The 57,671-nt window shown below is 69.2% G+C and carries 49 protein-coding genes, 3 tRNA genes and 1 pseudogene (1 of these 53 running past the window's edge); 20 read left to right on the forward strand and 33 right to left on the reverse strand.

What is annotated here, in order from left to right; all coding sequences use genetic code 11:
• Positions 1 to 29: 29 nt before the first annotated feature.
• A complete protein-coding gene (locus tag E1181_RS20320) occupies positions 30 to 1,337 on the reverse strand; it encodes a UDP-glucose dehydrogenase family protein (protein WP_132677211.1) in 1,308 nt (435 codons plus the stop codon).
• Between the two features lie 160 nt (positions 1,338 to 1,497).
• Here E1181_RS20320 and E1181_RS20325 point away from each other — a divergent pair, with 160 nt between their 5' ends.
• Entirely contained in the window at positions 1,498 to 2,451 is a 954-nt protein-coding gene (locus tag E1181_RS20325) for an aldo/keto reductase (RefSeq protein WP_132677135.1), read from the forward strand.
• 76 nt (positions 2,452 to 2,527) lie between these two features.
• Positions 2,528 to 3,286, forward strand: a complete 759-nt coding sequence (locus E1181_RS20330; RefSeq protein ID WP_132677137.1) for an SDR family NAD(P)-dependent oxidoreductase — start codon at positions 2,528 to 2,530, stop codon at positions 3,284 to 3,286.
• A 28-nt stretch (positions 3,287 to 3,314) separates the two neighbouring features.
• On the opposite strand, the gene E1181_RS20335 is transcribed toward E1181_RS20330, so the two are convergent.
• Positions 3,315 to 4,949 (reverse strand): TM0106 family RecB-like putative nuclease, encoded by a 1,635-nt coding sequence (locus tag E1181_RS20335; protein ID WP_132677139.1) that lies wholly within the window; start codon positions 4,947 to 4,949, stop codon positions 3,315 to 3,317.
• Positions 4,950 to 5,124: 175 nt separating this feature from the next.
• Between E1181_RS20335 and E1181_RS32225 the strand changes: the two genes are divergently transcribed.
• Positions 5,125 to 5,865, forward strand: coding sequence for a DUF6474 family protein (locus tag E1181_RS32225; protein WP_235876905.1), 741 nt, complete (start codon positions 5,125 to 5,127; stop codon positions 5,863 to 5,865).
• Between the two features lie 55 nt (positions 5,866 to 5,920).
• Here E1181_RS32225 and E1181_RS20345 read toward each other — a convergent pair whose 3' ends face one another.
• The 5 genes from E1181_RS20345 to E1181_RS20365 are packed head-to-tail and all read right to left on the reverse strand — an operon-like array spanning position 5,921 to position 11,140.
• Entirely contained in the window at positions 5,921 to 6,919 is a 999-nt protein-coding gene (locus E1181_RS20345) for a glycine betaine ABC transporter substrate-binding protein (RefSeq protein ID WP_235876906.1), read from the reverse strand.
• Positions 6,916 to 7,683: an ABC transporter permease gene (locus E1181_RS20350; RefSeq protein ID WP_132677141.1), complete on the reverse strand. Its 768-nt coding sequence runs from the start codon at positions 7,681 to 7,683 to the stop codon at positions 6,916 to 6,918. The genes E1181_RS20345 and E1181_RS20350 overlap by 4 nt, the downstream gene beginning before the upstream one ends.
• A complete protein-coding gene (locus E1181_RS20355; RefSeq protein WP_132677143.1) occupies positions 7,680 to 8,891 on the reverse strand; it encodes an ABC transporter ATP-binding protein in 1,212 nt (403 codons plus the stop codon). The genes E1181_RS20350 and E1181_RS20355 overlap by 4 nt, the downstream gene beginning before the upstream one ends.
• Positions 8,884 to 9,531: an ABC transporter permease gene (locus tag E1181_RS20360; RefSeq protein ID WP_132677145.1), complete on the reverse strand. Its 648-nt coding sequence runs from the start codon at positions 9,529 to 9,531 to the stop codon at positions 8,884 to 8,886. Before E1181_RS20360 ends, E1181_RS20355 begins: the two co-directional genes overlap by 8 nt.
• A gap of 4 nt (positions 9,532 to 9,535) precedes the next feature.
• Positions 9,536 to 11,140 carry a BCCT family transporter gene (locus E1181_RS20365; protein WP_132677146.1) on the reverse strand — a complete coding sequence of 535 codons (1,605 nt, stop codon included), beginning with the start codon at positions 11,138 to 11,140 and terminating at the stop codon, positions 9,536 to 9,538.
• A 459-nt stretch (positions 11,141 to 11,599) separates the two neighbouring features.
• On the opposite strand from E1181_RS20365, the gene E1181_RS20370 reads away from it, so the two are divergent.
• Genes E1181_RS20370 through E1181_RS20380 form a run of 3 tightly spaced genes read left to right on the forward strand, consistent with a single transcriptional unit; the run spans position 11,600 to position 13,401 of the window.
• Complete coding sequence (locus E1181_RS20370) at positions 11,600 to 12,076, forward strand: hypothetical protein (protein WP_132677148.1); 477 nt, start codon at positions 11,600 to 11,602, stop codon at positions 12,074 to 12,076.
• Positions 12,077 to 12,130: 54 nt separating this feature from the next.
• On the forward strand, positions 12,131 to 12,862 hold the full coding sequence (locus tag E1181_RS20375; protein WP_132677150.1) for a YcnI family copper-binding membrane protein: 732 nt from the start codon (positions 12,131 to 12,133) through the stop codon (positions 12,860 to 12,862).
• A complete protein-coding gene (locus E1181_RS20380) occupies positions 12,859 to 13,401 on the forward strand; it encodes a copper resistance CopC family protein (protein ID WP_132677152.1) in 543 nt (180 codons plus the stop codon). The genes E1181_RS20375 and E1181_RS20380 overlap by 4 nt, the downstream gene beginning before the upstream one ends.
• Positions 13,402 to 13,543: 142 nt before the next feature.
• On the opposite strand, the gene E1181_RS20385 is transcribed toward E1181_RS20380, so the two are convergent.
• The 4 genes from E1181_RS20385 to E1181_RS20400 form a co-directional block, all read right to left on the reverse strand.
• Positions 13,544 to 15,961, reverse strand: coding sequence for an L-tyrosine/L-tryptophan isonitrile synthase family protein (locus E1181_RS20385; RefSeq protein ID WP_132677154.1), 2,418 nt, complete (start codon positions 15,959 to 15,961; stop codon positions 13,544 to 13,546).
• Between the two features lie 200 nt (positions 15,962 to 16,161).
• Positions 16,162 to 16,470, reverse strand: coding sequence for a hypothetical protein (locus E1181_RS20390; RefSeq protein WP_132677156.1), 309 nt, complete (start codon positions 16,468 to 16,470; stop codon positions 16,162 to 16,164).
• A 181-nt stretch (positions 16,471 to 16,651) separates the two neighbouring features.
• Entirely contained in the window at positions 16,652 to 17,566 is a 915-nt protein-coding gene (locus E1181_RS20395; RefSeq protein WP_328590901.1) for a phosphotransferase family protein, read from the reverse strand.
• 48 nt (positions 17,567 to 17,614) lie between these two features.
• Positions 17,615 to 18,985, reverse strand: a complete 1,371-nt coding sequence (locus tag E1181_RS20400; protein ID WP_132677158.1) for a helix-turn-helix domain-containing protein — start codon at positions 18,983 to 18,985, stop codon at positions 17,615 to 17,617.
• A gap of 224 nt (positions 18,986 to 19,209) precedes the next feature.
• Here E1181_RS20400 and E1181_RS20405 point away from each other — a divergent pair, with 224 nt between their 5' ends.
• Together E1181_RS20405 and E1181_RS20410 are read left to right on the forward strand one after the other, a co-directional pair.
• Positions 19,210 to 19,464: a hypothetical protein gene (locus E1181_RS20405; protein ID WP_132677160.1), complete on the forward strand. Its 255-nt coding sequence runs from the start codon at positions 19,210 to 19,212 to the stop codon at positions 19,462 to 19,464.
• A 13-nt stretch (positions 19,465 to 19,477) separates the two neighbouring features.
• Positions 19,478 to 19,816 (forward strand): hypothetical protein, encoded by a 339-nt coding sequence (locus tag E1181_RS20410; protein ID WP_132677162.1) that lies wholly within the window; start codon positions 19,478 to 19,480, stop codon positions 19,814 to 19,816.
• A gap of 598 nt (positions 19,817 to 20,414) precedes the next feature.
• Here the strand turns inward: E1181_RS20410 and E1181_RS20415 are convergent.
• Complete coding sequence (locus E1181_RS20415) at positions 20,415 to 23,813, reverse strand: L-tyrosine/L-tryptophan isonitrile synthase family protein (protein ID WP_235876908.1); 3,399 nt, start codon at positions 23,811 to 23,813, stop codon at positions 20,415 to 20,417.
• Positions 23,814 to 24,177: 364 nt separating this feature from the next.
• Between E1181_RS20415 and E1181_RS20420 the strand changes: the two genes are divergently transcribed.
• Complete coding sequence (locus E1181_RS20420) at positions 24,178 to 24,870, forward strand: TetR/AcrR family transcriptional regulator (protein ID WP_408010276.1); 693 nt, start codon at positions 24,178 to 24,180, stop codon at positions 24,868 to 24,870.
• On the opposite strand, the gene E1181_RS20425 is transcribed toward E1181_RS20420, so the two are convergent.
• Positions 24,840 to 26,024, reverse strand: a complete 1,185-nt coding sequence (locus E1181_RS20425) for an amino acid deaminase/aldolase (protein WP_235876909.1) — start codon at positions 26,022 to 26,024, stop codon at positions 24,840 to 24,842. The genes E1181_RS20420 and E1181_RS20425 overlap by 31 nt on opposite strands.
• 95 nt (positions 26,025 to 26,119) lie before the next feature.
• Between E1181_RS20425 and E1181_RS20430 the strand changes: the two genes are divergently transcribed.
• Positions 26,120 to 27,454, forward strand: a complete 1,335-nt coding sequence (locus tag E1181_RS20430) for a D-arabinono-1,4-lactone oxidase (protein WP_132677166.1) — start codon at positions 26,120 to 26,122, stop codon at positions 27,452 to 27,454.
• Here E1181_RS20430 and E1181_RS20435 read toward each other — a convergent pair whose 3' ends face one another.
• The 4 genes from E1181_RS20435 to E1181_RS20450 form a co-directional block, all read right to left on the reverse strand.
• Positions 27,455 to 28,111: an SDR family oxidoreductase gene (locus E1181_RS20435; RefSeq protein ID WP_132677168.1), complete on the reverse strand. Its 657-nt coding sequence runs from the start codon at positions 28,109 to 28,111 to the stop codon at positions 27,455 to 27,457.
• A 287-nt stretch (positions 28,112 to 28,398) separates the two neighbouring features.
• Positions 28,399 to 29,031 (reverse strand): hypothetical protein, encoded by a 633-nt coding sequence (locus E1181_RS20440; protein ID WP_132677223.1) that lies wholly within the window; start codon positions 29,029 to 29,031, stop codon positions 28,399 to 28,401.
• A 354-nt stretch (positions 29,032 to 29,385) separates the two neighbouring features.
• Positions 29,386 to 30,174, reverse strand: coding sequence for an IclR family transcriptional regulator (locus E1181_RS20445; protein ID WP_132677170.1), 789 nt, complete (start codon positions 30,172 to 30,174; stop codon positions 29,386 to 29,388).
• A gap of 343 nt (positions 30,175 to 30,517) precedes the next feature.
• Positions 30,518 to 30,600: transfer RNA gene (locus E1181_RS20450), tRNA-Leu, on the reverse strand.
• A gap of 216 nt (positions 30,601 to 30,816) precedes the next feature.
• Between E1181_RS20450 and E1181_RS20455 the strand changes: the two genes are divergently transcribed.
• From E1181_RS20455 to pknB, 7 genes are read left to right on the forward strand one after another with little or no spacing between them, the layout of a single operon-like run.
• The gene (locus tag E1181_RS20455; protein WP_132677172.1) at positions 30,817 to 32,154 is read left to right on the forward strand and encodes an FhaA domain-containing protein; all 1,338 of its coding nucleotides are present in this window, start codon (positions 30,817 to 30,819) and stop codon (positions 32,152 to 32,154) included.
• A gap of 46 nt (positions 32,155 to 32,200) precedes the next feature.
• The gene (locus E1181_RS20460; RefSeq protein ID WP_132626305.1) at positions 32,201 to 32,662 is read left to right on the forward strand and encodes an FHA domain-containing protein FhaB/FipA; all 462 of its coding nucleotides are present in this window, start codon (positions 32,201 to 32,203) and stop codon (positions 32,660 to 32,662) included.
• Positions 32,659 to 34,107, forward strand: coding sequence for a PP2C family serine/threonine-protein phosphatase (locus E1181_RS20465; RefSeq protein ID WP_132677174.1), 1,449 nt, complete (start codon positions 32,659 to 32,661; stop codon positions 34,105 to 34,107). The genes E1181_RS20460 and E1181_RS20465 overlap by 4 nt, the downstream gene beginning before the upstream one ends.
• Complete coding sequence (locus E1181_RS20470; protein ID WP_132677176.1) at positions 34,107 to 35,531, forward strand: FtsW/RodA/SpoVE family cell cycle protein; 1,425 nt, start codon at positions 34,107 to 34,109, stop codon at positions 35,529 to 35,531. Before E1181_RS20465 ends, E1181_RS20470 begins: the two co-directional genes overlap by 1 nt.
• On the forward strand, positions 35,528 to 36,982 hold the full coding sequence (locus tag E1181_RS20475) for a peptidoglycan D,D-transpeptidase FtsI family protein (RefSeq protein ID WP_132677178.1): 1,455 nt from the start codon (positions 35,528 to 35,530) through the stop codon (positions 36,980 to 36,982). The genes E1181_RS20470 and E1181_RS20475 overlap by 4 nt, the downstream gene beginning before the upstream one ends.
• A 3-nt stretch (positions 36,983 to 36,985) precedes the next feature.
• On the forward strand, positions 36,986 to 38,344 hold the full coding sequence (locus E1181_RS20480; RefSeq protein WP_132677180.1) for a serine/threonine-protein kinase: 1,359 nt from the start codon (positions 36,986 to 36,988) through the stop codon (positions 38,342 to 38,344).
• On the forward strand, positions 38,341 to 40,302 hold the full coding sequence (gene pknB, locus E1181_RS20485; protein ID WP_132677181.1) for a Stk1 family PASTA domain-containing Ser/Thr kinase: 1,962 nt from the start codon (positions 38,341 to 38,343) through the stop codon (positions 40,300 to 40,302). The genes E1181_RS20480 and pknB overlap by 4 nt, the downstream gene beginning before the upstream one ends.
• Positions 40,303 to 40,373: 71 nt before the next feature.
• Here the strand turns inward: pknB and E1181_RS20490 are convergent, their stop codons facing one another.
• The 3 genes from E1181_RS20490 to E1181_RS20495 are packed head-to-tail and all read right to left on the reverse strand — an operon-like array spanning position 40,374 to position 42,058.
• Positions 40,374 to 41,018, reverse strand: a complete 645-nt coding sequence (locus E1181_RS20490) for an aminodeoxychorismate/anthranilate synthase component II (protein WP_132677183.1) — start codon at positions 41,016 to 41,018, stop codon at positions 40,374 to 40,376.
• A gap of 60 nt (positions 41,019 to 41,078) precedes the next feature.
• On the reverse strand, positions 41,079 to 41,234 hold the full coding sequence (locus tag E1181_RS31510; protein WP_165944690.1) for a hypothetical protein: 156 nt from the start codon (positions 41,232 to 41,234) through the stop codon (positions 41,079 to 41,081).
• Positions 41,234 to 42,058, reverse strand: coding sequence for a class E sortase (locus E1181_RS20495; RefSeq protein ID WP_235876910.1), 825 nt, complete (start codon positions 42,056 to 42,058; stop codon positions 41,234 to 41,236). The genes E1181_RS31510 and E1181_RS20495 overlap by 1 nt, the downstream gene beginning before the upstream one ends.
• 167 nt (positions 42,059 to 42,225) lie before the next feature.
• Between E1181_RS20495 and crgA the strand changes: the two genes are divergently transcribed.
• Positions 42,226 to 42,492 (forward strand): cell division protein CrgA, encoded by a 267-nt coding sequence (gene crgA, locus E1181_RS20500; RefSeq protein ID WP_132677185.1) that lies wholly within the window; start codon positions 42,226 to 42,228, stop codon positions 42,490 to 42,492.
• A 242-nt stretch (positions 42,493 to 42,734) separates the two neighbouring features.
• Positions 42,735 to 43,145, forward strand: coding sequence for a PH domain-containing protein (locus E1181_RS20505; protein WP_235876911.1), 411 nt, complete (start codon positions 42,735 to 42,737; stop codon positions 43,143 to 43,145).
• Here the strand turns inward: E1181_RS20505 and E1181_RS20510 are convergent, their stop codons facing one another.
• Both E1181_RS20510 and E1181_RS20515 read right to left on the reverse strand, forming a co-directional pair.
• Entirely contained in the window at positions 43,146 to 44,063 is a 918-nt protein-coding gene (locus tag E1181_RS20510; RefSeq protein ID WP_132677187.1) for a rhomboid family intramembrane serine protease, read from the reverse strand.
• A gap of 27 nt (positions 44,064 to 44,090) precedes the next feature.
• Positions 44,091 to 44,639: a peptidylprolyl isomerase gene (locus E1181_RS20515; protein WP_207920343.1), complete on the reverse strand. Its 549-nt coding sequence runs from the start codon at positions 44,637 to 44,639 to the stop codon at positions 44,091 to 44,093.
• Positions 44,640 to 44,800: 161 nt separating this feature from the next.
• Here E1181_RS20515 and E1181_RS20520 point away from each other — a divergent pair, with 161 nt between their 5' ends.
• A complete protein-coding gene (locus E1181_RS20520) occupies positions 44,801 to 45,364 on the forward strand; it encodes a hypothetical protein (protein WP_207922232.1) in 564 nt (187 codons plus the stop codon).
• Between the two features lie 170 nt (positions 45,365 to 45,534).
• Here E1181_RS20520 and E1181_RS20525 read toward each other — a convergent pair.
• From E1181_RS20525 to dnaA, 11 genes and pseudogenes are all read right to left on the reverse strand, one after another.
• Positions 45,535 to 45,607, reverse strand: a tRNA-Ala gene (locus E1181_RS20525).
• A 45-nt stretch (positions 45,608 to 45,652) separates the two neighbouring features.
• A pseudogene (locus tag E1181_RS32230) lies at positions 45,653 to 45,760 on the reverse strand (DLW-39 family protein); the annotation flags it as partial.
• Positions 45,761 to 45,836: 76 nt separating this feature from the next.
• A tRNA-Ile gene (locus tag E1181_RS20535) sits at positions 45,837 to 45,910 on the reverse strand.
• 127 nt (positions 45,911 to 46,037) lie between these two features.
• Positions 46,038 to 46,922: a DUF3566 domain-containing protein gene (locus tag E1181_RS20540; RefSeq protein WP_132677189.1), complete on the reverse strand. Its 885-nt coding sequence runs from the start codon at positions 46,920 to 46,922 to the stop codon at positions 46,038 to 46,040.
• A 77-nt stretch (positions 46,923 to 46,999) separates the two neighbouring features.
• Positions 47,000 to 49,495 carry a DNA gyrase subunit A gene (gene gyrA, locus E1181_RS20545; RefSeq protein ID WP_132677200.1) on the reverse strand — a complete coding sequence of 832 codons (2,496 nt, stop codon included), beginning with the start codon at positions 49,493 to 49,495 and terminating at the stop codon, positions 47,000 to 47,002.
• Positions 49,496 to 49,544: 49 nt separating this feature from the next.
• Positions 49,545 to 51,518, reverse strand: coding sequence for a DNA topoisomerase (ATP-hydrolyzing) subunit B (gene gyrB, locus E1181_RS20550; protein ID WP_132677202.1), 1,974 nt, complete (start codon positions 51,516 to 51,518; stop codon positions 49,545 to 49,547).
• A 380-nt stretch (positions 51,519 to 51,898) separates the two neighbouring features.
• On the reverse strand, positions 51,899 to 52,486 hold the full coding sequence (locus E1181_RS20555; RefSeq protein ID WP_207922233.1) for a DciA family protein: 588 nt from the start codon (positions 52,484 to 52,486) through the stop codon (positions 51,899 to 51,901).
• Between the two features lie 91 nt (positions 52,487 to 52,577).
• Positions 52,578 to 53,765: a DNA replication/repair protein RecF gene (gene recF / locus E1181_RS20560; RefSeq protein WP_132677204.1), complete on the reverse strand. Its 1,188-nt coding sequence runs from the start codon at positions 53,763 to 53,765 to the stop codon at positions 52,578 to 52,580.
• Positions 53,766 to 53,997: 232 nt separating this feature from the next.
• Positions 53,998 to 54,885 carry a phosphogluconate dehydrogenase (NAD(+)-dependent, decarboxylating) gene (gene gnd / locus E1181_RS20565; protein ID WP_132677206.1) on the reverse strand — a complete coding sequence of 296 codons (888 nt, stop codon included), beginning with the start codon at positions 54,883 to 54,885 and terminating at the stop codon, positions 53,998 to 54,000.
• 177 nt (positions 54,886 to 55,062) lie between these two features.
• Entirely contained in the window at positions 55,063 to 56,187 is a 1,125-nt protein-coding gene (gene dnaN, locus E1181_RS20570) for a DNA polymerase III subunit beta (protein WP_132677208.1), read from the reverse strand.
• A gap of 1,218 nt (positions 56,188 to 57,405) precedes the next feature.
• On the reverse strand, positions 57,406 to 57,671 hold the final stretch of the coding sequence (dnaA, locus tag E1181_RS20575) for a chromosomal replication initiator protein DnaA (RefSeq protein WP_132677209.1). The gene runs 1,597 nt beyond the window's last position; only the last 266 of its 1,863 coding nucleotides appear in the window; the start codon falls outside the window, past its right edge; the stop codon is at positions 57,406 to 57,408.

Below are 57,671 nucleotides of genomic sequence, written 5' to 3' on the forward strand. Positions count from 1 at the left end.
GGGTTCGGGTTCGGTGCCGGAGTTCGGGTTCAGGGGAGGGCGGCGACCGGGGTTCGGCCGACTCCTCGCCAGGAGAGGCCGGCTCGGCGGAGGACGTCGGGGTCGAGGTGGTTGCGGGTGTCGACGACGACCAGGCCGTTGAGGGCTTCGGCGATGAGGTTCCAGTCCAGGGCTCGGAACTCCTGCCACTCGGTGAGCAGCACCAGCGCCGACGCTCCCTTCGCCGCCTGGTACGGGTCGTCGACCAGCGTCAGCCCGGCGGGCAGCTCCGGTTCGTCGCCGCGCAGACCCGGGTCGTAGGCGATCAGCTCGGCTCCCTGCTCACCCAGCAGCTGGGCGACCTCCAGCGCGGGCGAGTCGCGCAGGTCGTCGGTGCCGGCCTTGAACGTCAGGCCCAGCAGCCCGATCCGCTCGCCGTCCAGCGAACCGCCGCAGGCCTCGCGGACCTTGCCGACCATCCGCTGCCGCTGGTGCGAGTTGGACGAGATGGTGGCCTGCAGCAGCGGGAAGTCGAACTCGACCGCCTCGGCCACCTGCAGCAGCGCCGCGGTGTCCTTGGGCAGGCAGGAACCGCCCCAGCCCGGTCCGGGCTGCAGGAACGACTGGCCGATCCGCCGGTCGTAGCCCATGCCCTCGGTGACGTCGGTGATGTCGGCGCCCAGCTGCTCGCACAGCTCCGCGATCGCGTTGACGTAGGAGAGCTTGGTGGCCAGGAAGCAGTTCGCCGCGTACTTCACCATCTCCGCGCTCGCCGCGTCGGTGAGCACCGTCGGCGCGCCCAGCCGGGCGTAGAGGGCGGCGACGCGCTCAGCGGCGTCCTGGGTGTCGGAGCCGACGACGATGCGGTCCGGGTTGAGGAAGTCGTGCACCGCCGAACCCTCGCGCAGGAACTCCGGGTTGCTGACCACCGCGACGTCCTCGCGGCCCAGGTGCTCGGCGAGCCGCTTCGAGGTCCCCACCGGGACCGTCGACTTGGTGACCATCACGCACCCGGTGGGCAGCACGTCGCGGACCTCGCGGGCGACGGCCTCCACCACGGCCAGGTCGGCGGCGCCGCCGGAACCCATCGGGGTCGGCACGCACAGGAACACGACCTCGGCCTCGGCGACCGCGCCGGCGGAACCGACGACGAACTCCAGCCGCCCGGCGGCGATCCCCTCCTGCACGAGCTCGGCCAGGCCGGGCTCGTGGATGCGGACCTCGCCGCGGGACAGCTCGGCGACCTTCTGCTCGTTGACATCGCTGCACACCACCCGGTGGCCGAGCGAAGCCAGACACGCACCGGTGGTCAGTCCGACGTACCCGGTGCCGACAACGACGATTCGACGGGCGAACACAGGCCCCAACCCCTTCACCTCGTACGACCAGGCGGTCGCCTCTGCCCCCTCGAAAATCGATCGTGGCACATCTTCGAGCTGGGAAAACCCGCTTCGCTCAGAGTTCACGAGCTATATGTCGCAGGTGACGAGTTGGGAACCTGCCGTTTAGGCTGCGCGCGTGGATCAGCGACGTCTGGGGGAATCGGGTCTCGCGGTGAGCGCGGTCGGTCTCGGCTGCAACAACCTCGGAAGACCCGGTACCGCCACCGAAACCCTCGCCGGAGCCCGCGCCGTCGTCGACGCGGCGCTGGAAGCCGGCATCACCTTCTTCGACGTGGCCGACGCCTACGGCTCACCTCGCGGGCGCAGCGAGGAGCTGCTCGGGCAGTCCCTGTCCGGGCGGCGCGACCTGGCGGTCATCGCCACCAAGTTCGGCATGGACATGCAGGGCACCAACGGTCCGGACTTCGGTGCCCGCGGTTCCCGCCGCTACGTGCGCCGCGCGGTGGAGTCCTCGCTGCGACGGCTGGGGACCGACTGGATCGACCTGTACCAGCTGCACCGGCCGGACCCGCTGACACCGCTGGAGGAAACCCTCTCGGTGCTCGACGACCTGGTCCGCGAGGGCAAGATCCGCTACGTCGGGCACTGCAACCTGCCCGGCTGGCAGGTCGCCGACGCGTCCTGGACGGCGAACTCGGCGGGCCTGACCGCGCCGGTGTCCAGCCAGCACCACTACTCGCTGCTCTCGCGCGAGGTGGAACGCGAGGTCGTGCCCGCCGCGCAGCGCTTCGGACTCGGCCTGCTGCCGTACTTCCCGCTGGCCAACGGCCTGCTGACCGGCAAGTACCGGCGAGACCAGATCCCTCCCGCGGACAGCAGGCTCGCCGGGCGCGCGCAGCTGCTGGCCGACGCACCGTGGGAGCGGATCGAGAAGCTGCGGATCTTCGCCGAGCAGCGCGGCATCACGATGAGCACCGCGGCGCTCGGCTGGCTCGCCGCGCAGGACCCGGTCGCCTCGGTCATCGCCGGAGCCACCACCCCCGACCAGGTCCAGGCCAACGCGCAGAGCGCGAACTGGGTCCCGGGACCCGACGACCTCGCGACGCTGAACAGCATCTGCCCGGCGTGACCGGAGGCTGAGCCGCTCCCACCACCGGAGCGGCTCGCCGGGCGGAGTGACCACGAAAAACGGAGGAACATCCAGAATGCAGATCACCGACACCGCAGCGATCGTCACCGGAGGTGCCTCGGGTCTCGGGGCCGCGACTGCGCGGGCGCTGGCCGGGCGGGGTGCGAAGGTGTTCGCGCTGGACCTGCCGAGCGCGATCGAGAAGGCTCCGATCGTCGACGGCATCACCTACACCGCGGCCGACGTCACCGACGCCGACCAGGTGCAGACCGCCGTCGACCAGGCCGCGGGCTCCGAGAACCCGCTGCGGATCGTGGTGAACTGCGCGGGAATCGGCCCGTCGGCCCGCATCGCCGGTCGCAAGGGCGTGCACGACCTCGACCTGTTCCGCAAGGTCCTGGAGATCAACCTTCTCGGCAGCTTCAACGTCATGCGGCTGGCCGCCGCCGCGATCGGCGAGACCGAGGCCGACCAGCACGGGCAGCGCGGCGTGGTGATCAACACCGCATCGGTGGCGGCCTACGACGGCCAGATCGGGCAGGCCGCCTACGCCGCGTCCAAGGGCGGCGTCGCGAGCCTGACCCTGCCCGCCGCGCGCGACCTGTCGTCGAGCGGGATCCGGGTCATGACCATCGCCCCCGGCATCGTGGACACCCCGATGCTGGCGACCGTCAGCGAGGAGTTCCGGCAGGGCCTGGCCGACGGCGTGCCGTTCCCGAAGCGCCTCGGCACCCCGGGGGACTACGCGCAGCTGGCGCTGAACATCGTCGAGCACGACTACCTCAACGGCGAGGTCATCCGCATGGACGGAGCTCTCCGCATGGCACCCCGCTGATCGCGGTGAGCGGTTCCCGGGTGGTGCGTCAGAGGTCTTCGGCGTAGGGGATCTGATCCGCCGCGTCGGAGGTCATCCAGGTCCTGATCGTGTACGTGGCGCGGACGTCGTCCTCGTTGTAGGTGAGGAGGCGTTCGCGCTGCGTCAGGTCCCGCTCGCCGCCGTCCAGCGCGACCGCGTCGCGGTACCAGCGCATCGAGTTCTCGCCGCTGGCCTCCGGATCGCGCCAGCCGAACCCGGCGCTGGGGGCGATCACCTTGAGCCCCTTGCCGTTCGGGCACAGGAACTGGTCGCGGACCACCGCGAACAGGTCGACCCACTCGGCGGAGTTGATGAACTCCTTGACCTCGGAGACCGGCGGAACACCGGGCTTGCCCGCGAAGCGCTCGGCCGAGGCCAGCATCCAGCGGTTCTCCGCCAGCTCGTTGTAGCAGTAGGCGCGGAAGCTCAGACCGCGCTCGAACGCCTTGCGGCGCACACCGGTGAACCAGCTCCAGAACTCCGCGAACGACCGGGCCTCGTCGTCGTCCGGCAGCGGCTCCCAGGTGACGAACGCCCGGTAGCCCTGCTCCTCGCCGATGTCGGTGCCCGACAGCCAGCAGCCCCACATGTAGGCGCCGGCGTCGGCGTAGCTCTCCATGTCCACGTCGATCTCGACGTCGCCGCGCGGCACGTCGAGGTCGCGGACCCGCCGCACCAGCGGCATCTCCCGCAGCCACGCCTTGGCCAGCAGGATCGCGTCGGTGTTGCGCACGCCCGTGAGCTGCAGGTCCTCGGCGCTCTCCAGCGGCGTGCCCGCCAGCTCGTCGATCGTGGCGATGCCCCGCTCGCGCAGCACGGTGGCGTCCTCGCCGCGCACCACCAGGCTCACGTCGCGCCGGTCTCGCAGCTGGGACTCGCAGGTCGGCCACCACGGGCAGCCGCGGCACTCGGTGATCCGGGACGGCTGCGCCAGCGGTTCGCCGCCCTGGGCGGCGGCGGTGGCCACCGCGAGCCGGTCGCCGAAGCGCGCGTCGTACTCGGCGAGCGCGGTGCGGCCGCCGGGCCAGTTGGGGCTGCGCAGGTCGTGCCAGACGACCACGTCGGCTTCGACGCCGATCGCTCCGGCCGTGCGGTCTCCCGCGTCGTACCCGCACGCCTCCAGCAGCCGGACCGCGTGCACCAGCCGGAGCTGGTCGCGGGGCTGCGGCCGGACCTTGCGGGTCGTGTCCACCTTCGCGGCCTCGGGCACCGGTCGCTCGATCGGCGAAACCTTCGCTCCGCTGCCGGGGTCGGTGATCTTGTGCCGGACCACCAGCACCGGGACGTAGCCGTTTCCGCTGCGCACCAGCAGGTCGATCGCACCGCGGCGACCGCCTTCGGCGTCGTCGGGCAGCTGCGCGCCGGAGATGTGGGGGACGCCCTCGGCCATCGCGTCGAGGGTGAGCCGCGCGCGGTCGGCGTAGGGCACTCCGCGCGGGATCTCGGTCCAGTCCGCCCCCAGCAGCTCGCCCAGCTGGGCGGCGACGGAGCGGCGGTGCTCGGCGGCGTCGGCGATGCGCTGCTCGACGCCCAGGTCCAGCGGCGCGGTCGAGACGTCGCGCATCTCCGGGTCGTTCTCCAGGTGCACGCGTCGACGGCAACGCGTCACCACGCCTGCGTCGAGCAGCACCTCATCCTTCACGTGTAAAGGGTATGCGGTGGCCCCGACAGCCGCGCCCATCACCCCGGTGACATCGCGCGCCTGCGACGACCACTCCCGGTGCACACCCGATCGCGTTCTGCTTTCGTGCGCTGGTCCATCCGGACTTATGGTGATCGCGGTGCTGGGAATTCGCGGATCCGGGGAGGTGTGCGCGGTGAGGAAACTCGCCAGGCGACGCGGGAAGATCACTCAGGGTGCCCAGCGGGGGTGCCGGAAGTGCGCCGTCAAGAAGACCAAGGCCGAGAACAAGGCACGACGTCAGGTCGACAAGGCGGCCAGGAAGGCGGCGGCCCGCAGCGAGGCCGCCGAGAAGAAGGCCGCCGCGCAGAGCGTTCCCGCGCAGCAGGTCGATCCCGCGACGCCCCCGCCGCTGACGTCCGCGCCGGTCGGCAAGAAGGCGGCGAAGGCGCTGCTCAAGGCCGACAAGCAGACGGCGAAGGCGATCAAGAAGGGCGAGTTCGGGACGGTCACCCCGGGCAACGCCAAGAAGATCGTCGGGATCGCCAAGATCGTCGGTCCGCTGCTCCTGCCGTTCGCGCTGCGCGCGGTGAGCACGGTGCGCGAGAGCTACGACCGCTCCCGGGCCCGCAAGCTGGGGGTCCCGGTGGACGACCTCGGCAAGTTCACCGGTCACGGGGCCTCGCTGCACGCCCGCATCGCCGGCGACTCGGTCGCCCTGCGCGACCTGCGCGAGCAGTCCACGGGTGAGGAGCGCGGCCACGCCAGGACCTACGCCGACCAGGCCGAAGCCCGCCTCGCGCAGCTGACCAGCGCGGTCCGCGCCGCCGAGCGGATGCCCTCGCCGCGCCGCAGGTCCGCGCACCGCGCGGTCGACCAGGAGCTCTCGCGCATCGAGAGCGAGCTGCTCACCCGCTTCGGCGTGCCCACCGGGTGAAGACGGAGGTGGGGCGCCTCCTGTCGCGGAGACGCCCCACCACTCGCAGCGTGGATCAGCCCTGACCGGGGATCTTCACCAGGCCCTGTTCGGCCATCCAGTCACGCGCCACGTCGGCCGGGTCCCGGCCCTCGACGTCGACCTGCGCGTTGAGCTTCATCAGTTCCTCGTTGGTCAACTTCTCCGAGATCGGCTGGAAGACCTGCGCCAGCTGCGGGTAGCGCTTCAGCATCTCGTCGCGGAGGGTGACCCCGATGTTGTACCGGGGGAAGAACTGCTTGTCGTCGGCCAGCACCTTCAGGTTCAGCGACTTGATCCGGCCGTCGGTGGTGAACACCTCGCCGAACGTGCACGTCCCCTGGGCGGTGGCCTGGTAGATCGCGCCCTCGGTGAGGACTTTGACCTTGCTCGGGTCGGTCTTGAACCCGTAGGTCTCCTCCACGCCCGGCAGACCGTCGTTGCGGCTGGCGAACTCGGTGTCCACGCAGAACGTGGCGTCCTCCGGGTGCTCGGCCATGATCTTCGGGATGTCCGAGTTCTTCTGCACGCCCAGGCGCTGGGCGGCGTCCTGGTTCACGGCGAACGCGTAGGTGTTGTCCACCTGGTAGTCGACCGCGACCCAGGCCACCCCGTTGCGCTCGAGGTCCTGCTTCTTGACGGCCTCGAACTGGGCGCGGGCGTCCGGGATCGGGTCGGTGTTGCCGTTGTAGTTGACCCAGGACGTGCCCGTGTAGTCCCACAGGATGTCGATCTGGTCGTTGGTCAGCGCGTTGCGCGCGGTGGTCGAGCCCTGGATGGAGCTCAGGTCCCGCACGTTGGCACCGGCCGCGGCCAGCGCGAACTCGCCGAGGTAGCCCATGATGAGCTGCTCGGTGAAGTTCTTCGAGCCCACCGTGATCGTCTGGCCCTCCAGCTCCGGAACGGGCTGGATGATGCCCGGCTCCACCGCCAGCGGAACCGACGAACCCGAGCTGAGCCCGCATCCCGACAGCATCAACCCGGCCATCGCCAGCGAGGCCGCCTTGAGCGCACGACTGCGCTTGCGGAGATTCATCGCAACCCCCTCGGCGACAGGTAGGTCTCGGCCAGCGCGCCGAGCCAGTCGACCAGCAGCGCCAGCGCCATCGCCAGCACCGAGCCGACGATCATGACCGTGTAGTCGTTGAGCTTGTAGCCGGTGTCGATGAGCTCACCGAGGCCACCCGCGCCGACGAAGAGCGCCAGCGTCGCGGTTCCCACCGCCAGCACCAGCGCGGTCCGCAGACCGGCGAGGATGAACGGCACGGCCAGCGGCATCTCGATGCGCATCAGCACGCTCGCACCGGACATGCCGATGCCGCGACCCGCGTCGACCAGCGATGCGTCCACCGACTGCAAACCCACGATGGTGTTGCGCAGGACCGGCAGCAGCGCGTAGAAGGCGATCGGCAGCGTCGCGATCCAGAACCCGGTGGAACCACCGGTGAACAGGAAGAACAGCACCAGCAGACCCATCGAGGGCGCCGCCTGGCCGATGTTGGCGATGCCGATCACCAGCGGGGCGATGCGGCGGGCCCAGCTGCGGCTGAGCAGCACGCCCAGCGGCACCGCGACCAGCACCACGATCAGCGCCACCGCGATGCTGATCAGGAAGTGCGTCCAGGTCAGGCTCAGGATCGTCGTCGAGTTGAGGCTTCGCAGCGTCACCTCGTCGTTGTCCCTGGTAAACGCCCAGCCCAGCACCGCCGCGACCAGCACCACCACGGTCACCGGCTGCGCCAGCAGCCGCAGCCGCTCGGCGCTCCCGGACCCGGAGTCGGAAGCGAAAGTGCTGCTCATGAGGCGTCAACCCCAGACCCGGCAGCGTCCGAACCCGCGGTCTCCTCCGCGTCGTCGGTGGCGTTCTCCTCGCGCAGCGCCTTGATCGTGTTCATCACGGTGTCGATGTCGACCACGCCGACGTACTCACCGCGAGAGCCCACGACCACGGCCACACCGTCGTCGTCGGTCAGGATCGCCTCGAGGGCGTCCTGCAGGGTCGAGGCCCGCGACACCGAGTCCTCCACCGGACGGCCGGCCCGCGACAGGTCGGAGACCGAGCCCGCCTCGCGAGCGGTCGCCCAGCGCAGCGGGCGGTTGCGCTTGTCGAGCACCAGGCCGATCGCGCCACGGCGGGTGCCCAGACGTTCGCGCAGCACCGAAGGTGCGTCGTCGACCGTCGCGGTCGGAACTTCGCCGACCTCGATCTCGCGCACGCGGCGCAGCGTGAGCTGCTTGAGGGCCGCGCCCGCCCCGACGAATCCGGCGACGGTGTCGTCGGCCGGGTTGGTCAGGATCGCTTCCGGGGTGTCGTACTGCAGGATCTTCGAGCGCTCGCCCAGCACCGCGATCCGGTCGCCGAGCTTGACCGCCTCGTCGAAGTCGTGCGTGACGAACACGATCGTTTTACCCAGGTCTGCCTGCAGGCGCATCAGTTCGTCCTGCAGCACACCGCGGGTGATCGGGTCCACCGCGCCGAACGGCTCGTCCATCAGCAGCACCGGCGGGTTGGCCGCGAGCGCGCGGGCGACGCCGACGCGCTGCTGCTGTCCACCGGAGAGCTGCCGCGGGTAGCGGTTCCGGTACTCGGCCGGGTCGAGGTTGACCAGGTCGAGCATCTCGTCCACGCGCTCGGAGGTGCGCTTCTTGTTCCAGCCGACCAGGCCCGGGACCATGCCGACGTTGTCGCCGACGGTCATGTGCGGGAACAGGCCCGCCTGCTGGATCGAGTAGCCGATCTCGCGACGCAGCTTGTCCGCGTCCAGCCCGAGCACGTCCTGCCCACCGATGGTGATCTTGCCGGAGGTCGGTTCGATCAAGCGGTTGATCATGCGCATGGTGGTCGTCTTGCCAGAACCCGAGGGTCCGACCAGCACCACCGTCTCCCCCGCGGGGATCGTCATGGTCACCGACTCGACGGCCGCCTGCTTCTGCCCCGGGTAGCGCTTGGAGACCTCTTCGAGCTTGATCTCCACGCCGTGCCCGGCGGTCTTCTTGTCGTCAGCCACGGATACCTCTCGAAGTCGTCAACCGCCCGAACAGCACGAACAAGGCGTCGAGCACCAGCGCCAGGACGATCACCCCGACAGTGCCCGCGAGGGCCATGTTCAGCGCGTTCGCGCCGCCCAGCTGGCCCAGGCCCATGAACAGCAGGTTCCCGAGGCCGGGACCCTTGGCGTAGGCGGCGATGGCGGCGATGCCCATCAACATCTGGGCGCTCACCCGCATGCCGGCGAGGATCGCCGGCCAGGCGAGGCGGAGTTCGACGCGGGTGAGAACGCTGAACCGGTTCATGCCGATTCCGCGCGCCGCGTCGAGGATCGGCTGGTCGACGTTGGACAGGCCGACGATCGTGTTCCGAACGATCGGCAGCAGCGCGTAGAGAACGAGCGTCACCACCGAGGGGGCCACGCCGAGGCCGAACACCGGGATCAGCAGGCCGAAGAGCGCGAAGGACGGGATCGTCAGGATCGCGCTGGAGAGAGCGGTGGCGATCGCCGCCCCGGCGGGGCTGCGGTACACCGCAACCCCGACCAGGACACCGATGATCGTTGCCAGCAGGATGCACTGAACCACCATGCTGACGTGCTGGTACGAGTTCACCAGCAACGATTGCCACCTGGATGCAACGTAGTCCAGGAGATTCAATTGTTTACTCTTTCTTGCCGGCTTCCGCCGATTCGGACTCCTCGTCGGAGGACTCCGCAGGAGTCGTGACCAGCTGGAATTCGCCGTCGTGCTCTTCAGTACCGGCGATGACGGCCTGCTCGAGCACCTCCGCACCCTTCTGGTCGCGAACGGTGATGTCGTCGGAGCGCAGGTCCTTGAGCATGGCCACGCACATGAAGATCATCACGATCGCGAACGGCAGGGCACCGATGAACGTGAGGTTCTGGATGCCTTCCAGCGCCTTGTCCTGGCCGATCACCAACATCACCGCGGCGACCGCACCGGTGGCGGCACCCCAGAAGATGACGACCCACTTGCTCGGCTCGATCGCGCCCCGCTGCGACAGCGTGCCCATCACGATGGACGCGGCGTCGGCACCGGAGACGAAGAAGATCGCGACCAGGACCATCACCAGGACGGCGGTGACCATCGCCAGCGGCAGGTGGTCGAGCACCGCGAAGGTCTGCGCCTCCGCGCTGCCGTCTCCGTAGACGTTGGTGCCACCCTTCTGGGTGTCGATCGAGGCACCACCGAAGATCGCGAACCACACGAGGCTCACGACGCTGGGCACCAGCAGCACGCCACCGATGAACTGGCGGATCGTGCGGCCCCGGCTGATCCGGGCGATGAACATGCCCACGAAGGGCGTCCAGGAGATCCACCAGGCCCAGTAGAAGACGGTCCAGCTGCTCAGCCAGTCCTGCATCTCCGCGCCACCGGTGGCACCGGCGCGCGATGCCATCTGCCCGAACTCGCTCATGTAGGAACCGACCGCGGTGGGCAGCAGGTCCAGGATGAACACGGTCGGGCCGAGGATGAAGACGAACAGCGCCAGGATGGCGGCCAGCACCATGTTGATGTTGGACAGCCACTGGATGCCCTTCTCCACGCCCGAGACCGCGGAGAGGATGAAGCAGAGCGTCAGCACGGCGATGATGGCGACCAGCACGTTGGTGCCGGCCTCACCGATCGGCCAGTTGGCCGCCTGCATACCGGCCTTGATCTGCAGCGCACCCAGACCCAGCGAGGCCGCGGAGCCGAACAGCGTCGCGAACAGCGCCAGGATGTCGATGACCTTGCCCAGCGGGCCCTCGGCGGCCTTCTTGCCGATCAGCGGCGTGAAGACACCCGAGATGGTCTGCTTGCGACCGCGGCGGAAGCTGCTGTAGGCGATCGCCAGACCCGCCACCGCGTAGATCGCCCACGGGTGCAGGGTCCAGTGGAACAGCGAGGTCGACATGGCCGTGTTGATGGCCTCTTCGCTCTCGCCCGGGACGGTGCCCGGCGGCGGGGAGACGAAGTGGCTCAGCGGCTCGCTCACGCCGTAGAACATCAGGCCGATGCCCATACCGGCGCTGAACATCATGGCGATCCAGGACACCGTGCGGAACTCGGGTCCTTCGCCGTCACCGCCCAGCGGGATCCTGCCGTACTTGCTGAAGGCCAGGAACAGGGCGAAGACAACGAACCCCGTGGCCGCGAGCACGAAGCCCCAACCGGTGTTCTTGATCAGCCAGGTCAACGCCGTCGAAGAGGCGTTGCTGAGCGAATCGGTCGCCAAAGCGCCCCACGCGACCACCGCGAACATGATGAGCGCAGTGACACTGAAGACGACCCAGTCCGTTCTGGGTTTGCCGAGGAACTCGGCATCTGGTTCGGAGGATTGACCACCCTTGGCGGGTCCCCCACTTTGTTCAGTTTCGGTCGACACAGGTATCGGCGCCGACTTTCGGCGACGCCCCCTCCTCTCCGTCGTCGGTTACGACGTTTTCGGAACCAATCGAACCGCTTATTCGGGCAGTTGGTGGCTCCAAATCGTCGGCAACCTATAAACCGTGACCCAATCGGGTTAACAAGGCAAGCTCACCTGCGGTCAGCGTGGCCGAACCGACACCTAGACTGACCAACCGTGAAGGCTGGTCTGACACCTACGCAGGGCGCTCTGCGCGTCCTGCGCGGTGCCGGTTTGGCCTGCACAGCGGCGTCACTGTCCGTAGCCGCTCACGCGGCCGCGGGCGGGTCGCTCCCAGGCCTGGGAACGACCGTCGTGATCACCGTTCTGCTGACCGGTGCCGGGGTGGCACTCGCTGATCGCAAGCGCGGGTCGTGGGGCATTCTAGGGGCACTCGCGGTCAGTCAACTGGCACTTCACTTCTTTCTCGAGCTGACCGCCCTCGGTCACCACGGTTCCGGGCACCTCCACGGCCCGTCCCCGATCCCGGTCTCGCCGTGGCTGATGACCCTCGGCCACGTGATCGTCACGCTGCTGACGGCGCTGGTGATGGCCCATGCCGAACAGGTACTGTTCGTAGTCACCCGGTTGTTGCAAGCCATCTTCCCCAGGAAGACGACGCCGTTACCGGTTGTGACGCCACCGCCCGCGGTCTGCGTGCCCGCGCCGGTTCCGCGGACCCTCGCTCAACTGATCTACCAGCGGATTCACGGACGTCGTGGACCCCCGAAATCTCCCGCAGAAAGCAACGATCCGGTGTATATCGCCGTTCGATCATTGCTATTCCGATGAATCGCGCATACACGCGCGCGATTATCCGACGAGCACGGGAGATTCCAAGAGAACATGTCGACAAATCGATTCCTGGCGCGGTCCGCGAGTTGGATCACCGCGGGCGGCATCGCCCTCGCAATGGGCACCGCCCCCGCCTACGCGCACGTGAGCGCACAGCCTGAAGAGGCCGAAAAGGGCGGCTACGCCAAAATCGCGTTCCGGGTTCCCAACGAGGACCCGGTGGCCGGGACCGTCCAGGTCAAGGTCATGCTCCCCGAGCAGCACCCGCTGAGCTCGGTGCGCACCAAGCCGATCCCCGGCTGGACCGCGCAGGTGGAGAAGGCGCAGATCCCGCCGGTGATGGTGGACGGTGCGCAGGTCACCGAGGCGGTCCGCAGCATCACCTGGACCGCGCAGCCGGGCACCCGGATCGGTCCGAACGAGTTCAACGAGTTCGAGGCCACGCTGGGAGCGCTGCCGGAGAACGCCGACGAGCTGATGCTGCCCACCACCCAGACCTACGACAACGGCAAGGTCGTGGACTGGAACCAGCCGACTCCCCCGAGCGGTGAGGAGCCGGAGCACCCGGCGCCGGTGCTGAAGCTGGTCGCGGCGGAAGGCGGCGGCCACAGCCACGGCGGAACGCCGGCCGGATCGGGCGGACAGGAAGCCGACCAGCACGGATCGGCGGACGACACGGCCCGCTACCTCGGCGGTGCCGGACTTCTCGTCGGTGCGCTGGGCCTCGGCGTCGGCGGCGGTGCCCTGCTGCGCGGACGTCGTTCCGGTGGGGACGCGTCATGAGGCGGTTGCTGACCGTCGGCGCGTTCGCGCTGGTCGCGCTCATCGGCGGTGCCGCTCCGGCGCTCGCGCACAACGTGCTGGTCGGCAGCGATCCGGCCGAGGGCGCGCAGCTGTCCGCGGGCCCGCGCGAGGTCCGGTTGACCTTCGACCAGCCGGTCCGCGCGGGCGAGTCCTACAACACCGTCAACGTGGTGGGCCCGGACGGCTCGTTCTGGACGGACGGACCGGCCCGGGTCGAGGGCAACTCGGTCGTCGCCCCGGTCCGCGAGCTCGGACCGGCCGGCACCTACACCGTGGGTTACCGGATCCTCTCCAGCGACGGGCACCCGGTTCCGGGCAAGGTCAGCTTCACCCTGACCGCCCCCGGAAAGGGCACCCCGGCCCCCGGTCCGCAGGGCGGTCAGGACTCCGGTCAGCCCGCTGACCAGGCGGAATCCGACTCCGGTGGGATGCCGATCTGGCCGTGGATCGCCGGTGCGGTCGTGGTCGTGATCGCCGGGCTGGTCCTGGCCCTGCGCCTGGGCGCGCCGAAGAAGTGAATCCCCGGGAGGGTGTCCGGACTCCGCGTCCGGGCGCCCTCCCGCTCCTCTTTCCGCACAAATCCGGATCCCGTTCTCAACGGGTGTTCCGATCACGATTCTTGTGGAATTCCGCGTTCCGATTCCCGCGCGAATTCCTCGATCACTTCGTGCGGAGCTGGATCGCCCCCGCGACCCCGGAGTCCAGAGACCCCTCGCGCACCAGGTTCGGCGGAACCATGAACCACGGCTGCGGCCCGCCCTCCGGCCCCCAGACCGGGAGGTAGGACTGGTCGATCAGCGAGATCGCGAAGTCCGTCGACACCTCGTTCCCCCTGCCCAGCGCCGCGGTCCCCTGCCACGGCATCACCGCCGACCCGCCCAGCGGCACGAAGCGGAACCGGCCCTGCTCCGGCCGCAGCGACAAGCTCATCCGGACCCGGTCGTGCCGCCACATCGCGGCGTAGTCGAGCTCGGCGTCCACGTGCTTGTTGGCCAGGTACGTGATCGTCTCGTCCCAGGCCAGGGCCAGCAGCTCGCGGCGGGTCCCGCCCAGCTCCGGATCGTCCAGGTCGAACGGGTCGGCGTAGACCCGGCGGGAGAACTCCACCGGCTCGTCGCCGGCGTCCGGAACGTCGACCGCGTGCACGATCGAGCGGAACATCTCCGCGAACCGGGGCTGACCGGCGCAGCCCGGATCGCGCTCATCGACCTCGGCCAGCGCACCGCGCGGATCGACCCGCACGTCCAGCCCGGCCACGGCCGACTCGTAGCGGTCGCGGTGGTGGGCCAGCAGCTCGGCGCGCGCGGCGGCGTCGCCGCATCCGAACTCCGCCGCCGCCTCGTCGATGTTGCGCACCGACACCACCCGGTCCGCGCCGGTCAGCTCCAGCATCCGCCGGAACTCCCGCTGGTAGCCGCAGTACCGGCTGACGTCGCGCACCCGGAAGTGGCTCGGATCGGCCAGCGCGGTCACCCGGATCCCCGGTGGGTGCACCCGTCTGACCGCGGTGTCGAGCTGCAACAGACGGGCGAGCATCGCCACCTCGGCCAGATCCGGCAAGCCGCCGAGCGCCTTCAACCGCGACCCGTCCTGCTTCGTCGGCGGCCCCAGCAGCACCAGCTCGGCCGGTTCGCCCTCGGCGACCGCGCGCGAGAGATCGTGATCGGCCTGCTCCCACGGGTAGGCCGTGCGGGACGCGCCGAACAGCTTCGCCTGCATGACCTGCCAGATCGCCCGCGTCGTCCCCAACTCGATGGCCGCCACCCGGTCACCGAGCCGGGCACCGGTCTCCTCCGCCTTCCGGCACAGCTCCCGCACGATCTCCGCCTGCTCGTCCTCGGAGAGCTGGACGCCCTGCCGCCACAGCGTCGGCCGGGTGCGCATCTCCCCTAGCCGGAGCTGGGCGATCGAGGTGGCGTGCGACAACCCCGGTCTCGCCAGGTGGCCCCGGCCCAGCGGCGTCGGCTGCGGCAGCGTCTCGAATGTCGCGATGGCGTCCGGCTCGTCGACCCCGGTGAACCCCGGTGCCGCGACCGGCACCACCACGGCCTGCGGGAACGCCGATCTGAGCGCGTCGAGGTTGGCGGCCTTGTCGTCGAAGGCGGCCACCGGTTCCCAGCCGGTCATGCCGCGCAGCGCGGCGACCTTCTGCTCGCCGACGTCCGCGCCCTCGTCGCTGGTGCGCAGGTCGAGGTGGCCGAGACCGTGCCGGGCCAGCGCCTCCTCGGTGGCCGCCCGCATCCGGTGCCGGCGCCCGGTCACCAGCACCACCCGGCCGCCGGCCTGCTCGACGTCGCCGGCGAACTGCCGGACGCCGGGCGCGAGCTCGTCGGTCAGCAGGGCTTCCCGGTCCCAGGAGATCGCCCGCCGGAACTCCGCGTGCTCCGCGTCCTCCGGCAACCCGGCCGCGTCGCGGAACAGCCGCCACCCCGGCTCGTACAGGCCGGGCAGCACCGGCAGCCGACCGGTCACGCCGATCGCCGCCAGCGCCGCTCGCACCCGCTCCCGCGGGTGGAAGGCGCAGAAGTCCAGATCGAGGGCGACCAGCGGGCGCGGCGCCGCGGGATCCCTGCGATGTGCGGTCGAGCGGTCCTTGACCAGCCTCAACACCTGCTGGAGAAGCTCGTGCTGGGCGGAGGGGACGTGGTGCAGATGAGGGTTCCACGGGTGTTCGCCCGCGAGCACGGACAGCAGCCCCGCCGAGCAGAACCGCAGCTCGCGGGCGAGGACCCCGGCCACGCCCGGGCTGATCGCGGTCAACCTGCTGTGCAGCGCGGTGATCGTCTCGGCCACGCGGTCCGGGTCGGCGGGCTCCAGGCGGGGCACCACCACCCGGCCGCTCGGCAGGTGCACGCCGAGCTCGCCCACCGGGACCTTCCCGGCCGCCAGCAGTCCCCGGACCGTGATCACCACGGGCCGGACGACGCGCTCGATCAGCTCGTCCTCGGCGAGGTCCCACGGCTCCGCCAGCGGGATCGTTCCCCGAGGTGCGGTTCCGACCAGGCAGTACTTCGCGAGAAGGGAGTCGCGCGCGAGGTCCTCCAGCGCGCGTTCCGGCAGCGTGCCGGTTGCGTACACCGCGTCTCCTTAACGATTGCAGCGCTCATCAGGCCTTCCACGTGTGCGGATGGCGGCTGCGCGAGGAGGCGCGAAAGTTCGGTTCGACCGAAACCGACGACTACCGATCGGCGAACCCGCAGGTCACCGCGGGAAGATTCGGTTCTCCAACGGGTCCGCGAAGCGGTCCGGAGGACGAAGACGCGCAAGTCTGCGAGCGGTCATTCACCGTCGACGAACTGCACCGGAGCGAGCCCGTTCGGCTCGTCCATCCTCCGGAGCGCGGCGCGGGCGCGGCGGTGGAGCTCCCGACGCGAGATCCAGCCCGCCGCGTAGTGCCGGTACGCCTGGGCCACCAGCACCAGTTCGGCGAGGTGTTCGGCGTAGGGCTCGCGGAGTTCCGGCGGCAGCTGTCGCATCGACTCGAGGTGGTCGTCCACGATCTCGTTCAGCAGCCGCGCGCTGGCGAGCGCCCGGTCCCGGCGCGATCGCGGGGCCTGCTCACCCGGCGAGAACTCTGCGATCCTCATCGACAGCCCATCCGCTTAGCACCACTCGATGCACCAGTTCGCTCGTATGGTTTACCCCTTCAGGTCGAATCCTGTAACCAAAACCGACCAGAAAGGCACCGCAAACCGACCAGGATCGCCCTATCGGACGCATCAAGGTTGGACCGGAAGCGTCAGCGGATGCTTCCGTCCACACGAGACGTCAGCTGTACGGCGCCCACTGGGTGTCCAGATCGCCTTCCCGGATCGTGCGCAGCCGCCAGCTCAGCTGCTCGCGCACGCCCGGATTGGTGCGCAGGATCGGCAGCACCCCGGTGGTGATCTTGAGTTCGCGCAGCTCGCGCAGCACCGGGAAGCCCTCCCACGACGTGATGTCGAAGCCGTAGGCGTCGGCCAGCTCGCGGTGCCACTCGGCGGGATAGCCCATCCGCAGGCTCCCCACCGCGATCGGCGTCAGGTCCCACTCGGGCTGCCCGATGCACAGCGAGTCCAGATCGCACAGCAGCGGGCCGTCCGGACCACCGATCACGTTGCCCAGGTGGGCGTCCGCGTGGATGATCGCGCGCGGCAGCGGGAACTCCAGCCCGTCGAGCTGCTCCTCCAGGTAATCGCACCGCTGGTGGAGGAACGCGTGGTCCTCCGGGTCGATGTCCACCGCGTCGTTCAGCCGACGCCGGATGTCGGCCATCGGCTTCCAGGGCTTGAACGTCTCCTCGGCGAGCGGCTGGGAGTGCATCTGGCGCAGCAGATTCCCCAGATCGGCGCTGCCCGGCACCCGGCCCTCCTCGGGCACGAACTGCCACAGCGTCCCGCAGTGCGCACCCGAGTTGACCGGTTGCTCCACACCCGGGAGCAACCGCACCGCGGGCACCCCGTGCATCGCGAGCCAGTGCGCGGCCTCGACGGCGGTGCGCGCCCGGTGGGCGAACGACGAGGACAGCACGACGCGAACGATCACGGGTTCGTCCCTCAGCAGGAAAACCCCGTTGTTGATGCACCTGATCAGCCGAGCGCCACGCGGGTTCAGGCCGACAGTCTCGCAGATCTCGGTCAGCGCCAGTTCCAGTTCCGGGGGGACGCTTCGACCCTGTTGAACCTGGTATGTCTTCATGCTCATGTTCTCAACACCGACGTCGCCGGCCGGTCACCCGGAATCGGGGCGACCTCACGCCTGGCGGAACCGCCGGACTTCCTCGAAGAGGTCACGGGAATCCGAGTTGGCCCGGTTCTTGCCCGCTTCCAGCTCCAGTGGTTTGAGCCGGTCGGCGACCCGGGCGGACTTCACGCGCTCACCGAACTGCAGCGCACGACGCCCGACCTTCAGGCCCTCCTGAACGTCGCCGGCCCGGAAGTGGTTGGTTGCCTGCAGGCTCAACCCGAAAACGTGGGTTCGCTGCATGTCCGCGCCATAGGCCTCGTTGCACTTGATGGTCTCGGCGACCGCGATCGAGGCGTGCTTCTTGGGATCGAACACCGCCAGCGCGTCGTGCGCGGAGCCGATCATGCCGTGCAAGTCGTTCTCGGTGAAGAAGCGGACCCAGTCCGGAGCGTCGTCCACGTTGGCGCGGGCGAACTCGTCCTTGGTGCGGCCCACCATCTTCTGCACCTGGTCGGGCTTGTTGAGCATCCCGTAGGCCCACGCCTCATTCGCGCACAACACCGCGACGGTCAGCGAAGAACCCGATTCCTGGGCCGCGATCTGGCCCAGCTGGAACAGCTTCAGCGCCTCGTTGGGCTCCTGGTAGTGCAGGTAGACCCGGCCCATCCGGTACAGCACGCTGGCCACGAGGCTGTCGTCGTCGGCGCGCTTGGCGAACTCCAGGGCGCGGCCGAAGTGGCTGCGCGCCGGGTCCAGCAGGCCCACGTCGAACGAGGTCCAGCCGGCCAGGCTGTGCATGTCCGCCAGCGCCACGAACAGCTGCTTGCGGACGGGATCGCTGGAGGTGGAGTCCAGCAGCTGCTGGGCCCACGAAAGCTGGGCGACCACGGCGTCGCGGCAGGTGCCGCCGCCGTATCGGTAGTCGAGGTCACGCAGGGCCTTGGTGGCGGCCTGGATCTGCTGCACATCGGTCATGCCGATGCGCGCCGGAGCCGGAGTCTGGGCGTTGGCGGGCGCCCAAGCGCTGTCTTCGGTGCCGAACACCGCGGCGCCCATGGTCACCGCGGCTGCGTGGGACAGGAACTTCCGACGCTTCACCGATTCGTCCTCCTCAGCTTCCAGGGCGTTCGTCGCTTTCGCGACCCGCATCGCGGTCGCCCCGTCGTAGGCGAGGCCCATGTAGCCCCGCGGGATGCCGAGCCCGTCGGCTATTCGGGCCAGCACGTCATACGCCATGACCTGCCGACCCTTGAGGATCTCGGACACCTCGGACTGGGATTGGCCCGTCGAGGCGGCGATCTGCCGCTGCGAGACCCCGTGCCGGCGCAGTTGCCGGTAGACCTCGCTGACGTCTCGCCGGGCCAGCGCATCCCGCATCTCCCGCTCGTTCCAGACGTCGGGAGTAACGGGCGAGCCGCCAGATCCGATGATGTTCATTTGACCCCCTGACGCTCTCAAACGGGCGTTGCTCGCAGAGTAAGCGCACTGCGGCAACTCGGTGAAGCCCGTATCGGTAGAGGTGATCGGTTGCGGTGAAGTCCGCTTACCGCTCGTCGCGGCCTTCGGTCCGGTCGTCGCCTGTCCTCTAGGCGAAGCGACCGCCAGGCATCAATGTAGTCATCAGCAAGCAGCGAGCACAGACGGGATCTGGGGCACAGACGATGGACATTCGAGCGACGAACTCGCGGCAGGAGGGTGACGGAACCCCGCACGTTCCGGAACCCGCCGACCGCCGTCGCTGGTGGCACGTCGACTGCCGCGATGTCGCGAACGCGCATCGGAACCTGGCCGTGCTCGTCAACAGGGACAAGGTGGTGCTCGTCGGACCGCCCGGCCACGCCGCGGAACTCGAAAGCCGTGGTGCGGCTCAGTTGTCGATGGCGTTGCGGGATGCCGCAACGCAGGCGAGAAAGTGACGGTGGACGTCTCATGGACGAGATCCTGGGGCAGGTGTTGCGCAGCGCGGTGCGTGAGCGGCTCGATGTTCTTTCCGAGCTCGCCGACCGCGCGGACGCCTCCTCCCTGCTCTCCGTGGCGCGCTCCGAACTCCCGCGGCTGACCGCGGGATGGCGGGCGCTGCTCACCGCGCACGAAGCCGACGAGAAGGGCAACTGCCCAGAGTGCTCCGGACGTCGACGCCCAACGAAAGCACCGTGCTCGGTGTGGGAATCGGCCTACGAACACCTGATCGCAGGAGCCCTCGCACCCCGTCCCGCACGGCACCAGCGACCGGCGCACGCTTTGCAGCCGGCCACGCCGGTGCCGTAAGCCGGCGGACTCGGACCCGGACAGCAGCACCTCCTCCCCGACCCGGGACCGAGCAACCGCCAGGTGGCGGCCGATGAGCGCTTAGTCGCGAATCCCCGACCCCGGCCAACGCGAGTCGGCCGCCACCAAGCTCCACCGCTGTGACAACACAAGACTTCCGCGGGCCGGTGCTGACGCACTCCCCTCCCCCCGACCGGTACCGGTCCGCGGACTCCAACCACTCCGGATCACCGTTTCCCCGGACGGCCCGGAGCTGGAAAAGGCCCTGGACGCGATCTCCCCGACTCGCGCCCAGGGCCTTTCCTTATTTCGGGTTTCGGGTCGGTCGTCTCCCGGTGCCGGTCGTGTTCTGGTGTTCGGCGAGGTCTTGGGGTTCTGCTCACGGACACGACTCCGTGGTCGTTCTGCTCGGCGGTGCCAGAAGCGGAACCTGAGCGGCGCTGTGGACTCCGCACGCCACGACTTATGTATGCCCAATACACGGCGTCGAGGCGTGCTCGCCACAGCACCGCTCAGAACCCGCGGCGGCGCAAGTGCCTTAGGTGGGGTACTGAGAAACCGGCTTCGCCGGTTGCCTGACGTCCGCTCGTTCGTTCTTCTACTTCCGGCGAAGTCTTGCCCGTTCGGCGAAGTCCGGTTCCAGGCGTAGTCCCTCTCTGGGTGAAACTCCGCGTGGTGTGGGGACGTTCGGGGGTTCGATCAGCTGGGTGCGGTCTGCGGGGACCATGGCCCAGGGTTGGCGCGGGCCCAGGAGCGGTGAGTAGACCGGGACGAAACCCTGGTCCAGCAGCGAGATGGCGAAGTCGATCGCCACGTGGCCGCGCGGGTCCAGCACTCCGGTGCCCTGCCAGGGCAGCAGGCCCGAACCGCCGAGGTAGGTGAAGCCGAGGCATCCCTGCCGGACCGCGCTGAGCGTCAACCGCACCCGGTTCGGGAACATCCGCTCGTAGCCGAACTCCTCGTCGACCTGCATCGTCGCCATGTACCGGATGACCGTGTGCCACGCGCGGCGCAGCACCGCGCGTCGTCCCTGCCGGACCTCGGCGGAAGCGCTGGGATCGCTGACGTTGTAGATGTCGGCGTACAGGGCGGCCGACCACTCCAGCCGATCGGTGCCCGCCGGGACCGTCACCGGAACCGAGTACACCAGCGACATCAGGATTTCCCGGAACAGCCCGATCACGTGCGGCGCGAACTCCGCCTCCGCCATCGCCCAGTCGTGCACCGCTTCCAGGGTGCGCAGCGGGTTGTCGGTGATGTCGAAGTCGCGCAGCCGATCGCTGAGGAGCTTCCGGTAGTTCGCGATCCGGCGGGCGCGCTCGGCGGGCAGGCCCGGACCGAGCCGCTGCTCGGCGACCTCGTCGATGTCGGCCACCGTCGTCCGGTCCCCGATGCCGACGAGATCCACGTACTCGCGCAGCTTCCGCTGGTAGGCGTCGGCGATCGCGGCCGGCCTGCTCCGGAAGTGCCTGCCGTCGGTGAGGATGTTGAAGTGCAGCCCCGGCGGGTGCACGGCCGCGACCGCGCGCTGCATCTCCCGCAGCCGCGCCATCGCGCCCAGCTCCGCCAGGTCCGGCAGCGGACCGGACGCCTTGAGCCGGTTCAGGCACTGCTTGACCGGGAACCCCAGCAGCACCACGTCGATCGGCTCCCCCGCGCGCACCGGGGTTTCGGCGTCCCGCTTGAGGTCGGCGAGCCGGTAGTTGGCGCGCGAACCCTTGATGAACTGCTTGCGGGTCAGCACGTGGTGCAGCGCGGCGAGGACCCGCTCGACGTCGCCCGGGTGCTCGTCCAGGCCGAACTTCGCGATCGCGCCACGGCCGGTGCGCTGCGCGGCCCGGTCGGTGTCGGCGACGATCGAGTCCACGATGGACTGCGTCTCGCCCTCGGTGAGGTGCACCGCCCAGCGGCCGGCCAGCCGGTTCCGGCGCATCGCGCCGATCTGCAGCTCCTCCAGGGAATGCGTGTTGGACAGCTTCGGCCCGCCCGGAGCGCTGGGGCGCGTCTCGAAGGTGCCGATCACCGCGGCGTCGTCGGCGGCCGGGGCGTCCGGCCGCCGCTGCGCGGCCAGGCCCGGGATCTCGACGGCGACCGGCAGCGCGTCGCCGAACTCCGCGCGCACCGCCGTCCTGTTCTCCCCCTCGTCGTCGAAGACCGCGACGACGTCCAGCCCGCCGAGGGCGCGGATCCGCTCCGCCTTGACCTCGGCGATCGGCCGGGAGACGTCGCTCGGCACGACCAGCAGCGTCGCGTCCGGCACACCGGCGTCGGCCAGCAGCTCGGCGGTGATCCCGCGGAACCGCTCCTTGCGGGCGGTGCAGAACACCACCTGGCCCCCGGCGTCCTGGACGTCCCAGACGAAGCGGGCGAGACCGGCGTTGACGCTGTCGGTGCGCAGCCGCTCGCGCGGCCGGGATTGGAAGGCGCGCAGGAAATCACCGCGCAGCCCGTCCCAGTCCACCGCCGGGTAGCGCTCACCGAGCCCCGAGGAGCGCACGAAGTTCTCCCAGCTGCCGGGCAGGTGCGTCGGCAGAACCGGAAGCGTGGCCGGACCGGCCAGTTCGAGGATGCCGCCGGGCGCTCCCGGACGGGGACCGGAGATGGCGCGGGCCGCGTCGGTGATCCGCTGCAGCGGGATCAGCCCGCACAGGTCGACGTCGATGACCACGGCGGGACGCGGGGCGTCCGGGTTCCACCGGCGCTCGCGGGTGCCCTGCTGGACGCGGTCGAGCACCGACTTGAGCACGCTGTCCTGGCTCTCCGGCACGGTGTGCGCGTAGCTCTGCAGCGGCTGCTCACCGGAGAGCAGCTCGGCGGTGTGCGGCGCGAGGTAGCGCAGCTCCTCGCCGATGACCCGCCGCACCGCGTCGCGCACTTCGCGGCCGCGGTCACCGGCGCGCAGCGAGGCGAAGCCCTCGCCCAGCCGTTCCAGCGTGCTGACCAGCGCCCGGACCCCGGTGGTGACCTCCGCGCGGCTCGGCTCCGCGGTGATCCGCTCGTGGTCGGTGACCACGATCCGGCCGGTGGCCTGCAGCTCCGGCGAGAGCTCGACGGCGAAACCCGTCTCGTCCAGCGCGAAGAGGCCGAGGCCGTGGGTGTCCAGCGCCAGCCGGAACACCCGCAGCAGCGGCCGCACGAAGTGCTCCAGGAAGTGGTCGAGCTCGTCCTCGCGGCGCGCGAACCGGTTGTCCAGCACGACGCGCAGCAGCTTCGGGGTGCCGTCGGAGTCCGGGTGCAGCAGCGCGTCGAGGTCGGCGGCGATCGTGCCGCCCGGGTGCCCGGGGTGCGCGGGGGCCGGGTCGATGACCCGCAGCAGCGCGGTCGTCCCGGTGCCGGTGTCGACCACCGCGCCCGGCACCGGCTGGGTCGCGCAGTGCATCCGCAGTTCCGGGTCGCCGGCGACGACCGAGGCGAACCGCTCCCAGCCGCGCAGCGCGCGCAACGCCTGGTCGCGGGAGTCGATGGCCTGCACGCGCACGGCGCGCTCCCGTCGGCCGACGGTCACCCCGGCTTCGGGGAACGGCACCTTCGGCCCGGCCCCGGGACCGCGCAGCGAGGCGAGCACCCGGTGCGCCAGTTCGCGGTCGGTGCCGCAGACCAGGTCGACGCGCTCGGCCGGAACCTCGGTGACCCGCGGTGGTGCGCTGCGCTCCGGGCTCAGCGAGCCGGTGAGCCGGTTCAGCCAGGCCGCGTCGAAAACCCTCCTGGTCCGCCGTAATCGGACCAGCGCGCGGTACAGATCGGCCCAGGTCGCCTCCGCGCCCAGCGGGATCCCGGTGCCGACACCGGCCAGCAGCAGATCGCCGTCGGGGGCCTGCTCGACCCAGAGCCCGTAGCCCCCGGCGGTGAGCAGGTCGTTCGCCTCGGCGACGGTGAGCAGGCGCCAAGGTCCCGGGGCGGGAATACCGTCCACCGGCCAGTCGTCCTGCGCGGAGTCCTCCAGCAACGGCAGGTCCGTCTCGGCCTGTCGAGCCGTCACCGCTTCCCGGGCCGTCACGGGGCTGAGCGGACGGTCTCGGCACTCCGGCGGGGGACCCCGGGTGCGGCGAGCAGACGTGGGGCAGCCGTGCAGTAACCCACAATGACCTTTCTGTCACGGAGAATGACGACTCTCGTCACACTAGATAGCGACCCTCCGCGTTGACAACATGACTCAATGCATACCGGTTTCCTGTAACGCTCACGGATCACCAGGCCGAATGGGGTTTTCACCCGCATGGGATGTAACACTTGGCCTAGGTCAAGTGACGCCTAACGAATTCACCCTTTCGCCTCACGGCGTCGGCGGCATGTCCGATACGCACGGATGTCGGCCCACCAGCAGACTGGTCGGCACAACTCCAAAAACACAGGGAGTCGCATTGCCTGCAGAAATAGCACCGCTGCGGCGCAAGCCCGTGCAGCAGCGGAGTGCCCAACGAGTGGAGAAGATGCTCGCCGCCACGGCCGGCCTCATCGACGAGGTGGGCTACGACGGATTAACAACCACCCTCATCGCGGAACGGGCGGGCGTCGCGGTCGGATCGCTGTACCAGTTCTTCCCGGACAAGCGCGCCGTCGTGCAGGAGCTGACGCTGCGCAACCTGGACCGCTTCGTGCGGACGGTGTCCAGCCGCTTCGAGCAGCTGGAGCTCGCGCACTGGTGGGATGCCGTGGACGCGGTCTTCGACACCTACCTGACCATGCACCGCGAGGTCCTGGGGTTCAGCCGCTTGCACTTCGGGGACGTGGTCGACCTGCGGCTGCTCGACCCGAGCAAGGACAACAACGCGGTCATCGCGGAGAAGCTGACCGGGCTGATCGCCGAGGAGTTCCAGCTCGACCCGGCCGACCTCGCCCTGCCGCTGACCGTGGCCGTCGAAGCCGCGGACGCCGTGCTGCACCTGGCGTTCCGGCGCGATCCCCACGGCGACCAGGCCATGCTGGCCGAGGCCAAGGACCTCGTCCGCGGATACCTGTCCAACCGGATCACACAAGGAGAGCGGATGAGCTCGACCGTGGTCGAGCGGACGATCATGCCGAGTTACCCGAACGACCTGCCCTCCCCCCGATAAGTCGGCACCTCCTCGACGGCCCAGACCCCGCCGTCGATCAGGTGGTACCGGTTGAACCGCTCCGCGAGCTCCCCCGCCTTCGCGTGCCGGAACCAGACCCGGTCCCCGATGCGCAGGCCGCGCGCCGGCGCACCGGTCACCGGTGTCTGCACCTCACCGGCACCCTCAGGCCCGAGAAGATCCAAACCGTTCGGCCAGTGCGGTGCCGGGACGCGGTCCGCCCCGGGCGGTCCCGAAGCGATGTAGCCGCCGCCGAACAACGTCGCGATGCGCCCTGCCGGTCGGTGCACGACGGGCAGGGCGTAGAGCACGGCCGGCCGCGGCTGGAAGGCGCGGTAGGCGTCGAACAAGGTCGGGCCGATCAGCCCGGAACCCGCCGCGACCTCGGTGATGATCCCGTCCTCCACCGCGGTCCGCTCCAGGCTGCCGGTGCCGCCGCCGTTGACGAACTCCAGATCCGCGACCTCGCGGACCTCGCGCACCACCGCCGCGCGCCGCTGCGCCAGCTCGGCGGCGGAGCGGCGCTGGATGCCGCGCAGCAGCGCCCCGCGCAGCGGCCTGCCGGGAGGGGCGTCACCGAGCCCTGCGATCTGGCCCTCGTAGGCCATCAGCCCGACCAGCTGGAATCCCGCGCGCCGCTGGGCGGCTTCGGCGAACCGCCGCACCTGCGCCGGGGTGTGCAGCGGAGATCGGCGAGTGCCGATGTGCACCCCGGGCACCGGCCGCCACGAGGCGTCGACCTCGACGCACAGCCGGATGTCCGGCCGGTCGCTCCCGACCGCGGCGTCGATGAGGTCCAGGTGATCGGTCGAGTCGACCATGACGCTGATCGCCGCCGCGGCGGACGGGTTCGCGGCGAGCTCCCTCAGCGCGGAGCGGTCCGCGGTCGGGTAGGCGACCAGGATGTCGTCGCTGAGGCCTTCGCCGTGCAGCCACAGGGCTTCGGCCAGGGAGTAGCACATCAGGCCCGAGTAACCGTCGATCCGCAGCGCGCGGGCGATGAGTTCCCGGCACCGGACGGATTTCGTGGCGATCCGGATCGGCACGCCTGCCGCGCGGCGCACCATGTCCTGGGCGTTGTGGTCGAAGGCTGCCAAGTCCACCGCTACGAACGGGGCCTCGATTTCGCTGGTGATCTCGTCGATCCGGCGCACGCCGCCAACCGTATGCCGATGGGCCTTGTTATGTGAATCGGTTTCACATAACTTCAGCCCATCGCGCCGACCACCTCACCCATTGGAGGCCCGGCATGCAGCGTGATCCGGCCACGGCACGGCCGTGGACCAACTGGGGACGCACGACCACCGCGCACCCGGCGCGGGTCGTCGCCCCGCGAGACACCGCCGAAGCCGCCGAGGCGATCCGCGCCGCGAGCCGGGAGGGCCTGCGAGTGCGGCCGATCGGGTCCGGGCACTCGTTCTCCGCCGTGGCCTCGCCGGAATCCGGTGTGGCGCTGAACCTCCGGCACTGGTCGGGGATCATCCACGCCGACCCGTCGACCGGCCTGGTCACCGCGCACGGCGGCACTCCGCTGCACGTGCTCAACGCCGAACTGGACTCGCTGGGCCTGGCGATGGCCAACCTCGGCGACATCGACCAGCAGACCGTCGCCGGCGCCATCTCCACCGGAACGCACGGCACCGGAGCCGGTCTCGGCGGTCTGGCCACGCAGGTGGAAGCGCTGGAACTGCTGCTCGCCGACGGCACCGAGGTGCGCTGCTCGCCGACCGAGAACCCCGAGCTCTTCGCCGCGGGCAGGCTCGGACTGGGCGCGCTCGGCGTGATCACCACCGTGACGCTGCGCTGCGTCCCGGCGTTCACGCTGGCGGCCGAAGAACGCCCGGCGCTGCTGGAGGAGGTGCTCGCCGACTTCCACGGGCTCGCCGAGGCCAACGACCACTTCGAGTTCCACTGGTTCCCGCACAGCCGCAACGCCATGGTCAAGCGCAACAACCGGCATCCGGGACCGCCGCGCCCGCTGCACCCGGTGCGGCACTTCCTGGAGTACGAGGTGATGGAGAACCGCCTGTTCGGCGCGGTCTGCGGGATCGGGAAGGCCGCTCCCGCGCTGGTCCGGCCGCTGAACCGGTTCTGCGCCGCGACCTGGTCGGCCCGCAGCTACCAGGACCGCTCGTTCCGGGTGTTCACCACGCCGCGCCGGATTCGGTTCGTGGAGACCGAGTACGCGTTCCCCCGCGAGATCGTCCCGGACGTGGTGCGCGAACTGCGCGAGGTCGTCGGGCGGCTGGCCGACCCGGTGATGTTCCCGGTGGAGGTGCGAGTCGCCCGGGCCGACGACGTGTGGCTGTCCACCGCGCACGGCCGCGACACCGGCTACATCGCGGTGCACCAGTTCCTGGGAATGCCCCACCAGCACTTCTTCGACGCCTTCGAGGCGATCGCCCGGGACGCGGGCGGGCGACCGCACTGGGGGAAGATGCACCGCCTGGACGCGGCCGCGTTGTCCGGCATTTACCCCCGGTTCAACGAGTTTCGGCAGGTCCGCGCCTCGGTGGATCCGGGCGGGATCTTCCACAACTCGTACCTGGACCGCGTCCTGGGGCCTGTGGATAACCCGAACTGATTACCCCGCCGCGGCGCGCACCGCGTCGGTGATCGCAACGTCACCGCCGACGAGTTCCAGAGCCCGTCCGGCGGTCCCCGGTTCGCGCAGCAGGGCCGCCAGAACGGCGGCCACGTCGCGGCGCGTGACCGCGTCCCGGCCGACCTCCTCGGCGAGCGTGACCCGGCCGGTGGGCTCGTCGTCGGTGAGCCGTCCCGGGCGCAGGATTGTCCACTGGAGATCGCGGCTCCGCAGGTCCTCCTCGGCCGCCCGCTTGGCGTCCAAATAGGCCCCGAACACCGGGTCCACGTCCGGCGGGTTAGGGGTGCGGGTGCCCATCGAGCTCACCTGCACGAAACGTCGAATTCCGGCCTGTTGACAGGCATCCGCGAGCAGGGCGGAGGCTCCGCGGTCCACTGTGTCCTTGCGCGGAGCGCCGCTGCCCGGGCCCGCTCCCGCGAGGAAGACGGCGGCGTCCACTCCGGACAGCCGGCCCGCCAGCTCGGCCGCTTCGGCGCTCTCCAGATCGAGCACCAGGGGCTCGACGCCGTCGGCTTCGAGGTCGGCCGCGTGGTCGGGGTTGCGGATGATTCCGAGGACCTGATCGCCCCGTTCGGAGAGCAGTCGGCCGAGCGGCCGAGCGATCTTCCCGTGGGCTCCGGCGATGACGATGCGCATGTCCCCACGGTATGCCCGATGCCGTTGCTCAACCGTTCAAGCACGGCCTGTGGACAACTCGCGATTTCTGGGGATAACCCACCTGTGGACACACCTGTGGACAACTCCGGGAGAAGCCTCGATCGGAGTCGGCGGACGGAGCCCGCCCACGCTGCGCGGTAGCGTGGTCCGGGCGGGCATCCGTCCGCTTCTTCCCCCTCCAGCAGGCAACCCCCCGCCCACCGGTTGTAAGTGCAGTTCCAGCTGAAGCCCCCCGGTCCAACTGGAACTGCGGCCCCCAGGGGCCTTCAGCTGCGCGACGGCGCTGGAGCTTCAGCCGACAGCAGTTGCTGGTAGACGACCTCGTTCACCCATCGCGAGACCGCGGTGTGCTCGACCGGCGGTGCGTCGTCGAGGCTGTGCCCCGGAAGTTCTTCGCGCACGTCGTCACCGTCGGCGCTGAGCACCGCGATGCCGAACTGGCGGGCGCGGATCAGGCAGGTCTCGGCGAAGTCCGGCGCGACGGCCACGCTGCGCGGCACGACGATCGCCGCGTTGACGAAGCGGGCGAACGGCACCGCCGCGGTCAGCGCGGTGCGCCAGTGGCGCGCCGGCGCGAGGACTCCGGTGATGCGGGCCGCGGGCGGTGGCACCCGGCCGTCCATCTCGGGCCAGACCCAGGTGGCGATCTCCGCGCGGTCCAGGACCGGACCACTGGCGAAGACCAAGCGTTCGGCGTGGGCGTCGGGCACCAGTTCCGCGGTGGCGATGATCTGGCGTCCGAGCAACTTGACCGGCGGCAGCACGCTGCCGGTCCAGCCCATCGCGTCCACCGATCGCTGGGCGAGCCGGCCCATGGAGGCGGCCTGCCCCAGCGGCGACCGGACCTGCGTGGTCGAGCAGGCTCTGAGCTCGTCTTCGGACCAGGCATGTCCCGGCATTGCGGTCACAGCGTTCCGCCTCCCTCGCGCTACGTGCACTCCGCGACTTCAACTTCCCCCGGCCACCGGTGCGGGGGCCACGTTGACTAAAACAGCTCCGAGGCGGTTCTGCGCTGCTCATCGGGGGTCGCTGCGATCGGCGGCGGGCAGCTGTCGGTGACCGGTCGACGAATGACATGGGGGCTTCAGCCCCGCCATGCGGCCAAACAGGTGATCCCTACCCGACACCTGCACGACAACGCCTTCCGCCCATCATTTATGGCCTTGAAAATCCGCGCATGATATCTGCGCCGGTCACGCAACCTGCACAAATGTACAGTTGACGGATTATTCGACCAGTAAGCGGAAAATTGTTCATCGATGTAGCGCGTCGAGGTTGACCCGTTCGCCCTCTGCCAGCCGCTGCCGGATGCCGTCGGCCGCGGGCAGCAACGAGCGGACGAGCCGGGTGACGTCGGCCCGGACGCTGTGGGCGACCACGCCGAGCGCCGCGACCACCGTTCCCGACGCGTCGTGGACGGGCACGGCCACCGAGCAGTTCCCGAGCGTCATCTCCTCGTTGGCGGAGGCATAGCCGCGGGTGCGCACGCCCTGCAGCTCGCGGCCGAGCCGGCCGGGCTCGGTGATCGTGTAGGCGGTGTGCCGGGACAACCCGGTCTCGCAGCAGGAGTGCAGAACGCTCGCGGGCGCGTGCGCGAGGAGGACCTTGCCAACCCCGGTCGCGTGCAGCGGCAGCCGTCCACCGGTCCTGGAGACGATCGGCACAGCCCTGGGCGTCGTGAGCTTCTCCACGTACACGGCGTCGAGCTCGTCCCGGACCGCCAGGTGCACGTTGTCGTGAGTGGTTTCGCACAGCTCCTGCATGTAGGGCAGCGCGGCTTCGCGCAGCCGCCCGTTCACCGGGGCCAGCAGGCCGATCTCCCAGAGCCGCAGCCCGATGACGTACCGCCCGTCGGGGTCGCGCTGCAGCGCACCCCAGAGCTCAAGCTCGCGCACCAGCCGGTGCGCGGTGGCCAGCGGGATGTCGGCCCGCTGCGCGATGCCCGTCAAGGTCAGCCGAGGGTGCTCCACGTCGAAGGCGGTGAGCACGCTCAAGGCACGAGCCGTCACCGACCGCCCAGGATCCCGACTGTTTCCCGCCACGAGGCCACCTCCGAGCCACAACCCCCAGCCGGACTCCCCCACCCCAGCACAAGAACCACCCAACACCAAGAAAGATCACGAAAAGATTTCGCTCAACGCTGAACCCCACAAACAACCCCAAACAGACCAAGAACGAGCCCAGGAGGAGAGGACAGGTGGGGAGGGAGACGACACGAGGCCGAAGGCCGAGCACAAGACTTCACGTGAGCAGGCCGAGAAAGGATCAAGGCGACGACCAGGAAGAACGAGCCCAGCCGCACCGTGGGGGGCATGGGGGGTCGACCCCCCAACACAATCGAGAAAGCCCCTCCCGGCGAAGCATGAGCCGGGAGGGGCTTTCGAGTGGGCGAGGAGGGAGTTGAACCCTCACGTCCTTTCGGACACACGGACCTGAACCGTGCGCGTCTGCCATTCCGCCACTCGCCCGTGGCACGATGAGAAGCTTAACTTGCCGCTTTTCACCGCTGGGCACCGGGGTGAGCTTTCGCTTTTCCCTGCTGCCCTGTTGGCGAAAAGAAGATTAGCACGGCCCTGAGAGGGGCCTGCGCAGGGGGGTCAGGAAGTTGGGAGCAGGGCGGTGTCTCGGGCCGTGGGCCCAGATACGATGGTCGGCAGAAGTCGTACGCGTGGAGGGATATTGCCGTGGGCCTCGTGCAGCGCTTTGAGCGCCGGATCGAAGGCATCGTCGGTAATGGCTTTGCGCGCGTGTTCGGCGGGAACGTAGTTCCGCAGGAAGTCGCCCAGGCCTTGCAGCGAGATGCTGAACTGAAGGTCAGGGAGCTTGCCGGTGGTCGGTTGCTCGCTTGTAACCACTACGTTGTGCAACTGAGCCCGTCGGACCATGATCGGCTCACCGGCGATGAGGACCGGGTGACGGACCTCCTCGCCGACTGCGTTCAAGAGCACCTCACCGAGCAGGGGTGGGACACATATGGTGACGTCGTAGTCTCCCTGGAGCGCTCTGAAACGCTGCACACGGGACAGTTTCGAATCAGTTCGACCGTCGACCCCGATGTAACTCGACGGCCGACACAACCGCGTACCGCAGGAGACCGACCCATGAGCCAGCCACCAGGCCACTACCCCCAGGGAGATCCGTACAACCAGCAGGGGCAGTACGGCTACGACCAGGGATACGGCCAAGGCCAGGACCCCAACTACGGCTACGGTCAGCAGCCCGGCTACGACCAGCAGGGTTATGGCCAGCAGCAGGGCTACGGTCAGCAGCCCGGCTACGACCAGCAGGGCGGGTACGGCCAGCCGCCGCAGCCCGGCTACGACCAGGGTTACGGCCAGCAGCCCGGCTACGACCAGGGCTACGGCCAGCCGCCGCAGCAGCCCGGTTTCGACCAGGGTTACGGGCAGCCGCCGCAGCAGGGATTCGACCAGGGCTACGGCCAGCCGCCGCAGCCCGGCTACGACCAGGGTTACGGCCAGCCCCAGCAGGGCTATGACCAGGGCTACGCACAGCAGCCCGGTTTCGACCAGGGTTACGGCCAGCCCCAGCAGGGCTTCGACCAGGGCTACCCGCAGCAGCCCGGTTTCGACCAGGGCTACGGCCAGCCGGGTGGTGCCTACCCGCAGAGCGCTCCGGGCGGTTTCCCGGACCAGGGCGGCTACGGCCAGCCCGGCGGTGGCTACCCGCAGAGCGCACCGGGCGGTTACCCGGCCGGTGGTCCTCGTGGTCAGATGACCGCCACGCTGCACCTGGACGACGGTTCGAACCGCTCGTACACGCTGCAGCAGGGCTCGAACATCATCGGCCGCGGACAGGAGGGCCAGTTCCGCCTTCCCGACACGGGGGTCTCGCGCAAGCACATCGAGATCACCTGGGATGGTCAGAGCGCGATGCTGGCTGATCTCGGTTCGACAAACGGCACCACGGTGAACGGCACTCCGGTGCAGACTTGGCAGTTGGCAGATGGTGACGTGATCAGGGTCGGGCATTCGTCCCTGGTCTTCCGCGCCCAGCAGGGCTGAGCGCGGTTCGGCGATCCCCGAATACGAGTAGGAGCGTTCACAACAAGTGCCGGAGCTGGTTATTCAGCTGACCAGAGCAGGGTTTCTCGCCCTGCTCTGGTTGTTCGTGCTGGCTGCGCTTCGCGTGGTTCGTTCAGATCTCTACTCCGCGTCGGGGATGCGAGTCCCGATGCCAGGTGCGAGTCGGGCCCCGGGCAAAGCCCGGGGCAAGAGCAAGGCGCCCCGCCAGATGGTGGTGACGCACGGCGCTCTCGCCGGCACGCGCATTTCCCTGGACGGCCGGCCGATCCTGATCGGCCGAGCCGATGACTCCACGTTGGTGCTGGACGACGACTACGCGTCGACCCGGCACGCTCGGTTGTCGCTTCGCGGCTCCGATTGGTACGTGGAGGATCTAGGCTCCACTAACGGCACATACCTCGATCGGGCGAAGGTCACGGGACCGACCAAGGTCCCGCTCGGCGTTCCGATCAGAATCGGCAAGACGGTGATCGAGCTGCGCTCATGACCCTCGTCCTTCACTACGCAGCCCGCAGCGACCGCGGCCTGGTGCGCTCCAACAACCAGGACTCGGTCTATGCCGGCCCACGACTACTCGCCCTCGCGGACGGCATGGGTGGACATGCCGCCGGTGAGGTCGCCAGCAAGGTCGTCATCGCGGCGTTGGCGCCGTTGGATGATGACGAGCCAGGTGACGACCTGCTCGGACAGCTCCGCGGTGCGGTGCTGGACGGCAACAGCGCGATCGCCGAACTGGTGGCCAACGACCCGGAGCTGGACGGGATGGGCACCACCCTCACCGCTGTGCTGTTCGCAGGCAGCAAGCTGGGTCTGGTGCACATCGGCGACTCCCGCGCATACCTGGTCCGCGACGGCGAGCTGACCCAGATAACCCACGACGACACCTTCGTGCAGTCGCTGATCGACGAAGGCCGGATCACCGAGGAGGAGGCCGCCAACCACCCGCAGCGCTCGCTGCTGCTGCACGCGTTGACCGGCCACGAGGTGGAACCGAGCCTGGCGATTCGCGAGGCTCGCGCGGGCGATCGCTACCTGCTGTGCTCCGACGGCCTGACCGGCCCGGTGAGCACGGAGACGATGGCGGAAGCCCTGCGCATTCCGGATCCGCAGCAGTGCGCGGACCGGATGATCGAGCTGGCGCTCAAAGGTGGCGGTCCGGACAACGTGACCGTGATCATCGCCGACGTCGTCGACGTCGAGTTCGGCGACGACGCCCCCATAGTCGGGGGTGCGGCGGGAAATGGCGATGAGCATCCGCAACCCGATTCGTCGGCGGCGCGCGCTTCCGCGGTGACCATGCCGCGGCCGCAGCCGAAGCGTTTCGAGCCCACCTCACCTCCGGCGGAGAAGCCGCGCAAACGGCGCTGGCTGACCTCGCTGGTGGTGGCCTGCGGCGTGCTCATCGTGTTGGCGGCTGTCGCGCTGGTTGGGCGTTGGTGGGTGCTCAACCAGTACTACATCGGCGTGAACCGCGCCGATGAGGTCGTGATCTACCAGGGCGTTCAGGGATCCACGCTGGGCGTGGCGCTGAACTGGCAGGTCGAGACCTCCTGCCCGCCGGACTCCGCCAAGGACTGCCAGCCGATCAAGCTGGACGACCTGCAGGAAGCGCAGCGTCCCGACGTGCGCAACGGCATCACCGAGGTCAACGGCCTCACCGAGGCGCGGGAGGCGATGCGGCGGCTGCGGATGACCGCGCTGCTGCCGGAGTGCCAGACGCCCGAGCCTTCGGTGCCCACGGTTCCGCCCGTCCCGGGTGCCCCCGTTCCGGGTGCGCCGACACCGCCTCCTCCCGGTCAGCCGCAGGTGCAGCCCACGCCGGGTGCGCCGGTGCCCGGTCAGGCCCTGCCGCCGGAGTCCTCGGCGGCGGACGCCACGCCGCTGCAACCGGAGGAGCCGAAGCCTGGCGTGAACTGCCGGACGGTGAGTTGATGTCCGAACCGGCCGCTACGACCGGAGCAGTCAACGGGGCCCCCCGAGTCAACACTCGGCGGGGCACCGAACTGTTCATGCTCGTTTTCTCCGCGATCATCGTGACCGCGGCGTTGATCGTGGTGGAGGTTTCGCAGGAGCAGACCCTCACCCGTGAGCTGCTGTTCTACGGGGTCGCGTTCCTGATCCTCTACGGCGCCGCGCACTTCGGCGTGCGCTACTTCGCGCCGTACGCCGACCCGTTGATCCTGCCGCTGGTGGCGTTGATCAACGGGCTCGGTCTGGTGATGCTGCACAGGCTGGACCTGGCCCCGGTCGTCGGGGCGCCGTACACGCCGAAGCAGATCCTCTACACCACCGCAGGCGTGGCGATGTTCATCCTCGTCCTGTGGCTGGTGAAGGACCACCGCACGCTCGCGCAGTACGGCTACACGTGCGGTTTCGTCGGGATCGCGCTGCTGGCGCTGCCCGGTGTGCTGCCGGCGAGCATCTCGGAGGCCAACGGCGCGAAGCTGTGGGTCAACCTGGGTTTCATCTCGATCCAGCCGAGCGAGTTCGCCAAGATCCTGCTGCTGATCTTCTTCGCCTCGTTCCTGGTGGGCAAGCGCGAGCTGTTCACCACGGCGGGCAAGCGGTTCCTCGGCGTGGACTGGCCGCGTCCGCGTGACCTGGGCCCGGTGCTGGTCGCCTGGGTCCTGTCGATCGGCATCGTGGTTCTGGAGAAGGACCTGGGCACCTCGCTGCTGTTCTTCGGCATCGTGCTGGTGATGATCTACATCGCCACCGAGCGCGCGGTGTGGGTCGGCCTCGGCCTGACGATGTTCGCGGTGGGCGCGATCATCGCCTTCAACCTCTTCTCGCACGTCCAGGTCCGGGTGAACACCTGGCTCGACCCGATGATGCGGGTGGCCGACGGCGAGTCCGACCCCGGCTACCAGCTGCGCACCGGCCTGTTCGGGATGGCCCACGGCGGCATCCCGGGTTCGGGTCTGGGCAGCGGGATGCCGAACATCACGCCGCTGTCGTTCAGCGACTTCATCATCCCGGCGCTGGGCGAGGAGCTCGGCCTCATCGGGCTGATGTCGTTGCTGCTGGTCTACGTGCTGCTGATGATGCGCGGGCTGCGCAGCGCGCTGGCGGTGCGCGACTCCTTCGGCAAGCTGTTCGCCGGCGGTCTGTCGTTCACCATCGCGCTGCAGCTGTTCGTGGTCGCCGGCGGTTCGACGGGCCTGATCCCGATGACCGGTCTGACGGCGCCGTTCCTGGCGGCCGGTGGTTCGTCGATGCTCGCCAACTACGTGCTGATCGCGCTGCTGCTGCGGGTGTCCGACGCGGCCCGCCGCCCGCAGGCCCCGGCCAAGCCCAAGCCGAAGCAGGCGCCGATCGCTGAAGCGCATACGGAACTGGTGGAGCGTCCCCGATGAACAAGCCGCTGCGCCGAGTGGCGCTGGCCATGATGGCGATGGTCCTGCTGCTGATGGGCAACATGACCTACGTCCAGGTCATCAAGGCCGACGAGTACCGCGAGGACGCCCGCAACACGCGCACCCAGCTGGAGGAGTTCTCCCGGGAGCGCGGTCAGATCATCGCGTCCGGTCAGTCGCTGGCCAGCTCCACGCCGATCGAGCACGACCGCTACAAGTTCCAGCGGACCTACCCGAACGGCCCGCTGTACGCGCCGGTCACCGGGTTCTACTCATTCTTCTACGGGTCGAACGGCGTCGAGCGCGCCAACGACAAGATCCTCAACGGCACCGACGACAGCATGGCGTTCGGCCGGCTGTCGGACATGATCACCGGCAACACGCCGCGCGGCGGCAGCGTCGAGCTGACGATCAAGCCGGAGATGCAGCAGGTCGCCTACGACCAGCTGACGAAGAAGGGCTTCCAGGGTTCCGTGGTGGCGCTGAACCCGTCGACGGGCGAGATCCTGGCGATGGTCAACGCGCCGTCCTACGACCCGAACAAGCTCACCGGCCCGGACAACAACCAGGTCGCCGAGCAGTGGAACGCGCTCAACAACGCCGAGGGCAACCCGATGGCCAACCGGGCGGTCTCCGAGATCTACCCGCCCGGTTCGACGTTCAAGCTAATCACCACGGCCGCTGCGCTGGAGAACGGGTACAACCCGAACAGCCAGGTGCAGGACGCCGCGTCGATCACGCTGCCGCAGTCGTCGACGCAGCTGCCCAACTACGGCGGCAAGAAGTGCGCGGGCAACACGCTGACCGAGGCGCTGGCGCACTCCTGCAACACCGCGTTCGCCGAGATCGCGGGCAAGGTCGGCGCCGACAAGCTGCGCGAGACCGCGGCGTCGTTCGGCTTCGGCCAGGACCTGCAGATCCCGATGAGCGTGGCCAAGTCGGACCTGGGCCCGATGTCCGACGGCGCGTCGCTGTACCAGAGCGGCATCGGCCAGCGCGACGTGCGCGTCACGCCGATGCAGAACGCGATGATGGCCGCGACGATCGCCAACGGCGGCAAGGTGATGAAGCCGCAGCTGGTCAGCTCGACGAAGGCTCCCGACATGGAGGAGCTCGACTCCCTCCGGCCCGAGGAGCTCGGCCAGGCGGTCTCGCCGGACGTCGCGGGCAAGATCCGCGACATGATGATCAAGTCGGAGCAGAACACCAAGGGCTCCGGCAAGATCACCGGGATCGAGATCGCCTCGAAGACCGGTACCGCTCAGCACGGCGACCCCGGTGACCGGCCGCACGGCTGGTACGTCGCGTTCGCGCCGGCCGCCAACCCCACGATCGCCGTCGCGGTGATCGTGGAGAACGGCGGCGACGAGGGCGACGAGGCCACCGGTGGTTCGCTCGCAGCCCCCATCGGCCGGGAGGTCATCCGGGCCGGTTTGCGGGGAGGTGGCTGATCCGTGCTGACCACCGGCCAGTTACTCGCCGAGCGCTACCGCCTCGGCCGCCGCATCGCGGTCGGCGGTATGGGCGAGGTGTGGGAGGCGGTGGACGTCCGGCTGGACCGGACGGTGGCGGTCAAGGTGCTCAAGGCCGAGCTGTGCGGGGACGCCGAGTTCCTGCACCGGTTCCGCACCGAGGCCCGCACCACGGCGTCGCTGAACCACCCGGGAATCGCAGCGGTCCACGACTACGGTGAGACCGCTGCGGTCCCGGACGGTCCGGAGGACACCGCCTACCTGGTGATGGAGCTGGTCGGGGGAGAGCCGCTGGCGGCGATCCTGGCTCGGGAACGGCGGATCAACACCGATCACACGATGGACATGCTGGAGCAGGCGGGTCAGGCGCTGCAGGCCGCGCACGAACGCGGCCTGGTGCACCGGGACGTCAAACCCGGCAACATCCTGATCACCCCCGAGGGCAAGGTGAAGCTGACCGACTTCGGCATCGCCAAGGCGGCCGACGCGGCACCGGTCACCCGCAACGGGATGGTGATGGGAACGGCGCACTACATCGCGCCGGAGCAGGCGCTCGGCAGCGACGCGACACCGGCCAGCGACGTGTACTCGCTGGCCGTCGTCGGTTACGAGTGCCTGATGGGGCACCGCCCGTTTCTCTCCGAGAACGCGGTGACGGTCGCCATGATGCACATCCGCGACATCGCTCCACCGCTCCCGCCGGACGTTCCGCCGGGAGTGCGGGCGCTGATCGAGGCGACCCTGGTGAAGGACCCGCGCCGGCGCTACGCCGACGGCGGGGAGTTCGCCACCGCGGTCGCCGCAGTGCGCGCGGGTCGGCCGCTGCCGACGCCGTCGGCCCTGGTCGCCCAACAGCAGCGACCGGTGAACGTGCACGGGCCGGGTACCGGCGTGCACCCGGTACCGCCGGGTCCGCCACCGATGGGCAACACCTATCCGCCCGGCATCATCCCGCCCCAGCAGCCCGTGCAGCAGCAGGCGGTTCAGCAACACCAGGTTTCACAGCAGCAGGCTCCGATGCCGGTCCCGGCCAACGCCGCGGGCGTGGCAGGAGCCATGGGTGGCAATGCTCACCGCGATAGCGGCAACACCAGGGTTGTCGTGTGGATTCTCGTCGCGGTGCTGGCGGTAGTCTTGCTGGTCGCCATCGGTCTGCTGACGTACTGGGCGGTCAACCGCCACGACCTCGGCATGGCCGGACGCGGTCCGGTGGCCACGCTGAGCCTGGATTCCACGAACGGTTTGGGCCAAACTTCGCATCGGCAGGAACCCATGATCGGAATGCCTCCCGCGGGTGAGATGGGACGATCGTTGACAAGGATCGGAACGACGATTCGATGAGTTCACCTCGACTTCTATCCGACCGCTACGAGCTCGGCGAGACTCTCGGCTACGGCGGTATGTCGGAGGTGCACAAGGGCCGCGACACCCGCTTGAGCCGAGACGTCGCGGTCAAGATCCTGCGTGCCGACCTAGCCCGGGACCCCACCTTCCAGCTGCGCTTCCGCCGCGAGGCGCAGAACGCCGCAGCGCTCAACCACCCGGCGATCGTCGCGGTCTACGACACCGGCGAGACGGACTCCGAGAACGGGCCGCTGCCCTACATCGTCATGGAGTACGTCGACGGCCGGACGCTGCGCGACATCGTCAAGACCGAGGGGCCGCTGTCCCCCCGGCGGGCGATGGAGGTCATGGCGGACGGCTCGGCCGCGCTGGACTTCAGCCACCGGCACGGGATCGTGCACCGCGACGTGAAGCCGGCCAACATCATGATCACCCGCTCCGGCGCGGTGAAGGTGATGGACTTCGGCATCGCTCGCGCCCTGGCCGACGGCCAGGCGGCGGTGACCCAGACCGCAGCGGTCATCGGCACCGCCCAGTACCTCTCGCCGGAGCAGGCGCGCGGCGAGGCGGTGGACGCGCGAAGCGACGTCTACGCCTCCGGCTGCGTGCTCTTCGAGCTGCTCACCGGGGAACCGCCGTTCACCGGTGACTCCCCGGTCGCGGTGGCCTACCAGCACGTCCGGGAGGAACCCCGCAAGCCGTCCGACGTCGTTCCGGCCACCCCGGCGTCGCTGGACGCCGTGGTGCTCAAGGCGCTGAGCAAGAACCCGGCCAACCGCTACCAGTCGGCGGCCGAGATGCGCGCCGACCTGGTCCGCGTGCTGTCCGGTCAGCGCCCGAAGGCTCCGATGATCATGTCGGAGGAAGAGCACACCGCGATGCTCGGCCAGGGCGCCGGTCCCACCGAGATGATCGGCTCCGGCCGGCACCGCTCGGACGACGTCGAGGACTACCCGCCGGCCCACCCGCCGGAACGCCGGCGCAGCAAGAACGCCGTCGTCGCGCTGGTCACCCTGGCCTGCGTGGCCGTGTTCGCGCTGGCCGCGTGGCTGGTGACGATGCTGGTCGGAGCGGGTGCTCCGGATCGCGTGCCGGTCCCGAACCTGATGGGCATGACCGCCCAGGCCGCGAACGAGAAGGCGAAGTCGGAGGGCTGGATGGTCCTCCCGCGCTCCTGCCCCTCCCCGGAGGACAAGCGCGGCACGATCGTGCGCCAGACGCCGGGGCCGGGAGCTCAGGGCGTCAAGGCCGAGACCAAGATCGAGCTCTGCGCGGGCACCGGTCCGGAGTCCACCGCGGTCCCGGACCTGTCCGGCATGACCATGACCGAGGCTCAGCAGGCCCTCGAAGCGGCTGGGCTGAAGATCGGGCTGAACCCGGACAAGAAGGAGACGTCCGACCCCAAGCAGGTCGACAAGATCCTCGACTGGGACAGCAAGGGCACCGAGGTCGCCAAGGGCACCACGATCAACGTCGTGGTCGGCCAGGCGATCCCGCAGACGGAGGTCCAGGACCTGCGCGGCCAGCAGCTGGAGACCGCGAGGGCGTTCCTCGTCGGCGCCGGCTTCAAGGTCAGCGTGGAGCAGCGCGACTCCGGGGAACCCGCGAACACGGTCATCGACCAGTCGCCGTCCGGTGGCACCAAGGCCCGGACCGGTTCGACGGTGACCCTGGTGGTGTCCAAGGGCAACCAGATCACCATGCCGCAGCTGCAGAACATGTCGAAGGACGAGGCCGAGGCCGCGCTGAAGGCCGCGGGCTGGAACGGCACCCTCAACGAGTCCGAGCAGCCCACCGGCGACATGTCCAAGGACGACAAGGTCCTCAGCAGCTCGCCGCAGGCCGGTCAGAAGATCAGCAAGGACCAGTCGATCACGATCTACGTCGGCAAGTACGACAGCTCCAGCACGAGCACGCCCCCGGGCAGCGGAGGCGGGTTCTTCCCGTTCCCCTGAGGGGACTGACGTGAGAACGGGGCGGTGGCCGAGTGGCCACCGCCCCGTTTCGCGTTCGGGGAGAGTGCTGGTCAGCGGGCCGATGCGGCCGCGGCGACCTTGCGCATCTCGGCTTCGAGCTGGTCGACGACGTGGTCGGCGACCGGGTGACCTGCCGAGGCCATCCAGTTGGCGAGCATCCGGTGACCGCCGTCGGTGAGCACCGACTCGGGGTGGAACTGGACGCCCTCGATCGGCAGCTCGCGGTGGCGCATGCCCATCACGATGCCGGACTCGGTGCGCGCGGTGACCTCGAAGTCGTCCGGGATGGTGTCCGCGCGGACGATCAGCGAGTGGTAGCGGGTCGCGATGAACGGCTGCGGCAGCCCGGCGAACACGCCGGTCCCGGAGTGCTCGATCTCGCTGACCTTGCCGTGCAGCAGCTCGGGGGCGCGCTCGACCGTGCCGCCCCACACCGCGCCGATGGCCTGGTGCCCGAGGCACACGCCGAAGGCCGGCTTGCGCTCGGCGGCGCAGCGGTGGATGAGCTCCATCGTCCGCCCCGCGCGATCCGGAGTCCCCGGACCGGGGCTGAGCAGCACACCGTCAGCTGCGGCCACGTCGTCGTCGGTGACCACGTCGTTGCGGCGCACCTCGCACTCGGCTCCGAGCTGCGCGAGGTACTGCACGAGGTTGTAGACGAAGCTGTCGTAGTTGTCGACCACCAGTACACGCACGCGCCCAGACTACGCGTCCGGCGCAGCCGAATTTCCCCGCTCTCGCCTCGCTCGGCGGGGTCAGCCGGTGGTGACGTCGTTGAACGGCAGCAGCGGCTCGACCCGGGGGAACACCACGAACAGCAGCAGGGCGACGACGGCGGCGATCAGCACGAGCGCCACCAGGGTCTTCACCGCGAGCGGTCCGGGCAGGTGCCGCCAGATCCACGCGTACATCAGCGCTCCTCCAGTTCCGGGGGCCGCAGCTCGGGGTGGCCTGCGACCTTGGGGTACTGAGTGGTGAGCACGCCGTGGACGATCAGCCGCTCCCGCGCGGAGAACTCCGGGTGGCAGGTGGTCAGGGTGATGAGCCTGGTCAGCTCCTCGCGCGGGAAGGTCTCCGGGGCGAGACCGGGCACCGGGAAGATCACCTCGCCCTGCGAGGGCTGCACGACGTGCCGCCCGACCACGTGGTCGTAGGGCGCGGGGATCGGCGCGACGCCACGGCAGCGCGGGGCGCCGCCGCGCCCGTCCCAGGTCGCGACCTCCTCGGCCATCGGAAGGACCCGGTAGACGTACCAGTGGGTCGCCGTCTCCACGACGATCGGCGTGCAGGAGGGCAGCTGGTCCAGGTCGTTGAACGGCGCCCCTCGCCCGACCCGGTGCCCGGCGACCGCGAAGTTCCCCTGCTCGCCCGGCCACGCCGTGCCGGTGTAGTGCCCGGGGCCGCCGCTGAGGGTCTTGAGGTCGGTGCCCTCCAGCACGGTGAAGTCGAAGTCCGGACCGAAGGTCGGCAGGTGGAGCTGCGCGAACCCGGTCCCGGGCGCGGGCTGCGGCGGTTCGGCGATCGGGTGCCGCTGCCGGGCCTGCCACTCCTCGTGCATCCGCCCGGTCGCCTTCGCCTGGTCGCGCGCGGTGAACAGGTCGGTCACGTGCACGACGTAGAAGACGAACAGCAGCAGCACCAGGCCGGCGGTGATCATCAGCTCGCCGAGGACCCGGATCGCCGCACGCGCGGTGTCGTCTCCGCGCCGCAGTGGCGGTGGGGGCGGGCTCTGCACCGACGGAACCACGACGTTCCTCTCCGGTCACGGGTTTGCGAGGGGTGCTCGCTCAGCGCTGTGATTACGTTAACGTGGTAGGTGGAAATGGAGCCGTTCCGCCGCCACCGGCGACGAGCCGGGCCGGGCGCGGGACGGCGGTGCCGCATCACCTGGCGAGGACACCTATGCCGAAGTCCAAGGTCCGCAAGAAGGACGACTCCAACCCGGTTGTCGATCGCCGCACGCCGGTCAAGGCGAAGTCGGTCGGTCCGTCGCACCCGATCTACGTCGCCGTGATGCTCGGCCTGATGATCATCGGGTTGCTCTGGCTCGTCGTCAACTACATCGCCGGCGACAAGATCGGATTCATGAGCGACCTGGGCGGGTGGAATTTCGCCGTCGGCTTCTCGTTCATGATCGTCGGCCTGCTGATGACCATGCGGTGGCGCTGACCCATCCCGCTGACCTGCGGTGACGTCCGGCCTTGACCGTTCCATAAGGCCGGGCGCACGCGGTCGCAATTCGAGCGCCCAGCACGACGACGCTTCGTGCACGAGCTCCGGGGGAGGGAACTCCTTCGGAGCTCACTCATCCCTTTGGCGTCTTGACAGACGGTCAGCGAAACACACTTGTGTAACTAGTCCCCAGTGGGGATAAGTCCTGTGGATAACTCGTCGATAGCGGGTGGACAACGGTGAACACGGCGGAGCAGTCGATGGGCTGGGCACCTCCGGCCGCGCTGGTGGGCTGCGGATGGCTGCTCACCGCGGGTGCCGCGACCTGGGCCTTCCTCGCCTCGACACCGACCGACCGGGTCTTCGTGGGGGTGCTCGCGCTCGCCCTGCTGACGGCGTCCGCCTTCGGCACGATCTGCCGCCCCAGGCTGCACGCCGACGCCACCGGCATCACGGTGCGCGCGCTGACCGGCCGCAGGCACTACTCCTGGGACCAGGTCACCATCCGCGTCCGGGAGACCCGCCGGCTGGGCTTGACCGGCACCAGCCTGGAGCTCGACGCGAACCCGGACCTGATGGTCCTCACCCGCCTCGACCTCGGCGAAGACCCCTACGCGGCGGCCGACGTCCTGCACGCGCTGCGCAGGTGATCAGCCGCAGGCCAGTTCGTAGCCGGAGCCGATGCAGGACAGGTCGCCGTAGGAGACGTCCCGGACGAACAGCACGACCACCAGCACCACCAGCAGTCCGACCAGCGCACCGGCCTGGACGAGGGTGCGGCGCTCGCGCGGCGCGTAGACCAGGGCCGCCGTCGACGCGGCACCCAGGAGCAAGCCGCCGATGTGCCCGAGCAGCGAGATGCCGGGGATCAGCACGCTGGCGACGATGTTCAGCGCGATCACGGTGATCACCGGGCGCAGGCTCACCTTCAGGCGGAGCGCGGCCACGGCGATGCCGCCCATCAGGCCGTACACCGCACCCGACGCGCCCGCGACCGGAGCGTCGGCCTCACCGAGCAGGAACACCGCGGTGCTGCCGCCGATCAGCGACAACCCGTAGACCGCGGCGAAGCGCGCGCGGCCGAGCAGCAGCTCCAGGTCCCGCCCGATCACCCACAGGGCGAGCATGTTCATCACCAGGTGCACCACACCGATGTGCAGGAACCCGGAGGTGACCAGGCGCCACCACTGCCCGCCTGCCACGGTGAACGGGATCAACGAGTAGTCGACGAACAGCGCCGACCGGAAGTTCGCCCCGAAGTTGCCCGCCTGGACGGCGGTGAGCACGTACGCGGCGACGTTGGCCGCGATCAGCAGCGGCACCAGGATCGGCTTGTCGCGCAGCCGCGCACCGGCGACCGTCACGGGTCGGCGCACGGTCGCGCCGCCCTCCCGGACGCAGTCCACGCACTGCTGGCCGACGGAGGCGTCGCGCAGGCATTCCGGGCACGCCGGGCGTTCGCACCGGGTGCAACGCAGGCCCGTCGGCCGGTCGGGGTGCCGCGCGCAGGTGGGTAACTGCGGCGGCGCCCCGTCCGGTCCGGGCGTCGTTCCGGGTGGCACAGTCACTGGTGAGACCTGCTTTCCCGGGCGGTGTCAGCCGCGCTCGATCGAAACCTTCTCGATGACGATGTCGTTCACCGGGCGGTCGTTGCGACCGGTCGCGGTGCCGGCGATCGTGTCGACCACCTCGCGCGACTCCTTGTCGGCGACCTCACCGAAGATGGTGTGCTTGTAGTTCAGCCAGGACGTGGCCGCCACGGTGACGAAGAACTGCGAGCCGTTGGTGTTCGGCCCCGCGTTCGCCATCGCGAGCAGGTACGGCTTGGTGAACTGGAGCTCCGGGTGGAACTCGTCGCCGAACTGGTAGCCGGGGCCACCCCGTCCGGTGCCGGTCGGGTCACCGGTCTGGATCATGAAGCCTTCGATGACCCGGTGGAAGATCACGCCGTCGTAGAACGGGCCGGAGCGTTCGCCCTTGGCGTTCGGCTCCGTGTATTCCTGGGTCCCTTCGGCGAGGCCCACGAAGTTTTTCACGGTCTTGGGCGCCTGGTCGGGGAACAGGTTGATCCGGATGTCTCCCTGCGAGGTGTGCAGGGTCGCGGTCAACGTCGTCCCAACGAGCGATCCGTTGTCTTCAGCCACCCGACCATCCTGCCATCGAGCGGGCCGATTGCGGTGTCTGGGTGCAATATGGGCGGGTCCGCGCCCCTTACCCGGCTCCGTGGTGGAGGCGTGGTTGGCATGTGCTCATCCGGGATAACCGGACTGGTGAAGACAAGCCAGGCCAAGGAGGTCAACAGGCGATGGATGAAGTGAACGCGATGGCCAAGGCCGGCGAGACCGTGGGGAAGGCGGTTGGCACCGGCATCAAGCAGGCCCGCCACGGCGCGAAACGCGCAGGTGAAACAGGTGCTGTGCTGTCCAGGCAGGCAGCAGCGAGGGCCGAGCGGGAACTGGCCAGCCGCGGCTATTCGACCGAGGAGCTGCAGGAGCTCATCGCCCAGCGCGCCACGGGCAAGTCCCGCAAGGAACTCGCCAAGCAGGCCAAGCAGGCCCGCAAGGACTGGGAGAAGCGGACGATCGAATCCCGCAAGCGGCTGGCCGCGAAGATCGACCCCACTCCGGTGAAGAAGAAGCGCCGCTGGCCGTGGCTGCTGCTGATGTTGGTGGTCCTGGGCGTCGCCGCAGCGGCGATCGCGCTGACCCGCCGTCCGGAGGAGCTCCCGCTCGCAGCGGCGGACGACGAGCCGTGGGACTCGCAGACCCCGGGCACCACCGCGCCCCGCCACCGGGCCGCCGCCGAGACCGACGGCCACCATGAACCCCGCGCGGTGGAAACGCCCAGGGCGAACCCGCCAACCCCCTGATTAGACGACACGAGGCCGGGCCCAGCAGGCCCGGCCTCTTCATGCTCACTATTACTATCGGCTTCGATCATTCAGCAGTATCCATTCAATGGAACCACCACACCGCGAAACCGCAGGTCAGACCGAGAAAACAAAAAACGCCCCGCTCTGCGCGGGGCGTTGTCGTGCAGTGGAGACGAGGGGAATCGAACCCCTAACCCCCGCCTTGCAAAGGCGGTGCTCTGCCAATTGAGCTACGTCCCCCAACGGCGGCGGAGGTCAGGGCCCCCGGCCGGAGGATCAGACCTCCGCGGTGGCCTCGCGCCAGAGGTCGGCCTCGGCCTTGGCGGCCTTGTTGCGACGGACCACGAACAGCACGACTCCGGCAACTGCGGCGAGTGCGAGCAGCTTCTTCATTCCGGTCGCCTCCTAGAACACGGCATCCATGCCGTTGATGTTCGAGTCTCTGAAAGAGGGGGGAAGAATTCCCGAGTGGGCCTAGAAGGACTTGAACCTTCGACCTCTTCGTTATCAGCGAAGCGCTCTAACCGCCTGAGCTATAGGCCCTCGTTCGTTGTGCTGCAAACATTACAGGACGGCCTCCCGCTCTCGTCACGGGGGGTCACTCCGTCCCGACCGCACCGCGGCGGCGCTCCCCTACCTCGGAAAACGCCGCCGCAGCGCGGTCAGCGACTCACTCGCGCTCGGACAGCGTGATCTCGATGCCGCCGGCGAAGTCCGCCGCCACGTTGTAGATGAACGCGGCCACGGTCGCCAGAGCCGTGATCAGGACGATGTTGATCGCACCGATGATCGAGGCGACGCCGAAGACCCTGCCCGCGCTGATCAGCGGCTCGTTCACCGCGTCGTCGGGCTGGGTCAGCTCGGTGAAGGTGCCGTTGAGCTGCTCCCAGACGCCCATGCCGTCGAGCACGCCGTAGAGCACGGCCACGGCGATCATCCACACGAAGAACAGCGCGACGCTGAGCACCAGGGCCAGCTTCAGCACCGACCACGGGTCGAACCGCTTGATCTGCAGGCTCGCCCGGCGCGGTCCCCGGCTGGGGCGCCGCGCGGACGGACCGGTGGTGCTGCGCTGCTGCTGCGTCCCGGAACCGCTGCCCGCACCGGTGTAGGACACCTGGGTGCGTCCCGACTGCGGGATCTGCGTGCGGACCGTCTCCTGGTCGGACACGGTCTTCGGGATCGTCTGCGTGTCGTCGGTGTCGCGGCTCCCGGCGGCCGAACCGCCTGCCGCGGCACCGGCGGCGCCGCCGAGGGCACCGGCTGCCAGCGATCCCGAAAGACTGCTCGGCTCCTCCTCCGCGGATTCTTCCTCCGAGGAGGAGGCCGAGCCGCGCTGCCACGGCGGCGGCGCGTCGGTGCCGTCGAGGTCCTCCCCGCCGCCGTCGGTGGCGGTCGGCTCGGCCGTCGAGCCGGACTCGTCGGTCCCGCTCGCAGAGGCAGCAGCCTCAGAACCGGTCGTGGAGACCTTGTCGTCGACTGTCTGGGTGCTGGCCGAGCCCCGGCCCGCATCCTTCTGCGGGTCCGAGGACTCCGGCTTCTCGGAACTTGTCACGAGCGATCCTTCGGTGATCGTCGGCGTCGGTGTGCCCCGTGGCGTGCCACGGCATGTTCAGTTGATCGGCGCTGCGGTCACGCCTGCTTGGGCTCCGGTGCGGCGTCCGGATCCGCTGCCTCGTCGGCGTTGCGCGCCACGGCCAGCAGGGTCGAGCCCTCGTCGAGGTTCATCAGGCGAACCCCCTTCGTCTGCCGACCGGCCTTGCGCACCTCCTTGGCGGTGGTGCGGATGACCCCGCCGGAGGAGGTGATGGCGTAGAGCTCGTCCTCCAGCTCGACGATCTGCGCCCCCACAAGCCTGCCACGTTTGCGGTCGTACTGAAGAGTCAGCACGCCCTTTCCGCCGCGGCCCTGGACCGGGTAGTCCTCGATCGGAGTCCGCTTCGCGTAACCGCCTGCGGTGGCGACCAGCACGTACCGGTCCTCGCGGCACACGCCCATCGCGAGCAGCTCGTCGCCGTCGTTGAAGCGCATGCCCAGGACGCCTGAGGTGGCCCGGCCCATCGGCCGGAGCGCATCGTCCGAGGCGTGGAACCTGATCGACTGACCTTCCGCCGACACCAGCAGCAGGTCGTCGTCGGCCGAGCACAGCACGGCGCCGACGAGTTCGTCCTCGTCCTTCAGGTTCACACCGATAAGACCACCCGATCGGTTGGAATCGAAGTCCGTCAAACGGGACTTCTTGACCAAACCGTTCTTGGTCGCCAGCACCAGGTACGGCGCCGCGGTGTAGTCCTTGATCTGCATGACCTGGGCGATCTGCTCGTCCGGCTGGAACGCCAGCAGGTTGGCCACGTGCTGACCGCGAGCGGTCCGGTTGGCCTCGGGCAGCTCGTAGGCCTTCGCGCGGTAGACCCGGCCCTTGTTGGTGAAGAACAGGATCCAGTCGTGCGTCGAGCAGACGAAGAAGTGCGACACGATGTCGTCCTGCTTCAGCGCCGCTCCCTGCACGCCCTTGCCGCCGCGCTTCTGCGCCCGGTACAGGTCGGTGCGGGTGCGCTTGGCGTAGCCGGTGCGGGTGATCGTGACGACCACGTCCTCGTCGGCGATGAGGTCTTCCATCGAGACCTCGCCCTCGAACGGGACGATCTTGGTGCGGCGGTCGTCGCCGTACTTGTCGACGATCTCCATCAGCTCGTCGCGGATGATCTGCCGCTGCCGCTCGGGCTTGTCGAGGATGTCCTTGAGGTCCTCGATCTCCCGCTCGATCTCGGCCAGCTGGTCGACGATCTTCTGGCGCTCCAGGGCGGCCAGGCGGCGCAGCTGCATCTCCAGGATCGCGTTCGCCTGGACCTCGTCGACGTCGAGCAGCTCGATCAGGCCGGTGCGCGCGTCGTCGACCGTCGGCGAGCGGCGGATCAGCGCGATGACCTCGTCGAGCATGTCCAGCGCCTTGACCAGACCGCGCAGGATGTGGGCGCGCTCCTCGGCCTTGCGCAAGCGGTACTTCGTCCGGCGGACGATGACCTCGATCTGGTGCTTGACGTAGTACCGGATCGTCTGGTCGAGCCGCAGCGTGCGCGGCACGCCGTCGACCAGGGCCAGCATGTTGACGCCGAAGGTCGTCTGCAGCTGGGTGTGCTTGTAGAGGTTGTTGAGCACCACCTTCGGGATCGCGTCCCGCTTGAGGGTGACCACGATCCGCATGCCGCGCCGGCTGTTGGACTCGTCGGCGATGTCGGAGATGCCGGAGATCTTGCCTTCCCGGTGCATCGAGGCGATGTTCTCGATGAGGTTGTCCGGGTTGACCTGGTACGGAAGCTCGGTGACGACCAGCGTGGTGCGTCCCTTGCTGTCCTCCTCCACGGCCACGACGGCCCGCATCTTGATGGAGCCGCGGCCGGTGCGGTAGGCGTCGGCGATCGCGTTGGTGCCGAGGACGAGCGCGCGGGTCGGGAAGTCCGGTCCCTTGATCCGCTCCATGAGGGCTTCGAGGAGCTCCTCGTCCTCGGCCTCGGGGTGCTCCAGCGCCCACACGACGCCGTCGGCGACCTCGCGCAGGTTGTGCGGCGGGATGTTGGTCGCCATGCCCACGGCGATGCCGCCGCCGCCGTTGACCAGCAGGTTCGGGAACCGCGACGGCAACACGTCGGGCTCCTGGGTGCGCCCGTCGTAGTTGTCGGAGAAGTCGACGGTGTCCTCTTCGATGTCGGCGAGCATGTGCATCGCCAACGGGGCCAGCCGCGACTCGGTGTACCGCATGGCCGCGGCCGGGTCGTTGCCCGGCGAGCCGAAGTTGCCCTGACCGTCGATCAGCGGGTGGCGCATCGACCACGGCTGGGCCAGGCGGACCAGGGTGTCGTAGATCGCCGAGTCGCCGTGCGGGTGGTAGTTGCCCATCACGTCGCCGACGACGCGGGAGCACTTCACGTAACCGCGGTCCGGCCGGAAGCCCGAGTCGTACATCGCGTAGAGCACGCGCCGGTGCACCGGCTTGAGACCGTCGCGCACGTCCGGCAGGGCGCGCGCGACGATCACGCTCATCGCGTAGTTGATGTAGGAGTTCTGCATCTCCTGCTGGAGTTCGACCGGTTCGATCCGACCGTGTTCCGGCGGCAGGATTTCCGTCATGCTCTTCCCTTGCTAGTTCGGAGAGTTCGCTGGTTGACCTGCGCGTCGATCACACGTCGAGGAAGCCGGCGTCCTTGGCGTTGCGGGTGATGAACGAGCGCCGGGCTTCGACGTCCTCGCCCATCAGCACGCTGAACAGCTCGTCCGCGGTCGCCGCGTCGTCCAGCGACACCTGCAGCAGCAGCCGGGACTCGGGGTTCATCGTGGTTTCCCAGAGCTCGTCGGCGTTCATCTCGCCGAGACCCTTGTAGCGCTGGATGCCGTCGTCCTTCGGCAGCTTCCGACCGGCGGCCGCGCCCTGGGCGAGCAGCGCGTCGCGCTCCTTGTCGCTGTAGGCGTACTCCGGCTCGGAGCGCGGCCACTTGATCTTGTACAGCGGCGGCTGCGCGAGGAACACGTGCCCGTTCTCGATCAGCGGGCGCATGAACCGGAACAGCAGGGTCAGCAGCAGGGTCCGGATGTGCTGGCCGTCGACGTCGGCGTCGGCCATCAGCACGATCTTGTGGTAGCGCAGCTTCGACAGGTCGAACTCGTCGTGGATGCCGGTGCCCAGCGCGGTGATGATCGCCTGGACCTCGTTGTTCTTGAGGACCTTGTCGATCCGCGACTTCTCCACGTTGATGATCTTGCCTCGCAGCGGCAGGATCGCCTGGAAGCGCGACTCGCGGCCTTCCTTGGCCGAGCCGCCCGCGGAGTCGCCCTCCACGATGTAGAGCTCGCACTCGTCGGGCTGGTTGGACTGGCAGTCCTTGAGCTTGCCCGGCAGGCCGCCGATGTCCATCGCGCTCTTGCGTCGGACCAGCTCCTTGGCCTTGCGCGCGGCCATCCGCGCCTGCGCCGAGGAGACCGCCTTGTTCACGATCGTCTTCGCGTCGGCGGGGTTGCGCTCGAACCAGTCGGTCAGCCACTCGAAGGCGGTGGTCTGCACGAACGACTTGACCTCGGTGTTGCCCAGCTTGGTCTTGGTCTGGCCCTCGAACTGCGGCTCGCGGACCTTCACCGACACGATCGCGGCGAGACCTTCGCGGACGTCGTCGCCGGTGAGGCTGCCGTCCTTGTCCTTGATGAGCTTCTTGTCCTTGGCGTAGGCGTTGACCACGCGGGTCAGCGCGGACCGGAAGCCCTCCTCGTGGGTACCGCCCTCGTGCGTGTTGATCGTGTTGGCGAAGGTGTACACCGACTGGTTGAAGCCGGAGTTCCACTGCAGCGCGACCTCGAGCTCGTGCCCGTTGCCGGAGGCGTTGAAGGCGACGACCTTCTTGTGGATCGGCTCCTTCGTCGCGTTGATGTGCTTGACGAAGTCTTCGAGCCCGCCCGGGTAGTGGTACGTGCGCTCGGTGATCTTGGCGGTGGCGCCCTGGGCGTCCTCACCGCCCTCCTCCGACTCGGCCGAGCGCTCGTCGCGCAGGACGATGGTCAGGCCCTTGTTCAGGAAGGCCATCTCCTGCAGGCGGCGGGAGACCGTCTCCGCGTTGTAGTGCGTGGTCTCGAAGATCGTCGGGTCGGCCCAGAACGTGATGGTGGTGCCGGTCTTGCTGGTCTTCTCGCCGCGCTCGATGTCGGCGGCGGGCTTGGAGTCCTCGTAGCGCTGCCGCCACACGTAGCCGTCGACGTGGATCTCGGCTTCGAGCACGGTCGACAGCGCGTTGACCACCGACACGCCCACGCCGTGCAGACCACCGGAGACGGCGTAGGAGTCGCCGCCGAACTTGCCGCCCGCGTGCAGCACGGTCAGCACGACCTCGAGGGTCGGCTTCTTCTCCACCGGGTGCATGTCGACCGGGATGCCTCGGCCGTCGTCGCTGACCCGCACGCCGCCGTCGGCGAGCAGGGTGACCTCGACCTTCGAGGCGTACCCGGCCATCGCCTCGTCGACGGAGTTGTCCACGACCTCCCACACCAGGTGGTGCAGACCGCGCTCACCGGTGGAACCGATGTACATGCCGGGACGCTTGCGGACGGCCTCAAGGCCCTCAAGAACGGTGATGGATGAGGCGTTGTATTCGCTCTTCTTCGGTGCCACGGGCCTCGATTTCTCCTCAAGCCGACTGTGCTGTCACGGTGATCGGTCGATGCCGGCCTGGTTACCGGCTCCGGCGCACCTCTACGACCACTTCGGGGCGACTCGGCTGCCGGCGCCGCACCCCGGCGCGGCCCGGTCCGGGCCCCTCGCCGCTGACGACCGGGGAGCGCGTCGGGTCACACCCGCCTTGATTCTACTGGTCCCCCGTCGCAGAAGTGGGGCAAGGACGCCCCTAGCTTGCTCACAGAGTCGAGAACTCGGATCAATCCACCATCGAAGAGCCGTGAACGCCTGCTCGGAATTCTCTGCGGCGATCGGCCGCCCGGCGATCCTCACCTGCGAGTGGACCCGCACCTCGACGATCCGCAGCCCGCAGATTACTAGCCGTAGGTGTCTCGCGGTCCGCGCCCGGAGATGTGTCGCGGACCGTGTCGCCAGCTCGGAGCCGCAGGTCCCTGCACCTTGATCCGCTTGACCACGCCGGGCCCCACCCCGTCGCTGATCCGCTTGAGGATCTGGCGCTGGAGCAGCCTCAGCTGCGTGGCCCACGCCGTGGACTGCGCCTGCACGGTGAGCTCGCAGTCCTTGAGCTGCAGCGGCTTGGTGTGCTCGGCGATCTCCCCGCCGACCAGCGAGTCCCACTTGGCGAAGACCTGACCACCGGAGAGGTGCTCGGTCCAGCCGTGCTCCGAGGCGATCCGCGCGGCGAGCCTGCCCAGCGGCTGCGGGTCCCGGTCGTCAGGTCCGGCACCGGTCCAGCCGCGACGCCTGCGGGTGCGGAGCTTGCCCGGCTTGCCGGGTTTGCCCAACGCCTTGCGCTTGGCCGCGGACTGCTCGCGCGCCGACTGCAGCGCGGCACGAGCCAGGTCCGGCCCGGCCAGCTCGCTGCCGTCGATGCCCTGACCTGGCGCTTTGTCCCCGGGCAGGGCGGCGCCGTCGGAGCCGCGAACGGGCGCTGAGTTATCCACACCATCCACAGGGTTATCCCCAGATGTGGGTAGTTCCACGGATTGCTCCGTGGTCGCGGTCACTCTGCGTGCAGTTTTTCGTCCGTTTCCGTCAGGCGGCACGGTGCACCTCACCTTCCCGGACGTCGAATCGGGCGCCGGTGAGCTCCTCGGGGACGTCCTCGCCGACCGCGGCCGTCACCAGGACCTGCTCGGCCCCCGAGACGAGCGCGGCGAGCCGGGAACGCCTGCGGCGGTCGAGCTCGGCGAACACGTCGTCCAGGATCAACACCGGTTCCGCGCCATCCTCTGTGAGCAGGTGGTAAGAAGCCAGCCGCAACGCCAGGACGAACGACCACGATTCACCGTGACTGGCATAACCCTTCGCGGGCAGCTCGCCGAGCAGCAGGTCCAGGTCATCGCGGTGCGGACCGACCAGCGACACGCCGCGCTCGATCTCCTGCGGCCGGACGCGCTCCAGCTCCGCGAGCAGAGCGGCCTCCAGCTCCGGCACAGCCTCGTCCCACGGGATCTCCGGGCCTCCGGGCACCCCGTAGCGCTCCGGCATGGATTCGCCCAAGCTGCTGCGATATCGCAGGTCAGCGACCCGACCGGATGGAGTGCTCGCTTCGTCGGTCGCCGCGACGTTCGCGTATGCGCTGGTCACGTGAGGGGCGAGCGCCGACACCAGGGACAGCCTCCCGGCCAGCAGCTCGGCGCCGTAGCGCGCGAGATGGCCGTCCCAGACCGCCAAGGTGCTCAGATCCGCCTTGCCCCCGCCCCGCCGGGCGGCGCCCGCCGACTTCAGCAGCGCGCTGCGCTGCTTGAGCACCCGCTCGTAGTCGGAGCGGATCCCCGCGTAGCGCGGCGCCCGCGCGACCAGCAGGTCGTCCATGAACCGGCGGCGTTCGCCCGGGTCACCTCGCACGATCGCCAGGTCCTCCGGTGCGAACAGCACGGTCCGCAGGATCCCCAGCACGTCGCGGGGTTTGCCGGCCGCGCCCCGGTTGATCCTGGCGCGGTTGGCCTTGCCCGGGGTGATCTCCAGTTCGACCAGCAGCTCCCGGCCGTTGTTGACCACCGCGGCCCGCACCACCGCCCGGCCCGCTCCGTAGCGAACCAGCGGCGCGTCGTTGGAGACCCGGTGCGAGCCGAGGGTGGCGACGTAGCCGATCGCCTCGACCAGGTTGGTCTTGCCCTGACCGTTCGACCCGACCAGGACGGTGACTCCGGGTTCGAGTTCGAGGTCGGCGAGCGGCCACGACCGGAAGTCGTTGACCTGCAAGTGACGCACGTACACGACGATCCAACTCAGTTGTTCTTGCCGGGCAGGTTCCGCGGACGCCGCGGCTGCGTTGTCCGCACCGTCCGAATTGGTGTGTCCGGACCGTGCCGGACGGCCTGTCCGCGTGCCGCGACCAGCGCGGACACCCGCGGAACGGCGGGGAGATTTGTCGACAAGTCTCCCCGTCGACGTTGCCGCGATGCGGGGACGCTCCGGCCGGAACGTCCTCGCGCGAGGAGTCGGGAGGTCAGCCCTCGGACTTCTGGACCGCGTGGCCGCCGAACTGGTTCCGCAGCGCCGAGACCGCCTTCATCGCGGGCGAGTCCTCCTGGCGCGAGGCGAACCGGGCGTACAGCGCGGCGGTCATGACCGGAGCTGGGACCGCGTTGTTGATCGCTTCCTCGATGGTCCACCGGCCCTCGCCCGAGTCCTGCACGTAGCCGCGCAGCTCGGACAGCTCCGGGTCCTCGTCGAGAGCGCGAACCAGCAGGTCGAGCAGCCAGGAGCGCACGACGGTGCCCTTGCTCCACGCCTTGATCGTGGCGGGTACGTCGGTGACGACGTCGGAGGCGGCGAGCAGCTCGAAGCCCTCGGCGTAGGCCTGCATCAGGCCGTACTCGATGCCGTTGTGCACCATCTTCGCGTAGTGACCGGCCCCGACCGGACCGGCGTGCGCGAAGCCCTCCTCGCGCGGACCCTCCGGCCGCAGCGCGTCGAAGATCGGCAGCGCGCGCTCGACGTCCTCGGCGTCACCGCCGGCCATCAGGCCGTACCCGTTCTTGGCGCCCCAGACCCCGCCGGACACACCGACGTCGACGTACTTGATGTCGTTCTCGGCCAGCAGCGCGGCATTCGCCTGGTCATCGGTGAACTTGGAGTTCCCGCCCTCGATCACCAGGTCACCGGCGGACAGCAGTCCGGACAGCTCCTCGATGGTCTGCCGGGTCGGGTCGCCGTGCGGAACCATGATCCACACGATCCGCGGACCGGCCAGCTTCTCGACCATCTCCGCCACGGACGCCGCGTCGCTGACGTCCGGGTTGCGGTCGTACCCCACGACCTCGTGGCCGGCGGCCCGCAGCCGCTCGCGCATGTTGAAACCCATTCGGCCGAGGCCGACAAGCCCGAGTTGCACTGGAACTCCCTATCCGAACTGTGTGTCGACTTGTGGAGGTCGGCGCGTGGCCGGCCGCGCTGCGGGATCATGGCACCCGCTGAATCGATCTGGCGCGAGCCTACGACCACGAACCGGGACGACGGGGCGGGTGGTGCGCCGGATGTGAGCCGCGCACCACCTCGGCCTCGCCGGAGATCAGCCGGGCAGGCGGACCGGCATCAACAGGTAGAGGTAGCCCTCCTGGACCTTGCCCTCGTCGTCGATCGGCTTGATCAACGCCGGGCGGTTGGCGGTGGTGAACTGCATCTGGGCGCGCTCGGACTTCAGGGCGCTGAGGCCGTCGAGCAGGTACGCCGGGTTAAAGGCGATGGTCAGGTCCTCGCCGTCGAGCTCGATCGGGAGCTCTTCCTCGGCGCTGCCCTCGTCGTCACCGCCGGCGGACAGCCGCAGCAGGCGGTCGGAGAACTCCAGCCGGACCTGCGTGCCGCGCTCGGCCACCAGCGACACGCGCTTGATCGCCTCGGCCAGCGGCCCGACGTCGATGTTCGCGGTCACCGCGGTCTCGGCGGGCAGCAGTTGGCGGTACTTGGGGAACTCCGCGTCCAGCAGGCGGCTGGTGTTCCGGCGGGTCGTGCCGGACAGGCCGAGCAGTCCGTCGCCGGAGGCCAGGGAGATCTCGACCTTGCTCGCACCGGCGCCCAGCGTCTTGGCCGAGTCCGCCAGCGTCTTGGCCGGGACCAGCACCTGGGTGTCCGCGATGCTCGTGCCGGGCTCCCAGGTGATCTCGCGCATGGCCAGCCGGAACCGGTCGGTGGCGACCATGGTCAGCTTGTCCGCGTTGATCTCCATCCGGATGCCGGTCAGCATCGGGAGCGTGTCGTCCTTGCCCGCGGCCACGGCGACCTGGCCGACCGCTTCGCTGAACAGGTCGGTCGGCACGGATCCGGCGTGCTCGGGCATCTCCGGCAGCGCCGGGTAGTCCTCGACCGGCATGGTCGGCAGGCTGAACCGCGAGCTGCCGCAGGTGATGGTCACCCGGGAGCCGTCAACGGTCATCTCGACCGGACGTGCCGGCAGCGCCTTGGTGATGTCGGCCAGCAGACGCCCCGAGACCAGGGTCTTCCCGCTGGCGTCGATCGAGGCGTCGATGGTGACCTGAGCGGAAACCTCGTAGTCGAAGCCGGAGATGGTCAGCGCTTCCCCGGAGCTCGCATCGAGCAGCACCCCGCCCAGCACCGGAACCGGTGGCCGCGACGGCAGGCTGCGCGCGACCCAGGCGACGGCGTCGGCAAGACCGTCACGCTCCACGCGGATCTTCATGGGTGTCCTTTCGGTTTCAGCCGTGGCTCGGCTGCCGAGAACTGTGTCGAGCCGTGCGCGGCTGGAAGGTTCGGTGTGCTCCGCATCGGGGGCGAAGCGATCCCGCAGCGAGAACGGCTTGGACTTCGCTAGGAGTTCGAGCCGGGCTTCTCGTTGCGGGGAGTTCCACCGTAGAGCGTGCTCACCGATCTCCGCATCCGGGTCGTGGCTGTTGGCCCGAGCCGGTTCGAGCGTCGAGGTGGGAGTTGTCCACTTATCCACCGCCCCTAGTTCTCTTTTCTTTCTTTCTAAGAAGAGAAGAAATGTCCGCAGTAGTAGTAAGGCCTGTGAGTTGTGGGGACAACCGTCGTTTGGGCTGGTCGGGTGGCGTGGTCGCGTGTGGATGACCACTGGAAGTAACCGGGGACTACGACAGCCGGGTGGTGGACAACTTCTGGCCGTCTTGAGTTCTTCCACAACCATCCCCAGTTGTCCACACTCCCATCCACAGTCGGACCCCAGGTTGTACCCATCCCCGGGTGGATTGGGGGTTCTCCACCGGTCGGGTTGTGGGCAGAGTTGTGGGAACTCTGTTGGCAACCGGCCTCAACCATGTGGGCAGGCTGTGCACAGCTTGTGGATGGACTGGGGAAAATTGCAGGTCAAGCCTGGGGATTGAATTTCTGTGGACAGCTGGCGTCTTCGGCGGTTTTCTGTTCTGGCGGTGAGGTGAAGCCCACGGGGCCGAGCAGAAAACTTCTTGGCGTGAATGTTCCCGGTCCCACGCACCGCGTCCGGACGAACACTGAAAGTGGTGATTTCGCGGCGCAGGTCTTGCGCGGAGGCGTTCGGAGGCCCCGTCGTGCGACCGGATCTGGCTCGAATGTTTCTGGTCGGCGTCCAGGATCAGGCCGGAGGGGTCCAGCAGAAACCTCGCTAGCACCTCGGCGGGCACCGGTGCGGGGCGCGCGGGCAGGGGTGGACCCGCGTCGGAACGCCGGAACATTTCTGCTGCGGCGGGTGGGTCGGGGCATGCCCCAGTACCAGAAAGATGGGCCGCGCGCGGCCTAGGGAATCACACCAGGGGACCCGCAAAATCCCGTCAGCGGCGAAATGAGCGGCTGACGCCGAAAAATCGCAGGTCAGAGCCTCGCGTTGACCGGCTTGGTCATGCAGGCGGTGTGGTGGAAGGCCCGAGAACTACTCGGACGGCGGTTGTCCTCGGCGTGGTGCGGTCGTTCAGCGGGACTGCTGCTTGATGCGGGCGGTCAGCTCCTGGACGTGCTCGTACACGCGCCGGCGCTCCGCCATCTCCTTGCGGATCTTCTTGTCGGCGTACATGACCGTGGTGTGGTCGCGGCTGCCGAAGTACTGCCCGATCTTCGGCAGCGACGAATCCGTCAGCTCCCGGCACAGGTACATCGCGATCTGCCGGGCCTGGGCCAGCGCCTTCGTCTTGCCGGGCCCGCAGAGGTCGTCCATGGTCACGCCGAAGTAGTCCGCGG

This window comes from Saccharopolyspora terrae, assembly GCF_004348435.1.
GTDB lineage: Bacteria > Actinomycetota > Actinomycetes > Mycobacteriales > Pseudonocardiaceae > Saccharopolyspora > Saccharopolyspora endophytica.

What these genes read in the sequence shown, in the direction of transcription:
- dnaN (WP_132677208.1), bottom strand. Translation starts at nt 56,187, where the DNA reads ATGAAGATCCGCGTGGAGCGTGACGGTCTTGCCGACGCCGTCGCCTGG.
- E1181_RS20470 (WP_132677176.1), top strand. Translation starts at nt 34,107, where the DNA reads ATGTCCGAACCGGCCGCTACGACCGGAGCAGTCAACGGGGCCCCCCGA.
- E1181_RS20390 (WP_132677156.1), bottom strand. Translation starts at nt 16,470, where the DNA reads ATGAGGATCGCAGAGTTCTCGCCGGGTGAGCAGGCCCCGCGATCGCGC.
- crgA (WP_132677185.1), top strand. Translation starts at nt 42,226, where the DNA reads ATGCCGAAGTCCAAGGTCCGCAAGAAGGACGACTCCAACCCGGTTGTC.
- E1181_RS20475 (WP_132677178.1), top strand. Translation starts at nt 35,528, where the DNA reads ATGAACAAGCCGCTGCGCCGAGTGGCGCTGGCCATGATGGCGATGGTC.
- E1181_RS20435 (WP_132677168.1), bottom strand. Translation starts at nt 28,111, where the DNA reads ATGCGCATCGTCATCGCCGGAGCCCACGGGAAGATCGCTCGGCCGCTC.
- E1181_RS20400 (WP_132677158.1), bottom strand. Translation starts at nt 18,985, where the DNA reads ATGAACATCATCGGATCTGGCGGCTCGCCCGTTACTCCCGACGTCTGG.
- E1181_RS20365 (WP_132677146.1), bottom strand. Translation starts at nt 11,140, where the DNA reads ATGTTCGCGGTGGTCGCGTGGGGCGCTTTGGCGACCGATTCGCTCAGC.
- E1181_RS20440 (WP_132677223.1), bottom strand. Translation starts at nt 29,031, where the DNA reads ATGCCGGGACATGCCTGGTCCGAAGACGAGCTCAGAGCCTGCTCGACC.
- E1181_RS20330 (WP_132677137.1), top strand. Translation starts at nt 2,528, where the DNA reads ATGCAGATCACCGACACCGCAGCGATCGTCACCGGAGGTGCCTCGGGT.
- E1181_RS20350 (WP_132677141.1), bottom strand. Translation starts at nt 7,683, where the DNA reads ATGAGCAGCACTTTCGCTTCCGACTCCGGGTCCGGGAGCGCCGAGCGG.
- E1181_RS20465 (WP_132677174.1), top strand. Translation starts at nt 32,659, where the DNA reads ATGACCCTCGTCCTTCACTACGCAGCCCGCAGCGACCGCGGCCTGGTG.
- E1181_RS31510 (WP_165944690.1), bottom strand. Translation starts at nt 41,234, where the DNA reads ATGTACGCGTGGATCTGGCGGCACCTGCCCGGACCGCTCGCGGTGAAG.
- E1181_RS20405 (WP_132677160.1), top strand. Translation starts at nt 19,210, where the DNA reads ATGGACATTCGAGCGACGAACTCGCGGCAGGAGGGTGACGGAACCCCG.
- gyrA (WP_132677200.1), bottom strand. Translation starts at nt 49,495, where the DNA reads ATGACGGAAATCCTGCCGCCGGAACACGGTCGGATCGAACCGGTCGAA.
- E1181_RS20380 (WP_132677152.1), top strand. Translation starts at nt 12,859, where the DNA reads ATGAGGCGGTTGCTGACCGTCGGCGCGTTCGCGCTGGTCGCGCTCATC.
- E1181_RS20520 (WP_207922232.1), top strand. Translation starts at nt 44,801, where the DNA reads ATGGATGAAGTGAACGCGATGGCCAAGGCCGGCGAGACCGTGGGGAAG.
- E1181_RS20430 (WP_132677166.1), top strand. Translation starts at nt 26,120, where the DNA reads ATGCAGCGTGATCCGGCCACGGCACGGCCGTGGACCAACTGGGGACGC.
- E1181_RS20375 (WP_132677150.1), top strand. Translation starts at nt 12,131, where the DNA reads ATGTCGACAAATCGATTCCTGGCGCGGTCCGCGAGTTGGATCACCGCG.
- E1181_RS20395 (WP_328590901.1), bottom strand. Translation starts at nt 17,566, where the DNA reads ATGAGCATGAAGACATACCAGGTTCAACAGGGTCGAAGCGTCCCCCCG.
- E1181_RS20410 (WP_132677162.1), top strand. Translation starts at nt 19,478, where the DNA reads ATGGACGAGATCCTGGGGCAGGTGTTGCGCAGCGCGGTGCGTGAGCGG.
- pknB (WP_132677181.1), top strand. Translation starts at nt 38,341, where the DNA reads ATGAGTTCACCTCGACTTCTATCCGACCGCTACGAGCTCGGCGAGACT.
- E1181_RS20345 (WP_235876906.1), bottom strand. Translation starts at nt 6,919, where the DNA reads ATGAATCTCCGCAAGCGCAGTCGTGCGCTCAAGGCGGCCTCGCTGGCG.